At 72.8% G+C, this 57,333-nt stretch carries 52 protein-coding genes and 1 tRNA gene (1 of these 53 only partly in view); 19 read left to right on the forward strand and 34 right to left on the reverse strand.

The annotated features are described in order from the left end of the window. Positions 1-94: 94 nt before the first annotated feature. Both QOZ88_RS13160 and QOZ88_RS13165 read right to left on the reverse strand, forming a co-directional pair. On the reverse strand, positions 95-487 hold the full coding sequence (locus QOZ88_RS13160) for a hypothetical protein (RefSeq protein ID WP_306000211.1): 393 nt from the start codon (positions 485-487) through the stop codon (positions 95-97). A gap of 38 nt (positions 488-525) precedes the next feature. Continuing rightward, positions 526-873, reverse strand: a complete 348-nt coding sequence (locus QOZ88_RS13165; protein ID WP_306000212.1) for a hypothetical protein — start codon at positions 871-873, stop codon at positions 526-528. Between the two features lie 501 nt (positions 874-1,374). Here QOZ88_RS13165 and QOZ88_RS13170 point away from each other — a divergent pair. Beyond that, on the forward strand, positions 1,375-2,799 hold the full coding sequence (locus QOZ88_RS13170; RefSeq protein ID WP_306000213.1) for a dihydrolipoyl dehydrogenase family protein: 1,425 nt from the start codon (positions 1,375-1,377) through the stop codon (positions 2,797-2,799). Between the two features lie 11 nt (positions 2,800-2,810). Here the strand turns inward: QOZ88_RS13170 and QOZ88_RS13175 are convergent, their stop codons facing one another. After that, positions 2,811-3,437: a CDP-alcohol phosphatidyltransferase family protein gene (locus QOZ88_RS13175; RefSeq protein WP_306000214.1), complete on the reverse strand. Its 627-nt coding sequence runs from the start codon at positions 3,435-3,437 to the stop codon at positions 2,811-2,813. Between the two features lie 124 nt (positions 3,438-3,561). Between QOZ88_RS13175 and QOZ88_RS13180 the strand changes: the two genes are divergently transcribed. From QOZ88_RS13180 to QOZ88_RS13200, 5 genes are read left to right on the forward strand one after another with little or no spacing between them, the layout of a single operon-like run. After that, the gene (locus QOZ88_RS13180; protein WP_306000215.1) at positions 3,562-4,812 is read left to right on the forward strand and encodes an ABC transporter substrate-binding protein; all 1,251 of its coding nucleotides are present in this window, start codon (positions 3,562-3,564) and stop codon (positions 4,810-4,812) included. A gap of 11 nt (positions 4,813-4,823) precedes the next feature. Then, positions 4,824-5,678 (forward strand): ABC transporter permease subunit, encoded by an 855-nt coding sequence (locus QOZ88_RS13185; RefSeq protein WP_306000216.1) that lies wholly within the window; start codon positions 4,824-4,826, stop codon positions 5,676-5,678. Further along, entirely contained in the window at positions 5,675-6,463 is a 789-nt protein-coding gene (locus QOZ88_RS13190; RefSeq protein ID WP_306000217.1) for an ABC transporter permease, read from the forward strand. The genes QOZ88_RS13185 and QOZ88_RS13190 overlap by 4 nt, the downstream gene beginning before the upstream one ends. A gap of 16 nt (positions 6,464-6,479) precedes the next feature. Further along, positions 6,480-7,577, forward strand: coding sequence for an ABC transporter ATP-binding protein (locus tag QOZ88_RS13195; RefSeq protein WP_306000218.1), 1,098 nt, complete (start codon positions 6,480-6,482; stop codon positions 7,575-7,577). Positions 7,578-7,607: 30 nt separating this feature from the next. Continuing rightward, the gene (locus tag QOZ88_RS13200; RefSeq protein WP_211435163.1) at positions 7,608-7,964 is read left to right on the forward strand and encodes a cupin domain-containing protein; all 357 of its coding nucleotides are present in this window, start codon (positions 7,608-7,610) and stop codon (positions 7,962-7,964) included. 9 nt (positions 7,965-7,973) lie between these two features. On the opposite strand, the gene QOZ88_RS13205 is transcribed toward QOZ88_RS13200, so the two are convergent. The 6 genes from QOZ88_RS13205 to QOZ88_RS13230 all read right to left on the reverse strand — a co-directional run bounded on the left by QOZ88_RS13205 (position 7,974) and on the right by QOZ88_RS13230 (position 15,635). Beyond that, positions 7,974-9,383, reverse strand: coding sequence for a radical SAM domain-containing protein (locus QOZ88_RS13205; RefSeq protein WP_306000219.1), 1,410 nt, complete (start codon positions 9,381-9,383; stop codon positions 7,974-7,976). Positions 9,384-9,470: 87 nt separating this feature from the next. Next, entirely contained in the window at positions 9,471-11,012 is a 1,542-nt protein-coding gene (locus QOZ88_RS13210; RefSeq protein ID WP_306000220.1) for a phytoene desaturase family protein, read from the reverse strand. Between the two features lie 34 nt (positions 11,013-11,046). Next, on the reverse strand, positions 11,047-11,583 hold the full coding sequence (locus QOZ88_RS13215) for a vitamin K epoxide reductase family protein (protein ID WP_306000221.1): 537 nt from the start codon (positions 11,581-11,583) through the stop codon (positions 11,047-11,049). Then, positions 11,580-11,786, reverse strand: a complete 207-nt coding sequence (locus tag QOZ88_RS13220) for an SDR family NAD(P)-dependent oxidoreductase (RefSeq protein ID WP_306000222.1) — start codon at positions 11,784-11,786, stop codon at positions 11,580-11,582. The genes QOZ88_RS13215 and QOZ88_RS13220 overlap by 4 nt, the downstream gene beginning before the upstream one ends. A gap of 136 nt (positions 11,787-11,922) precedes the next feature. Continuing rightward, on the reverse strand, positions 11,923-14,469 hold the full coding sequence (locus tag QOZ88_RS13225; protein WP_306000223.1) for a SpoIIE family protein phosphatase: 2,547 nt from the start codon (positions 14,467-14,469) through the stop codon (positions 11,923-11,925). Beyond that, on the reverse strand, positions 14,466-15,635 hold the full coding sequence (locus QOZ88_RS13230; RefSeq protein WP_306000224.1) for an acyl-CoA dehydrogenase family protein: 1,170 nt from the start codon (positions 15,633-15,635) through the stop codon (positions 14,466-14,468). The genes QOZ88_RS13225 and QOZ88_RS13230 overlap by 4 nt, the downstream gene beginning before the upstream one ends. Before the next feature lie 224 nt (positions 15,636-15,859). Here QOZ88_RS13230 and QOZ88_RS13235 point away from each other — a divergent pair, with 224 nt between their 5' ends. Further along, complete coding sequence (locus tag QOZ88_RS13235) at positions 15,860-16,600, forward strand: GAF and ANTAR domain-containing protein (protein ID WP_306000225.1); 741 nt, start codon at positions 15,860-15,862, stop codon at positions 16,598-16,600. 222 nt (positions 16,601-16,822) lie between these two features. On the opposite strand, the gene QOZ88_RS13240 is transcribed toward QOZ88_RS13235, so the two are convergent. Further along, positions 16,823-17,779: a mechanosensitive ion channel family protein gene (locus QOZ88_RS13240; RefSeq protein ID WP_306000226.1), complete on the reverse strand. Its 957-nt coding sequence runs from the start codon at positions 17,777-17,779 to the stop codon at positions 16,823-16,825. Between the two features lie 241 nt (positions 17,780-18,020). On the opposite strand from QOZ88_RS13240, the gene QOZ88_RS13245 reads away from it, so the two are divergent. After that, the gene (locus QOZ88_RS13245) at positions 18,021-18,413 is read left to right on the forward strand and encodes a CoA-transferase (protein WP_306000227.1); all 393 of its coding nucleotides are present in this window, start codon (positions 18,021-18,023) and stop codon (positions 18,411-18,413) included. Between the two features lie 200 nt (positions 18,414-18,613). Here QOZ88_RS13245 and QOZ88_RS13250 read toward each other — a convergent pair whose 3' ends face one another. Continuing rightward, a complete protein-coding gene (locus QOZ88_RS13250) occupies positions 18,614-19,081 on the reverse strand; it encodes a MarR family winged helix-turn-helix transcriptional regulator (RefSeq protein ID WP_306000228.1) in 468 nt (155 codons plus the stop codon). Positions 19,082-19,150: 69 nt separating this feature from the next. On the opposite strand from QOZ88_RS13250, the gene QOZ88_RS13255 reads away from it, so the two are divergent. From QOZ88_RS13255 to QOZ88_RS13270, 4 genes are read left to right on the forward strand one after another with little or no spacing between them, the layout of a single operon-like run. Next, a complete protein-coding gene (locus QOZ88_RS13255; RefSeq protein WP_306000229.1) occupies positions 19,151-20,059 on the forward strand; it encodes an SDR family NAD(P)-dependent oxidoreductase in 909 nt (302 codons plus the stop codon). A 17-nt stretch (positions 20,060-20,076) separates the two neighbouring features. After that, positions 20,077-20,946: an amidohydrolase family protein gene (locus QOZ88_RS13260; RefSeq protein ID WP_306000354.1), complete on the forward strand. Its 870-nt coding sequence runs from the start codon at positions 20,077-20,079 to the stop codon at positions 20,944-20,946. Beyond that, positions 20,939-22,504 carry an acyl-CoA synthetase gene (locus tag QOZ88_RS13265; RefSeq protein ID WP_306000230.1) on the forward strand — a complete coding sequence of 522 codons (1,566 nt, stop codon included), beginning with the start codon at positions 20,939-20,941 and terminating at the stop codon, positions 22,502-22,504. Before QOZ88_RS13260 ends, QOZ88_RS13265 begins: the two co-directional genes overlap by 8 nt. Beyond that, the gene (locus tag QOZ88_RS13270; protein WP_306000231.1) at positions 22,501-22,959 is read left to right on the forward strand and encodes a MaoC family dehydratase; all 459 of its coding nucleotides are present in this window, start codon (positions 22,501-22,503) and stop codon (positions 22,957-22,959) included. Before QOZ88_RS13265 ends, QOZ88_RS13270 begins: the two co-directional genes overlap by 4 nt. 99 nt (positions 22,960-23,058) lie before the next feature. Here QOZ88_RS13270 and QOZ88_RS13275 read toward each other — a convergent pair whose 3' ends face one another. Continuing rightward, positions 23,059-24,699 (reverse strand): methyl-accepting chemotaxis protein, encoded by a 1,641-nt coding sequence (locus tag QOZ88_RS13275; RefSeq protein WP_306000232.1) that lies wholly within the window; start codon positions 24,697-24,699, stop codon positions 23,059-23,061. Between the two features lie 111 nt (positions 24,700-24,810). Further along, positions 24,811-26,349: an MFS transporter gene (locus tag QOZ88_RS13280; protein ID WP_306000233.1), complete on the reverse strand. Its 1,539-nt coding sequence runs from the start codon at positions 26,347-26,349 to the stop codon at positions 24,811-24,813. Positions 26,350-26,423: 74 nt separating this feature from the next. Here QOZ88_RS13280 and QOZ88_RS13285 point away from each other — a divergent pair, with 74 nt between their 5' ends. Next, on the forward strand, positions 26,424-26,999 hold the full coding sequence (locus QOZ88_RS13285; RefSeq protein ID WP_306000234.1) for a TetR/AcrR family transcriptional regulator: 576 nt from the start codon (positions 26,424-26,426) through the stop codon (positions 26,997-26,999). Positions 27,000-27,027: 28 nt separating this feature from the next. Here the strand turns inward: QOZ88_RS13285 and kal are convergent, their stop codons facing one another. Then, complete coding sequence (gene kal / locus QOZ88_RS13290; protein WP_306000235.1) at positions 27,028-27,459, reverse strand: 3-aminobutyryl-CoA ammonia lyase; 432 nt, start codon at positions 27,457-27,459, stop codon at positions 27,028-27,030. Next, entirely contained in the window at positions 27,456-29,549 is a 2,094-nt protein-coding gene (locus QOZ88_RS13295; protein ID WP_306000236.1) for an acetate--CoA ligase family protein, read from the reverse strand. Before QOZ88_RS13295 ends, kal begins: the two co-directional genes overlap by 4 nt. A gap of 117 nt (positions 29,550-29,666) precedes the next feature. On the opposite strand from QOZ88_RS13295, the gene QOZ88_RS13300 reads away from it, so the two are divergent. Together QOZ88_RS13300 and QOZ88_RS13305 are read left to right on the forward strand one after the other, a co-directional pair. Beyond that, entirely contained in the window at positions 29,667-30,665 is a 999-nt protein-coding gene (locus QOZ88_RS13300) for an acrylyl-CoA reductase family protein (RefSeq protein WP_306000237.1), read from the forward strand. Positions 30,666-30,670: 5 nt separating this feature from the next. Next, entirely contained in the window at positions 30,671-32,326 is a 1,656-nt protein-coding gene (locus QOZ88_RS13305; protein ID WP_306000238.1) for an amidohydrolase, read from the forward strand. 20 nt (positions 32,327-32,346) lie between these two features. On the opposite strand, the gene QOZ88_RS13310 is transcribed toward QOZ88_RS13305, so the two are convergent. Beyond that, positions 32,347-33,837, reverse strand: coding sequence for a gamma-aminobutyraldehyde dehydrogenase (locus QOZ88_RS13310; RefSeq protein WP_306000239.1), 1,491 nt, complete (start codon positions 33,835-33,837; stop codon positions 32,347-32,349). Between the two features lie 185 nt (positions 33,838-34,022). On the opposite strand from QOZ88_RS13310, the gene QOZ88_RS13315 reads away from it, so the two are divergent. Then, positions 34,023-34,379: a cupin domain-containing protein gene (locus QOZ88_RS13315; protein ID WP_306000240.1), complete on the forward strand. Its 357-nt coding sequence runs from the start codon at positions 34,023-34,025 to the stop codon at positions 34,377-34,379. On the opposite strand, the gene QOZ88_RS13320 is transcribed toward QOZ88_RS13315, so the two are convergent. Continuing rightward, on the reverse strand, positions 34,367-35,122 hold the full coding sequence (locus tag QOZ88_RS13320) for a TetR/AcrR family transcriptional regulator (protein ID WP_306000241.1): 756 nt from the start codon (positions 35,120-35,122) through the stop codon (positions 34,367-34,369). The genes QOZ88_RS13315 and QOZ88_RS13320 overlap by 13 nt on opposite strands. Before the next feature lie 119 nt (positions 35,123-35,241). Between QOZ88_RS13320 and QOZ88_RS13325 the strand changes: the two genes are divergently transcribed. Then, a complete protein-coding gene (locus QOZ88_RS13325) occupies positions 35,242-36,954 on the forward strand; it encodes a PucR family transcriptional regulator (protein WP_306000242.1) in 1,713 nt (570 codons plus the stop codon). Here the strand turns inward: QOZ88_RS13325 and QOZ88_RS13330 are convergent. Genes QOZ88_RS13330 through QOZ88_RS13365 form a run of 8 tightly spaced genes read right to left on the reverse strand, consistent with a single transcriptional unit; the run spans position 36,939 to position 45,844 of the window. After that, positions 36,939-37,403: a DUF3237 domain-containing protein gene (locus tag QOZ88_RS13330; RefSeq protein ID WP_306000243.1), complete on the reverse strand. Its 465-nt coding sequence runs from the start codon at positions 37,401-37,403 to the stop codon at positions 36,939-36,941. The genes QOZ88_RS13325 and QOZ88_RS13330 overlap by 16 nt on opposite strands. Before the next feature lie 44 nt (positions 37,404-37,447). After that, entirely contained in the window at positions 37,448-39,055 is a 1,608-nt protein-coding gene (locus tag QOZ88_RS13335) for a CocE/NonD family hydrolase (RefSeq protein ID WP_306000244.1), read from the reverse strand. A gap of 22 nt (positions 39,056-39,077) precedes the next feature. Then, positions 39,078-40,469: an NAD(P)/FAD-dependent oxidoreductase gene (locus QOZ88_RS13340; protein ID WP_306000245.1), complete on the reverse strand. Its 1,392-nt coding sequence runs from the start codon at positions 40,467-40,469 to the stop codon at positions 39,078-39,080. Next, positions 40,466-41,320 (reverse strand): ABC transporter ATP-binding protein, encoded by an 855-nt coding sequence (locus QOZ88_RS13345; RefSeq protein ID WP_306000246.1) that lies wholly within the window; start codon positions 41,318-41,320, stop codon positions 40,466-40,468. The genes QOZ88_RS13340 and QOZ88_RS13345 overlap by 4 nt, the downstream gene beginning before the upstream one ends. Then, positions 41,317-42,336 (reverse strand): ABC transporter ATP-binding protein, encoded by a 1,020-nt coding sequence (locus QOZ88_RS13350; protein ID WP_306000247.1) that lies wholly within the window; start codon positions 42,334-42,336, stop codon positions 41,317-41,319. The genes QOZ88_RS13345 and QOZ88_RS13350 overlap by 4 nt, the downstream gene beginning before the upstream one ends. Further along, the gene (locus tag QOZ88_RS13355; protein ID WP_306000248.1) at positions 42,333-43,199 is read right to left on the reverse strand and encodes an ABC transporter permease; all 867 of its coding nucleotides are present in this window, start codon (positions 43,197-43,199) and stop codon (positions 42,333-42,335) included. The genes QOZ88_RS13350 and QOZ88_RS13355 overlap by 4 nt, the downstream gene beginning before the upstream one ends. Beyond that, positions 43,196-44,152, reverse strand: coding sequence for an ABC transporter permease (locus QOZ88_RS13360; RefSeq protein WP_306000249.1), 957 nt, complete (start codon positions 44,150-44,152; stop codon positions 43,196-43,198). The genes QOZ88_RS13355 and QOZ88_RS13360 overlap by 4 nt, the downstream gene beginning before the upstream one ends. Positions 44,153-44,185: 33 nt before the next feature. Next, complete coding sequence (locus QOZ88_RS13365) at positions 44,186-45,844, reverse strand: ABC transporter substrate-binding protein (RefSeq protein ID WP_306000250.1); 1,659 nt, start codon at positions 45,842-45,844, stop codon at positions 44,186-44,188. A gap of 201 nt (positions 45,845-46,045) precedes the next feature. Here QOZ88_RS13365 and QOZ88_RS13370 point away from each other — a divergent pair, with 201 nt between their 5' ends. After that, a complete protein-coding gene (locus QOZ88_RS13370; protein ID WP_306000251.1) occupies positions 46,046-47,485 on the forward strand; it encodes an amidase in 1,440 nt (479 codons plus the stop codon). Positions 47,486-47,542: 57 nt separating this feature from the next. On the opposite strand, the gene QOZ88_RS13375 is transcribed toward QOZ88_RS13370, so the two are convergent. From QOZ88_RS13375 to QOZ88_RS13385, 3 genes are all read right to left on the reverse strand, one after another. Then, complete coding sequence (locus tag QOZ88_RS13375) at positions 47,543-47,806, reverse strand: carboxymuconolactone decarboxylase family protein (protein WP_306000252.1); 264 nt, start codon at positions 47,804-47,806, stop codon at positions 47,543-47,545. 451 nt (positions 47,807-48,257) lie between these two features. Further along, positions 48,258-49,181 (reverse strand): IS5 family transposase, encoded by a 924-nt coding sequence (locus tag QOZ88_RS13380; RefSeq protein WP_306000253.1) that lies wholly within the window; start codon positions 49,179-49,181, stop codon positions 48,258-48,260. A 122-nt stretch (positions 49,182-49,303) separates the two neighbouring features. Next, positions 49,304-49,376 (reverse strand) — tRNA-Asn (locus tag QOZ88_RS13385). A 137-nt stretch (positions 49,377-49,513) separates the two neighbouring features. Between QOZ88_RS13385 and QOZ88_RS13390 the strand changes: the two genes are divergently transcribed. After that, a complete protein-coding gene (locus QOZ88_RS13390) occupies positions 49,514-49,723 on the forward strand; it encodes a hypothetical protein (protein WP_091932903.1) in 210 nt (69 codons plus the stop codon). A gap of 13 nt (positions 49,724-49,736) precedes the next feature. On the opposite strand, the gene QOZ88_RS13395 is transcribed toward QOZ88_RS13390, so the two are convergent. The 6 genes from QOZ88_RS13395 to QOZ88_RS13420 all read right to left on the reverse strand — a co-directional run. Continuing rightward, entirely contained in the window at positions 49,737-50,288 is a 552-nt protein-coding gene (locus QOZ88_RS13395) for a hypothetical protein (protein WP_306000254.1), read from the reverse strand. Beyond that, positions 50,285-53,116 carry a DNA primase gene (gene dnaG / locus QOZ88_RS13400; RefSeq protein ID WP_306000255.1) on the reverse strand — a complete coding sequence of 944 codons (2,832 nt, stop codon included), beginning with the start codon at positions 53,114-53,116 and terminating at the stop codon, positions 50,285-50,287. The genes QOZ88_RS13395 and dnaG overlap by 4 nt, the downstream gene beginning before the upstream one ends. Continuing rightward, positions 53,116-53,595: a hypothetical protein gene (locus QOZ88_RS13405; protein ID WP_306000256.1), complete on the reverse strand. Its 480-nt coding sequence runs from the start codon at positions 53,593-53,595 to the stop codon at positions 53,116-53,118. Before QOZ88_RS13405 ends, dnaG begins: the two co-directional genes overlap by 1 nt. A 12-nt stretch (positions 53,596-53,607) precedes the next feature. Further along, positions 53,608-54,231: a YdcF family protein gene (locus QOZ88_RS13410; RefSeq protein WP_306000257.1), complete on the reverse strand. Its 624-nt coding sequence runs from the start codon at positions 54,229-54,231 to the stop codon at positions 53,608-53,610. A 66-nt stretch (positions 54,232-54,297) separates the two neighbouring features. Next, positions 54,298-56,997 (reverse strand): pyruvate, phosphate dikinase, encoded by a 2,700-nt coding sequence (gene ppdK, locus QOZ88_RS13415; RefSeq protein ID WP_306000258.1) that lies wholly within the window; start codon positions 56,995-56,997, stop codon positions 54,298-54,300. 156 nt (positions 56,998-57,153) lie between these two features. Further along, positions 57,154-57,333: the end of an Rv0361 family membrane protein gene (locus QOZ88_RS13420; protein WP_306000259.1), read on the reverse strand. It continues 261 nt past the right edge of the window; only the last 180 of its 441 coding nucleotides appear in the window; the start codon falls outside the window, past its right edge; its stop codon occupies positions 57,154-57,156.

Here is a 57,333-nt window from a genome sequence, read left to right on the forward strand (position 1 = left end):
CCGGCGCGACGGGTGATGCGGGTCGATCAAGCCTGATCGATCAGGCCCGGTCGATCAGGCCTGGTCACGTGCCTAGTCGATCAGGCGTGGGCGATCAGGCCTGGTCGGCGGCCTGGCGACGGCGGTAGGCCACGGTGCCCGCGGCGACCGCACCGGCAGCGGCCAGCGCACCCACCCCGATCGCCGCCTGCTCCTCGATACCGCTGGTGGCACCGGCACCGGTGTCAGCACCACCGGCGGGCATCTGACCCATCTGCGAGGCGTTCAGCACACCACACGCCGCCGGCGCGGTGGCCTCCAGCGGCAGCGAGGGGTCCAGCGAGCTCTGACCGGCCTCGGCGTCGTACTCACCGTTGCCGTTCACATCGATACCGTGCACCACCAGCACCGCGGTACCGGCCGCGAACGCCTCCTGCGTGGCCTGATCGATGCTGAAGGTCCGCTCGTAGGTGTAGCTGTCCCCCTCAGGCGTCGGGAAGCGGTCCACCGCCAGACCGCTGTCCGCGCCGGTGTCACCCTCGGTGGTCAGCGACGCACCGATCTCCCCGTAGAAGGGGATGCCGTCGGCAGTGGTGACGATCCCGTCGCCGTCCGAGTCGGCCGACGCCGGCGGGCAGACGCCCTGCGCTGCGCCCCGATGTGGAAGTGCTGGGCGTGCGGCGAACCGGCCAGCACACCGTTCGCCTCGACGGTGACGATCGCCTGGTCACCCTCCAGCGTGACCATGCCCGTGCCGGTGACACCCGAGTCGTTCAGCGAGCCCAGGTCGGCCTGGTAGCTGCCGTCATGGGCAGCCGAGGCCGCACTCATCGTCAGCAGCGGGAACGCCGCAGCAGCGATCGCGACGGAGGGGATGGCGAATGCCTTGCGCATGGAGACTCCCTTGTCTCGGGCGCCTCCGTCCGGGAGGACGGAAGCATCGGAGGCGGTCGTCGACCGTCTCCGAGATGGGTGGAGGGGCGCGTTGTTGCACCACCGCCCACACCAGGGCGTCGACCCTGGATGCGGCGAGCAGGTCCCCCCGGCTGCGAGTGCAGCGCCGGTCCCGCGCCTCCGTCTGACGCTTGATCACATGCCCGCGTCGGCCTGGCCAGCAAACCCCTCACAACCCCATTGCGCGTTACGGTTTCATGACGGCCATGACGCTGCCCGATCGTGGGCTCGCGGGCAGTCACGGTCGGTGACCGTCGTCCTCCTCCGCCGCGATCCGTCGACCTGCCACTCTCCCCCGGCTGGCTCGTGCTGGCCGCCTCCAGCAGCGCATCCGGGTGATGCCACACCACGGATCCCGGGGTCGGCGGTGCGCTCCGCTCGTAGGCTCGGCCGGGTCGGCCCGCCGTACCCACCGGGGCGTCCCCGATCTGCGGAGGTGAGATGGTCCGGAACAGCGACGTCTGGGACCTGCTGGTGATCGGGGGCGGTACCGCCGGGCTCGTCGGTGCGCACACCGCCGCCGCCCTCGGAGCGCGCACGATGTTGGTCGAGCAGGCACGCACCGGTGGCGACTGCCTGTGGACCGGGTGCGTGCCCTCCAAGGCGCTCCTCGCCGCCGCGACCGCCGCCGCCGACGCCCGCGGCGCCTCCCGCCTCGGCATAGGCACCGGTAACATCACCGTCGACTTCGCCCGCGTGCGCGCCCACGTCCACGACGCGATCGCGGCCATCGAGCCGCAGGACTCCCCCGAGTCCCTCGCCGCGGCCGGCGTCCACGTGGCGCTGGGCACCGCGGTGCTGACCGGCCGCGACACGGCGCTCGTCGACGGGCGCCCGGTCCGGTTCCGGGCCGCCCTGCTGGCCACCGGCGCCGCGCCGCTGGTCCCGCCGATCGAGGGCATCGACACCGTCGAAGCGCTCACCAGCGAGACGCTGTGGGACGTCGAGGAGCTGCCCCACCGGCTCGTCGTGCTCGGGGCCGGCCCGATCGGCTGCGAGCTGGGCCAGGCCTTCGCCCGGCTCGGCTCGGAGGTCACCCTGGTCGACGGCTCCGACCGCGTGCTGGGCCCCGAGGACGCCGACGCCGCCGCCCTGGTGGACCGGGCGCTCCGCCGCGACGGCGTCCGGCTGCGGCTCGGCACGGAGGGGACGCGGGTGGAGCCCGGCCTGCTGCACCTGGACGACGGCGGCACGGTGCCCTTCGACCGGCTGCTGGTCGCGGCCGGCCGACGGCCCCGGACGAGCGGGCTCGGCCTCGACGTGGCCGGCGTGGACCTGGACGAGCACGGCGCGGTCGCCACCGACGGCTCGCTGCGCACGAGCAACCCGCGGGTCTTCGCCGCCGGCGACGTCACCGGCACGCCCTTCTTCACCCACGTCTCCGGGATGCACGGCAGCATCGCGGCGAGCAACGCCGTCCTCGGGCTGCGCCGCACCGTCGACCCCGTGGTCCCCCGCGTCACCTTCACCTCCCCCGAAGTCGCCTCGGTGGGCGTGAGCCCGGCGCAGGCGCGCGAACGCGGCCTCACCGTCCGCCGCGTCGAGCACGCCACGGTCGACCGGGCGGTCGCCGAGGGCGGAACGGACGGGTTCACCTCGCTGGTCGTCGACGGCCGGCGGAGGATCGTCGGGGGCGTCGTCGTCGGCCCGCGCGCCGGCGAGACACTCGGCGAGCTGACCCTGGCGATCCGCAAGGGGCTCACCACCGCCGACCTCGCCGGCACCACCCACGCCTACCCCACCTACAACGACGCGCTGGTCGACGCGGCGATCGAGGACGTCCGCGCCCGCCTGACCCCGCCGCTGGTCCGCGGGCTGCTCCGGGCGTTCGTCGCCGTCCGCGGCCGGCTGCTCGACCGCCGCTGACCTCGGCGCGATCAGCGCAGCGCGCGGTACCCGGCCACCATCCGCTGCGCGGCCGACAACGCGACCACGGCCGCCCACCCCCACGCCACCTGCCACGCCACCGCGGGCAGCAGCAGCCACAGCGCGTGGACGGCGATCGTCTCGGTGCCCTCGGCCAGCCCGCCGAGGAACGACAGCGACCGGCCGTCGTCGAGCTGCCGGCCGGCGCGCTCGGCGATCGAGGAGAACGCGAGGAACGCCGTCCCGTTGACGTAGTAGGCGAGCAGGACGGCGGCGAAGGGCTCCCACGGGGCGTCGGAGCCGCGGGTGGCCCCGATCGCCACGCCCAGCACCGTGCTGCCGTAGACGAGGAAATCGGCGGTGATGTCGAAGAACCCGCCGCTGCCGGCATCCCCCGGCGAACCGGCCGCGCGCCGCTGCCGGGCGAGCGGCCCGTCCAGCCCGTCGGCCAGCCGGGAGACCAGCCACAGCACCAGCGCCGCCGTCCACGCCTGGAGGCCGGCGGCCACCGCACTGCCCAGGCCCAGCACGAGCCCCGCCAGGGTCAGCCGGTCGGGGCTCAGCCACGGCCGGTCCAGGACCGCGGCGGCGCGGGCCAGCGGCTCGTCGAGCACGCGTCGCGCCGCCGCATCGAGCACTTGGGCACCTCCGGGGCCGGGCGCCCGCCTGGCGGGCGCGATCCGGGTCGGGCACGATCCTGTCGCAGCAGATCCGTCGCGGCCACATCCGCAGGCGCCACCCCGGACGAGGAGGTCCACACCCATGGCCCGACGACGCCCGGCGAACGGACGCGCCCGCTGGGCGCCGGCGGCAACCTGCGCGCTCGCCCTCGCGCTGACCGCCTGCTCGGCACCGGCGAGCGAGCCCACGACCGCCGAGGCGCGCGACTGGGACGACGTCCTCGCCGAGGCCGAGGGCCAGACGGTGCGGCTGTGGATGTACGGCGGCGACGACAAGGGGAACGCCTACGTCGACGACGTCCTCGCCCCCGCGGCCGAGGAGCTCGGCGTGGCCCTGGAGCGGGTGCCGATCGCCGACACCGCCGACGCGGTCAACCGGGTGCTCTCCGAGCGGCAGGCCGACGTTCCCGACGGCGAGGTGGACCTGATCTGGCTCAACGGCGAGAACTTCGCCACCGGTCAGCAGGCCGGCGCCTGGTTGTGCGACTGGACGTCGATGCTGCCCAACATGGAGTACGTCGACCCGGACGACCCCCTGCTGACCACCGACTTCGGCCTCGACGTGAACGGCTGCGAGGCCCCCTGGCACAAGGCCCAGTTCGCCCTGGTCTACGACGAGGCGCGGGTCGAGGACCCGCCGGGCAGCATCGCGGAGCTGCTGGCCTGGTCCGAGGAGAACCCGGGCCGGTTCACCTATCCCGCTCCCCCGGACTTCACCGGCTCGGTCTTCGTGCGCCAGGTGCTGTACGAGGTCTCCGGCGGGGTGGACGACGTGCCGCTGGAGTTCTCCCAGGAGGCCTACGACGAGCTGGCCCCCGAGCTGTTCAGCCGCCTCGAGGAGATCGAGCCGTCCCTGTGGCGCGAGGGGCAGACCTATCCGCAGGACCTCGGCGCGCTCGACCAGCTCTACGCCGACGGCCAGGTCGACTTCACCATGACCTACGGCCCGGCGACGCTGCCCGACCTCGTGGCCGACGGCACCTTCCCGGCCACCACCCGGGTGCTCCTGGTGGAGGACGGCACCATCGGCAACGCGAGCTTCCTGGCCATCCCGGCGACCTCGGGCAGCCAGGCCGGCGCGATGGTGGTGGCGAACCTGGCGCTCTCGCCCGAGCAGCAGCTGGCCAAGGCGCAGCCGGAGGTGTGGGGCCAGTACACGGTCCTCGAGCAGGACCTGCTGCCCGAGGACGTGCAGGCCGGGTTCGAGGCCCTGCCGCAGTCGGAGATCCTGCCGTCCTACGAGGAGCTGAGCGAGGGTGCCGACCCCGAGGTGGAGGCCGCGTGGGTGACCGCGCTCGACGAGGGCTGGCGCCGGCAGATCGCCGCCGGCTGAGCAGGTCCCACGTGCCGCCGAACCGACTCCGGCCCCGCACGCGCGCGGTCCTCCTCGTCCTGCCCGCGCTGGTCCCGGTCGTGGCCGTCGTCGGCGCCGCGCTCGTCTCGGCTGCGCTGCTGAGCCTGGGGCTCGCGCCTCTGGTCGGCGAACCGCGGCTCTCCCTGGACGCCTACCGGGGCGCCGCCGGCGATCTCGGCACCGGCATCGGGCTCTCGCTGGGCATCGCGGCCGCCGCCACCCTCGTCGCCACCGTCGTGGGGCTCTGCCTGGCCCTCGCCGCGACCGCCGCGGTGCGGCGCAGCCGGCTGCTCGGCACGCTGGCCGCGCTCACCATCCCGATCCCGCACCTGGTGGGCGCCGCGGCCATCGGCCTGCTGCTGGCCGACGCCGGCTTCCTCTCCCGGATGTTCGGCGTCGACCCGTCGTCGTGGCCCCCGCTGGTGGGTGGCCCGCTGTGGGTGGCGGTGGTCGCCGAGTACGCGTGGAAGGAGTCCGCGTTCGTCGCGCTGGTGGTCGCGGGTGTGCTGTCCTCCCGGGCGGCGTCCTACGGCGAGACGGCGGCGCTGCTCGGCGCCGGCCGCTGGGCACGGCTGCGCCACGTCACCCTGCCGCTGGCCGCGCCTGCGCTGGGCGCCACCGCCGCGGTCAGCTTCGTCTACACGCTCGGGTCCTACGAGGTGGCCGCCCTGCTCGGCCGCGCCCACCCCGAGCCGCTGCCGGTGCTGGCCTACCGGTTGTTCACCTCCATCGACCTGGCCGCCCGGCCGCAGGCCGCCGCGGTCGCACTGACGACGGCGGGGCTGGCGCTGGTCGTCGTCCTGCTGTCGCTGCGGGCCCTGCGGCGGCTGGCGGCCGAGCGGTGACGGCCCCACGGGCGGTGCTGGCCGCCTCCCGGGCCGGGCGCACGCTGCTGGCGGGATGGCTGGTGCTGCCGCTGGTCCCGCTGCTGCTGTGGGCCTTCGCCGACCGGTGGACCTTCCCCGCCGTCCTGCCGCAGGAGTGGGGCACCCGCGGTGCCGAGGAGGCGCTGGCCGCAGGTGCCGGAGGCGCGTTCCTGACCTCGACGCTGCTCGGTGCCGTCGTCGCGCTGCTGGCCACCCCGCTCGGCGCGGTGGCCGGGCGGGCGCTGGCCTCGCGGCAGGTGCCCGGCGGCACCGCCGTCCTCGCCGTGCTGCTCTCCCCGCTGGCGCTCCCCCCGTTCGCCGTGGCCCTGGGCCTGGACGTGCTGCTGCTGCGGCTGCGCATCCCGGCGGCGGCGGGCGTCGTGGTCCTGCTGCTGGTCGCCGCGCTGCCGTACACGGTCCTCACCATGCGCGCGGCCTACGCAGCGCACGACCGGGGCTTCGAGGACGAGGCGCGCGTGCTCGGTGCCACCCGCTGGCAGACCGTGCGCTCGGTGCAGCTGCCCCTGGTCGCGCCGGCGCTGGCCGGCGCGGCGTTCCTCGCGTTCCTGGTGGGCTGGAGCGACTACATCGTCACCGTGCTGGTCGGTGGCGGGCAGCTGACCACGCTGCCGCTGCTCGTGGCCTCCGCCGCGTCGGCGACCGGGAGCGACGCCCAGGTCGCGATCCTCTCGCTCACGTCGATCCTGCCGCCGGTCGCCCTGCTGCTCGTCGTCGGCTCGCTGGGCCGGAGGGGGCGCCGGTGAGCCGGCGGAGAGCTCCGTGAGCGGCGGCGTGCTCCGGCTGACCGGGCTGACGCGGGTGCACGGCAAGGGCTCGGCGCCCGCGCTGGCCGATTTCTCCCTCGAGGTGCCCGCGGGCGCCTGCATGGCCATCCTCGGCCCCTCCGGGTCGGGCAAGAGCACGGTGCTGCGGCTCACCGCCGGGCTGGACGAGCCCACCGCGGGCAGCGTCCACCTCGACGGCGCCGACCTGGCCGGGGTCCTGCCCGAGCGCCGGGGCATGGCGATGGTCTTTCAGCGGCCGCTGCTGTTCCCGCACCTGTCGGTGCGGGACAACGTCGCCTTCGCCGACCGGGTGCGCGGGGTCCCGCGACGGACGGCCCGCCGGCGGGCGGAGGAGTTCCTCGGCCTGGTGCAGCTCGACGGGTTCGGCGACCGGCCGGCGCGGGCGCTGTCGGGCGGGCAGGAGCAGCGGGTGGCCCTGGCCCGGGCGCTGGCCGCCGAGCCCCGGGTCCTGCTGCTCGACGAGCCGTTCAGCGCGCTCGACGCCCGGCTGCGCGAGGAGATGCACGAACTGCTGGCCGACCTGCGCATGCGGTTGGACCCGACGATCCTGCTGGTCACCCACGACCACGCGGAGGCCGGCGCGCTGGCCGACGGCGTCGCCGTGCTCGACCGCGGGCGGCTGCTGCAAGCCGGGCCGATGCGCGAGCTCTACGCCCGCCCCGCCTCGCTCGCGGTCAGCCGGCTGCTGGGCGGGCGCACGGAGGTCGCGGGCGTGGTGCGCGACGGACGGCACGAGTCACCGCTGGGCTCGCTCGACCTCCCCACGCCGGTGCCGGACGGCCCCGCGGTGCTCGTCGTCCGGCACGAGGCGGTGCAGGTGACGACCGCGGCCGATCCCGCCACCGACGCCGTCGGCACCGTGGTGCGCGCCAGGCGCCGGGGGATGCGCACGCTGGTCACCGTCGAGGTCCCGGGCGACGGCGGGACGGCGGCGGTGGACGCCGAGCTGGAGCCCGGCCAGGAGGTGCCGACCGGCCGGACGGTCGGTCTGCGGCTGCCGGTCGAGGGCCGGTGGGCCGTGCCGGTGGACGGCGTGGCCGGCGAGCCGGTCGCCGGTGCACCGCGGGCGTGAGCAGGGGACGGCGCGGGTAGGGCGGATGCCGTGACCGAGACCCCGGCCGACGGCGTCGGCAAGATCAGCGTGACCGCGGCGAGCACCGGCGGGATGGGCCAGCGGTACCTGGCCTCCGGGTCCCGGGTCGCCATGCGGCTCTGGTCGGAGCAGCCCACCAGCAGCGGCAAGCCGGAGGCGGCGCGCGACTACGAGACGGTCGGCTACGTGATCTCCGGACGGGCCAGGCTGCGCACCGGCGACGAGACGCTGGAGCTCGGGCCCGGCGACTCGTGGGTGGTGCCGGCGGGCGTGGAGCACACCTACGAGATCGTCGAGGAGCTCACCGCCGTCGAGGCCACCGCTCCGCCGGCGCGGGAGGCCGGCCGCGACGCACCGACCGGCTGACCGCCGGGGTCACACCACGGTCAGCGGCAGGAGCTTCCGCAACCCGGCGTTCTCGGCCGGGTCGAGCACCGAGTGCTGGGCGCAGGCGGGCACCAGCTGCCCTGTCTCGGGGTGGGCCATCGAGTAGGTGCAGGCCGCCAGCCGCTCCTGGGTGGCCCGCAGCTGCGGGTCCTCGGCCTCGATCCCCTGCTGCATCAGCTCCCAGGCCGGCCCGACGTCGGCGGCGTCCATGAAGCTGTGCACCTCGAAGGTCATCAGCCCCAGGCGACCGGCGCGGGCGCCGCGGACGACCGCCCGCAGCCCGCCGGTGCGGCGCAGCAGGCTGCGCGCCCAGCGGAGCGCGATCCGCGCGTCGCCGGGGTGGCGCCGCGCGGCCCGCAGCACCTTGACCACCAGCACCGCCGGTGGCGTGTTGCTGAAGGCGATTCCGCCGTAGTGGGCGAAGAAGGCGTCCCGCGCGGCGGTCTCGGCCGCGACGTCCGGGTCGACGACGGGGTGCCAGCGGCCGTCGAGGAGGAAACCGAAGGCCACCCGGTTGCACCGGGGATCGCCGAACTCGACGCCCTCGTGCGCGATCCGCTGGCCCATGCCCTCTTCCAGCTGGGCCCAGACGGCGTCGGCGTCGACGGCCGTGTAGGACTCCTTCCAGCGCCGCTCGTCGCCGACGTGCGCGGCCGGCTGGAAGCTCATCATCGAGTAGCCCATGCCGACGACCGCGCGCACGGTCTCGGCGACCTGCCCGACGTTGGCCGGGGTGACGGTCATGTTGTGCGCCAGGTAGTACCGCAGCCCGGTCTCGGCCCGCAGGTCGCGGAACATCTGCACGAACCGCTCGCGGAACGGGTTGAGCTCGGCCTCGGTGCGCGGCCGCACCGCGCCGCGGCGGCCGCGCATGAGCGAGTCGAAGTGGGCCGCGAAGCTGACCCGGTCGAACCTGGGCTTCCCGTCCGGGCCGGTCACGAGGGCCCGCAGGTACTCGGGCTCGAAGTCACCGTGCGTCATCGACATCGGCGAGCGGCCGGCGTCCCGCATCGCCTGCAGGGCGGCGGCGTGGTCGTCCGGGGAGAGCAGGCTCACCTCGCCGCCGATGAGCTGGGCGTGGGCGTAGGGCCCGCGCCGCTCGCGCAGGTAGGCCATCTGACGGGTGACCTCGTGCAGGGTGTGCCCGCCGTCGATGCGCACCTTGTTGGCGTCGGCCGAGTGGTAGCAGGGCGTGCAGGTGAGGTTGCACTTCGGGAAGACGCCGTGCGTGCCCTCGCAGCCGACCGCGTGCCGGCCGAGGCTCTGCGCCGGGGTGCGCACGTGGTCCGGCAGCGCCGCCCACCGCTCGGCGAGCGCACGCTCGGTCTCCGGGTGCACCGGCCGGGTGCGTTCCCGCAGGCCGTGCCACCGTGCGCGCAGTCCGCGGCGCCGTCCCATGCTGCCTCCCGAGCTTTCGCGGTGCGGCGCGCGGGCGCGCCGTCCCCCGACGCTCCCATCCCGATCGGTCGCGCGCCACCGACCGCCTCAGCCCAGGTCGCGCAGCACCGCCCGCGCAGCCGACCGGCCGCTCGTCCCGGCGATGCCGCCCACCGGCGCGGTCCCGGCCCCGGCGACGACCATGCCTCGGACCGGCGTCCGGTGCCGGGCCAGCCCCCGGGTCGGCCGGAAGGGGCCGAGCTGGTCGGGGTTCAGGTCGCCGTACATGGGGTGGGCCCCCGGCCAGCGCAGGTCGGCCGCCATCTGCTCCGGGGTGTACACCGCGCGCCCGGTGATCGAGGCGGTGAACCCGGGCGCGCGGGCCTCCACGGTCGCGATCATGCGATCGGCGAAGTCGTCGGCGACGGCGGCCCACCCCCCGCGCACCCGGTACGGCGCGCACGGGCAGGCGAGGTACACGGTGTGCCGGCCGGGCGGGGCCAGCGTGTCGTCCATCGCGCTGGGGGTGAACGCGTAGGTGGGCACCGGGTCGTCGGGCAGGTACCGGGCCCCGGCTGCGGCGAACCCGTCGGCGAGGGAGTCGAGGCCGTCCACGAACGACTGCAGCCCGTTCCAGTCCCCCGGGCGGGCTTGCGGGTAGGCCGGCAGGGCGGTGGTCGCGACGTGCACCAGCATCTGGACGGCGTTGCTCCGGGTGGTGCTGCGCAGCCGGTCGGCCTCCGGCCCGTCCAGCGGGGGGTCGAGCAGGTCGAGCAGCGCCGTCCGCGGGTCCAGGGCGGTGAGGACGGCGTCGGCCGGCAGCCGCTCCCCCGACTCGAGCTCCACCCCGGTGGCGCGGTCGCCCTGCCGGGTGATCCGCGCGACCGCCGCGCCGGTGCGCCAGGCCCCGCCGAGTGCGGCCAGGCGAGCGGCCAGCGCGTCGGTCAGCCCCTGCGCCCCGCCGACGGCGTGCCACTGGCCGACCTGGTGGTAGAAGGCCTGCCACATCGCGAAGGTGGCGCTGCCGGGGGCGTCCGGCGCCGCGGAGGCGTGCGCGGCGAAGGCCGAGACGGGCGCACGGACCAGGTCGGAGGCGAACCGCTGCTCCAGGAACTTCCCGTACGGGGAGAGCAGCAGCTGCGCCAGACCGAGCGGGCCACCGTTGCGGGCCAGGGCCTGCAGCCCCGCGAGCGCCCGGCCGGGCAGCCGGGACGGCCGGCCGTCCAGCGCCCCTTGCATCGCGGTGACCACCGGCATGGCCTCGTGCATCCAGGCGGCGTACCGGCGGGCCTCGTCCCGGTCGGCCTCGGCGATGGAGTCGACGGTCGCGCCGACGTCCCGGAAGAACCGCACGATCGGTCCGTCCCGGAAGACCGCCACCGAGAAGGGGTCCATCTCGCGGTACTCCAGCCCGGCCGCGGGGAGCTCCAGCTCCTCGATGATCCCGGTGGCCTGGATGATGTTGTGCGCCACGGAGTGGATGTCGAAGCGGTGCCCCGGGAGGACCTCCTCGGTCCGCGCGCCACCGCCGAGCCGGCCGGACTGCTCCAGCACGAGCACGTCGGCACCGCCCCGCGCGAGGTAGCAGGCCGCGACCAACCCGTTGTGCCCCCCACCGACGACGAGAACCCGGGCGGCTCGGCGCGTCATCTATCCGCGCCTCCGGCCGGCCGCAGGGTTGTACTCAACGCCTGCGCAGGTTCCGCCACGCCCGTCGCGCCTCGGGCAGCGCGAGGGCGAGCGAGACGCCGGAGATCGCGGTGGCGGCCTGGCACCAGGCGCACAGCGCCTTGTTCTCCTGCCACTCCTCCCCGGCGAGCTTGATGTCGACGGCGACGTCGGAGGCCACCTTCGCGGCCATCAGCAGCGGCAGGAACGGCCTGTGCCGGGGTCGGTCCGGACCCCCGGCACCGGCCACCCAGGCCGTCAGCGCGTAGGTGACGATCATGATGAGCCCGTCAGGCGTCGAGGCGCGCTTGTAGGCGTACTCCGCGGCGTCGACCTCATCGGAGTCGAACGGGCCGACCGGCGGATCGGGCAGGTGCTTGAGGATGCCCGTCTGGTAGGCGCCCACGACCTGGCCGATGGTCACGCCGGCCAGCGAGAGGCCGACCAGCCAGCGGCGCCGGCGCAGGTCCGGGTCGGACCCGGTACGCAGATACCGCGACAGCTGGGAGGGGCTCGGGTTGCTGCCGCCGTAGCGGGGGTCCGGAGCGTTCATCGGTGCGTGTTCGTCACGACGCCGCGCACGCGGTCGTCGCCCTCGGCAGCCTCGTCGGCGAGGGACCGCAGCCCCTCCTCACCGCGCGCGGCGGCGACGACCCGCGCGCCGGCGGCCGAGGCGGCGAGGACGGTGGCCCGGCCGATGCCGCTCGACGCGCCCATCACCACGATCACCTGCTGATCGAGCTGCTCGTGTCTCATCTCGAGGGTTCCTTCTCCGTGCCGGCAGACCGACGTGCCCTACCCGCTCGCGAAGGCGGGACACACCTCGCGGCTGCGTCCCGCGCGGTCGGGTCCTGCGGCACACCGCTGCGAGCGCCCGACGACGGCCCGGCCGTCAGCCCGGCGGAACGTCCGGCGGAACGTCCGGCGGCAGCCGGTTGGGTCCGGCATGCGGCGGGCGGGGTCGGTCCTGCGGGTGCAGCTGCAGCGCTATGAGAGCGACGTCGTCGCCCGGGTCGGCCGGCAGCATCCGGGCCAGCACGACGTCGCAGAGCTGGTCGAGATCACGGCCGGCGTGCTCGGAGAGCGTCGACTGCAAGCGCGCGAGACCGGCGTCGAGGTCGGTGTCGCGTCGCTCCACCAGCCCGTCGGTGTAGAGCAGCACGACGCTGCCCCATGGCAAGGTCACCTCGGATTCGTGGCGCGGCGCGTCGGGGCGGACGCCGAGCAGCAGGTCGGGGCGGCCGCCGTCGAGCACCTGGACGCACCCGTCGGGGGTGATGGCCATCGGCGGTGGATGCCCGGCGTTGGACCAGCGCAGCCGCGCCACCCCCGCCGCCTGCTCCTCGTCGGTCTGCTCCAGGCGGGCCACCACCGCGGTCGCCAGGATCTGCGACTGCAGGGTCTGCATCACCTGCTCGACCTGGCCGAGGACCGCGGCCGGCCCCTCGGATCCACGGGCGGCCAGCGTCCGCACGATGGTCCGCACCTGGCCCATCGCCGCGGCGGCCTGCACGTCGTGCCCGACCACGTCGCCGATGACCAGCACCGTGGCACCCGTGGGTTGCATGAACGCGTCGTACCAGTCCCCGCCGACCTCGGCGGCCTCACCGGCAGGCACGTAGCGGACGACGATCTGCACGTGGTCCGGCTCGGGTGGCGGGGTCAGCAGGGACCGCTGGAAGCCCTCCGCGAGGCCGCGCTGCTGCCGGTACAGGCGGGCGTTGTCCAGCACCACCCCGGCGCGGGCAGCGACGTGGCGGGCGGTGACCAGGTCCTCCGGCAGGAGGGGCCCGCGGTCGAGGCCGGTGCACAGCGTCAGCACCCCGACGGGGCCGTTCCGGCCGGTGAGCGGCAGCACCGCGATCGACTCCGGTGCCAGATCGACCACGAGGTCCTGCGCCGGGCCGGGCTGCAATTTCTCCCGCACCTGGGCGGTGGCGTCCCGGGTGAGCACCTGCAGCTGCCCGGTCCGCATGGCGCGCACGACGAGCGAGTCCTCCCGCAGCGCACCCGGTCGCGCCTGCGCGTAGGCCTCCACGGCCTCGCGGAGCCGCGGATCGTGGTGCCAGGAGGCGGCGGTGCGCAGGGCGCGGCGGTCGCCGCCGGCCTCCTCGTCGTGGACGAGCGTGACGATGCCCCAGTCGGCGAGCCCGGGAACGACCAGCCGGGTCAACCGGCGCGCCGCCTCGTCGGCGTCCAGCGTCGCCGACAGCTCCGCGGTGATGCGGGAGAGCAGCCGTTCACGTTCAGCGGCCCGGGCCGTGAGCTCCTGGGCGCGCCGGCGGGCGGTGATGTCGAGGAAGTACAGCGCCACCCCGTCGGCGCTGGGGACGGCACGGACCTCGACCCAGACATCGAGAGGTCGGGGGTAGAAGGCTTCGAACACCACCGGCTGGCCGGTCGCGGCGGCACGGCGGTAGTTGGCCTCGAACTCGGTGCCGACCGTGGCCGGGAACGCCTCCCACAAGGTCCGCCCCAAGAGCTGTGCGCGCGGCATGCCCGTGATGCGCTCGGCCTCCGCGTTCACGTGGGTCATGACCCAGCCGGGGTCCATCGCGACGAAGCCGACCGCCATCGATTCCACCAGGTGCGCGAGACGGTCCTGAGCATGCCGGCGGGCGGAGATGTCCCACGCCGCGCCCAGCAGGCGGACCGCCGTACCGGCTTCGCCGGCCAGGGCCCGCCCGCGGGCGGCGACCCACCGCTGCTCGCCGTCCGGGAGGACCACCCTGTACTCCGCGGCGTACTCGCCCGCCGTCTCGATCGCCCGGTCCAGCAGTGCTCCGACCCGGTCGACGTCGTCGGGGTGCAGCCGGGCGTTGAACGCCTCGATGCTGCCGTCGAAGGTGACAGCGTCGTAACCGAACAGCTCGTTCAACCGGTCGTCCCAGCTCAGCGCCCCGGTCACCAGGTCCCAGTCGAACGTGCCGATCCCGGCCGCGTCGATCGCCAGGGTCAGCAAGTTCCACGCGGTGGCCGGCGACTGCAGCGCGCCGCCGCTCACGAGCACTGCCGGTCCCTCGTCGCGCCCGACCGCACTCCGGGCCATGACCGCCGCCAGCACTGCAGCGTGCCGACGACGGCCGACGGCAGCCGCCCGGAGCACCTGGAGCCGCTCGAGCAGGTCCGGTTCCCCGGCCTCGGCGACGAGCAACCCCAGCGGCACACCAGGGGAGAAGGACACCTGCCGGCGCAGCTCCGCCGGGCGGTCGGTGAGCACTGCGATCTCCGCGTCGGGGTGGAGCCGGTGCACGCGCTGCGCCGTGGCGGTGGCGGCGCCCACTCCTGACCCGAGGACGACCAGGTCGACCGGCCCGATCAGGCACTCGGGAAGGGCGCTCGCGTCGACGAGCTCCATCCCGACGAGCGGAGCCAGGACGGCGATCTCAGCCGGTGAGCCGTCGACGAGCAGACAGCGCCCCGTCTCCGCAGCAGTCACTCGCCCAGCAGCGGCAGGCCCAGCGCCGCTCGGCCGGTCCAGATGCGCAGCAGGTCGGTGGTCGGGCTCATCACATCGGCGGCGCGGGCATCACGCAGGTGCCGCTCCAGCGGCGACCGGTCGCGGTAACCGATGCCGCCCACCAACGTCATCGCCTCGTTCGTCACCTGCACCGCGCAGCCGGCGACCTCGGCCTTCGCGGAGGCCAACGCGCTCAGCGCGGCGGGGCCACCGGCATCGGCCTCCTCGGCGGCCCAGTACACCAGCCGGCGGGTGCGCTCTACCTGCGCCCACAGCTCACCGAGGCGGTGCTGCAGCAACGGCTCGGCGGCCAGCCGGCGCCCCGTGTGGGCGTGCGCACGCTTCCCGAGGTGTTCTATGGCCTCGTCCAGCGATGCCTGTGCCACACCGAGATAGGTGCCCGCCATGGCCATCAGGAAGAACGGTGCAACGACCTCGAAGACGAACCAGATCTGGTCACCTTCGGCGCCCAGGAGGTGGTCGGTGCCGACGCGGACACCGTCGAGGCGGGCACGGCGGGAGGAGTTGCCGCGCATGCCGATGCCGTCCCAGCCGTCGGTCCAGCTCAGTCCTGTCGCGTCCCCGGGGACGAGCACGCAGGAGAACTCACCGAGCGGGGCGTCAGGGTCGGCGGCCACCGTGCTCACCACGTAGGAGTCGGCCTGCGACCCGTTGGTCACGAAGGACTTCTCCCCGTCGATGCGCAGCCCGTCGGGAGTGCGGGTCAGACGGGTCTGCGGCAGCCAGAAGTGCGCGCCCGTCCCCGGCTCGGACAACGCCAGGGTGGTCAGGTGCTCCCCGGCGACGATGGCATCGAGGAACTCCTTGCGCTGCCGCTCGGTCGGCTTGGCCGCGACCACGGCGGTTGCGACGCAGTGCATGCCGAAGCACAGCCCCGCCGAGGCGTCGACCCTGCCCAGTGCCTCACCGGCGGCGACCACGCCGCGCAGGCCGAGACCGCTGCCACCTACCTGCTGCGGAGCGGCCAGGCCACCCAGCCCGGCAGCCTGGAGCGCGGCCAGCACCTCGGCCGGCCACACCCCGGAGTCCGTCCGACCCACCAGCGGCCGGGCGACCGTCTCCGCGACCTCGCTCACCCGCGCGACCACGTCCGCGACGCTGACCGGGGGCGCAGATGCCGTCACACCGCCAGAGTCTAGATCGGCGACGACGCCGACCCGCGCAGCCCGGACCGGAAGGTGTCGATGCCACGCCCCGGCCGACCGGCCGATGCCCCCGATCGGCGGCGTCGGCGAGCGGGGGGCTCGCCCAGCGCAGTCGCGCCGGGCCCGCGCCACCATCCACGCCGTGTCTGCGAATGCCACTGCACTCCGACGGCCCGCAGGCGCGGAGCCGATAGGTTCTGACCATGACCGCGGTGCAGGGCGACTCGGACGGCGGCTTCGGCTCCCAGGAGCGCCTCGGCGATGCGATGAGCCGCGTGGCGCGCCAGATCCAGGAGGAGCACGGCGACGTCGAAGCGACGCTGCAGGCCATCGCCGCCTCGGCGATCGAGATCGTGCCGAACGCGGAGGAATGCGGCATCACCTATGTCATCGGCCGAGCGAAAGTCGAGTCCCGGGCGTGGACGAGCGACCTGCCGAAGTCGGTCGATGCCTTGCAGCAGCGACTCGGGCAGGGCCCCTGCCTCGACGCGGTGTGGGAGCAGGAGATCGTCCGGGTCGACGACGTCGCCGGTGACGAGCGGTGGCCCGAGTTCGGGCACCACGCCTCCGGCCTGGGGATCGGGAGCATGTCGTGCTTCCAGCTGTTCGTCGATGGTGACCGGCTGGGTGCGCTGAACCTGTACTCCCGGACGCCCGGCGCGTTCGACGACGACTGCCAGGAGATCGGGCTGATGTTCGCCGCCCATGCAGCGATCGCGCTGGCCGGAGCGCAGCACGAGGAGCACCTGCGCACCGGGATGAGCAATCGCGACGTCATCGGCCAGGCCAAGGGCATCCTGATGGAGCGGCACCGGCTGACCGCCGACCAGGCGTTCGCCGTGCTGACCCGCGTCTCCCAGGACCTCAACCGGAAGCTGGTCGACATCGCCCGGGAACTCGCCAACACCGGGGCGGTGCCCGGCAGCGAACGCCGGCGGGACTGAGGTCGCCTCCGCCGTGCGCCGCGTAGGTCGGTGGGGACCCGGCGGCCTCACCACGCGGGCGCATCCTGCGCGGTGTACGAGTCGGCGTGAGCCGGCCTGTGCGCGGTTGCCTGTGCCCACGCGCGAGTCCCTCGAGCCACGCGGTGCAGGGCAGGTGGCCGGCTGCTGGGAATTCGCATCACCGGCTCGTCAGTGGTTGCGGCAATCACGGCATCGCGCCCGTCAGTCGTCCCCTGGTTCCACTCGCAGCGACGGCAGGCCGACCACTTCGAAGGTGGCGGAGGCGAGGCCGATGCCGGCCGCGTCGAGCTCCGCGAGGACCTCCCGTGACATCGCGTCCTTGACGTCCCGCACCCCGTACACGCCCGTCAGGAAACGGGCGGTGAGCTCCAGCCAGTTGTCGGTCAACCGCCAGTACACCCGTGGTTCGAAGTCCGCGCCCCGGACGAAGTAGCGCCGCTGCATGGCGGCCAGTGCGGCAGCGGGCATCTCCTCGGCCGCCACCGAGTGACGCCGGGCCGCGGCAAGGAGGATCTGCTCTGCCCGACCCCGGTCGTCGGAGTACCGGACGGGGAGGGTCATCTCCTCCCACAGGTACGGGAAGTCGCGGGTGTAGTTGTAGACCGCCTCGTCGAACACCTTGTCGTTGGTGACCGTGACGACTCGACCGGTGTACTGCCGGCTGCGCACCCACTGCGGCGGCTCACCGCCCTGGACCGCGGGTGGCTGTCCCATCTCCATGATGGTGGTCCGGACGAAGCCCAGGGCGATGACGTCACCACGGACGCCGCCCATGGTGATCCGGTCTCCGACGTTGAAGGTGTCGCCGCGCAGGATGACCACGTAGCCGGCCAGCGCGGTGATCACCTTCTGCAGCGCGAACGCCAGCCCGGCAGTCACCAACCCGATCCCGGTGGCCAACCGACTCGGGTCGTCGAACCAGATCGAGAGGAAACCCAGGAACAGCAACAGCGCGACAGCCAGATTGATCGCCTGCCGCGTCCAGAAGCGAGCTTTCTCGTTGTGGACCCCCCGCAGGACCAGCCGGGAGGTTCCACGAGCGATCCAGCGCAGCGCCAGCAAGACCAGGACCAGAGCAGCGGTCAGCAGCAGCTTGGTGCCGTTCTCCTCGGTCAGGAAGAGCAGGCGGATCTCCTGGCCGAAGACCTCGATCGTCATGCCGTCGAGTCTGCCGAGGGGATCTCCGGCATCACGACCCGGGGCGATGGCTGACGACGAGATGCTTTCCGCGTGGCTGCGACACCCCGACGGCAGGCCATCTGACCGCAGAACTGGCCGCGATGGCCGATGCGCGGGATGCCGACGGCGACGCCGCGATGAGCGGACCTGATCGGCGCGGCAAGGAGACCGTCACGATCCTGCCGGCGTCAGCTTCTCCGGCTCGGCGCTGTCGTTCGGGATGATCCGCAGCAAGCACCTCGACGTCGCCATCCTCGGTGTTATGCAGGTCATCACCCGGGGCGACCTGGCCAACTGGCCGAAGCCCGGCACGATGGCCAACGGCATAGGCGGCGCGATGAACCTCGTCCACAGGGCACGCGCGGTGATCATCATGATGCAGCACGTCGCCCGCGGCGGGTCGCCGAAGATACTCCAGGAGTGCGCCCTGCCGCTCATCGGCAAGGGCGTCGACCGGATCGTCACCCCCCGTCATCGACGCGACGCCCGAGGGCCTGGTTCTCCGCGAGACCGCACCCGGCGTGCCCGCCGCCGAGGTCGTGACCGCCACCGGCGCTCCGCTCACCGCCGCCGACGACCTCCGGGAAAGGCGCCCCTGCCCGCGACCGTCTGACGCCTCCGCGGATCAGGACGGGCTCGGCCACGGATCGGTGGCCGGGCGCCTCGCCGACTGCTGGTCGTCGATGTGCACCGGGCGGCTGGATCCGCGGGAAAGCTGGAGTCCGGCACACACGTCGCGGGTAAGACGTCCGGGCTCAGTCCGCACTCGGTCCCGATGGCGGGCTCGACCAGCTCGTCGACCGAACCTGACTGTCAGAGCAGCTGGCCACCCGGGCTGCGTCGAGCCAGGCGCCGCAGGAGGTCACGCAGCAGCACCTGCTCGGTCGGAGTCAGGTCGGCCAGCTGCTCGCTGACCGCGGCGTCGACGTCCCGCTGCGCCTCGGTCAGTCGATCGCGTCCACCGGGCGTTGCCAGCACCAGCTTGGTCCGCCTGTCCACCTCCGAGGGGCGGCGCTCGACCAGATTCGCGTCAGTCAGCTCGTCGACCAGGAGGACCACCTGGCTCGGATCGAGCCCGAGGCACTCAGCGAGGTCTCGCTGGGACAGACCACCTTCGGCCGAGCAAGCCATGGAGAGCACGGAATACGAGCGGACCCGGAGTCCGTGCGACGCCAAGGCGACGTTGCTCGCCCGGGCGAACAGCCCACTGACGCGGGACAGCAGGAAGCCGACATCGTCGGTCAGCGACTCGACTGGTGCCATATCCATGTCATCCTCCACCATTGACTTCCTCAACGATCCTCTCCTAGCGTGTCCGGCGAACCCATGCGCGTCGATCGAGGGAGCCCCGTGGACCTGTCGGACAAGGTAGCCATAGTCACTGGTAGCGGACGGGGGCTCGGCCTCGCCTACGCCACCGAGCTGGCCCGCTCCGGCGCGGCAGTGGTGGTCAACGACGTCGACGCCGAGGTGGCCGCGGCCGCCGTCGCTGCCATCACCGACGCCGGTGGCACCGCGGTCGCCGAGGTGGTGCCGGTCGGTACCAGCGAGGCAGCTCAGGCCCTGATCGATCGGGCGGTGGAGGAGTTCGGCAGGCTCGACATCCTCGTCAACAACGCGGGCATCCTGCGGGACACGACGCTGTGGAAGATGACCGACGAGCAGTTCGACGCCGTCATCACCACCCACCTGCGCGGCACGTTCACCTGCACGCGGGCCGCCGTGATCCGCATGCGCGAGCAGGGTGAGGGCGGACGGATCATCTGCGTCGGCTCCCCCACCGGGCAGGTCGGCAACTTCGGCCAGACGAACTACGCCGCGGCCAAAGCCGGCATCGTCGGCATGGTCCGGACCTGGGCGATGGAGCTGGCCCGCGCCCAGATCACCGTCAACGCGATCGTCCCGATCGCCGCCACCGGCATGACCGAGACCGTGCCCTTCTTCAAGCCGTACGTCGAGGCCCTGCAGGCCGGAGAGGAGCTGCCGCCGTTCGCCCGCCGCGAGCTCGGGTTCGGCTCACCCCAGGATGCCGCCGGGCTGGTCGCCTTCCTCGCCTCCGACGCCGCCGCCGGGATCAGCGGTCAGGCGATGGGCATCGGCGGGGACCGGCTGGCCATGTGGTCGCACCCGGCCGAGGTCGTCGTCGAGTTCGCCGACGGCACCGGCTGGTCGGCCGACGCCATCGCCGACGCGTGGCCGCAGCGCTTCGCTGGCTCGCAGCAGACGGTCGGACAGCAGTTGCCGGAGCCGCCGAAGTGAACGCCTCCCCGACCGCCATCGACCTCGACGCCGTCGTCGCCATCGACGTCCACGTGCACGTCCACGCCGACCAGCACGGCCATCTCGCTCTCGACGACGAGCTCAACGCCGCTGCCGCGAAGTACTTCAAGGGCGACCCGTACGACCCGACCGTCCACGACATCGCCGCCGACTACCGCGACAAGAACATGGCGGCGGTGATCTTCACCGTCGACGCCGAGGCGGCCACTGGCCAGCCGACGCTGTCCAACGAGGAGATCGCCGACGCGGCCGCCGAGCACCCCGACGTGCTCATCCCCTTCGGCTCGATCGACCCGCACCGCGGGGTCGCCGGCATCCGCGCGGCCCGGCGATTGGTCGAGTCCTCCGGTGTCCGCGGCTTCAAGTTCCACCCGAGCCTGCAGGACTTCCTGCCTAACGACCGCGTCGTCTACCCGCTGTACGAGGAGCTCCAGTCCTTGGGCGTACCGGCGCTGTTCCACACCGGCCAAACCGGCATCGGCTCCGGTCTGCCGGGCGGCCGCGGGATCAAGCTGCGCTACTCCGACCCGATGCTGCTCGACGACGTGGCCGCCGACTTCCCGGACCTGACGATCATCCTGGCTCACCCTTCGGTTCCGTGGCAGGACTCGGCCATCGCCGTCGCCCAGCACAAGGCGAACGTCTACATCGACCTGTCCGGTTGGTCGCCGAAGTACTTCCCACCCCAGCTGGTCCGCGCGGCCGACACGCTGCTGAAGACCAAGGTGCTGTTCGGGTCGGACTACCCGCTCATCCGTCCCGAGCGGTGGATCCGCGACTTCGAGCAGCTCGACATCCGCGACGAGGTACGTCCGTTGATCATGAAGGAGAACGCCATCCGCGCCCTCGGACTGCGCCGTGCGTAACGCGGGGCTCGGCTCGTGGCCGGAGCGGCGGCTACGCATCTCACCCGATCGGGACGCCATCTGGTTCGAGGGGACGACGACGTCGCACGCCGGCTTCTCCGAGCGGGTCCGGCGGACCGCCGGTGCCCTCGCAGGCCTGGGCGTCCGGGCCGGTGACCGAGTGGCATGGTGGAGCGGCAATCACCCGGCGGCACTGGAGACCCTCTACGCCTGCGGGCAGCTAGGCGCGGTCTGGGTGCCGGTCAACGCCCGCCTGACCGCCCCGGAGGCGGAGTACGTGCTGGGCCACTCCGGTGCGACGATCGTCATCCACGGGCGCGACCACGGCGAGCTGGCGGACGCCCTCCGCACCCCGGGCGCCGGCGTGCGGTCCTGGATCGCAGTCGAGCCCCCTACTGCGGGCGGCGCGGACTCGCTGCCCTACGAGGAGCTGCTCGCCGGCTCGGACCCCGAGCCCCGCGACGTGCCGGTCGGTCTGGACGACCCCTGCCTGATCATGTACACGTCGGGGACGACCGGACGGCCCAAGGGTGCAGTGCTCACCCACGGCAACATGACATGGAACGCCACGAACCAGATGCTGGGCTTCGACTTCGGCCCGACCGAACGGACATTGGCGGTAGCGCCGCTCTTCCACATCGGTGGCCTCAACGGCACGGTCAACCCCACGCTGCTGCGCGGTGGGTGCGCTGTCGTGGTCAGGCGCTTCGACCCTGCCGGGACCCTCGCGGTCATCGAGGAACAGGGGATCCACTCGTTCTTCGCCGTCCCCACGATGCTCGACGCCATGGCCCGCGAGCCCGACTTCCGCACCCGCGACCTCTCGGAGCTCCGCACGATCGGTGCGGCAGGGGCGCCGCTCCCCCTACCAACTCTGCGCACGTGGCTGGACCGCGGGGTCACCATGCAGCAGGCCTACGGCATGACCGAGGCCGCCCCTGGATGCACGGTGCTCGACTCCGCCGACGCGGTGCGCAAGGTCGGCTCTGCGGGCAAGCCCGTCTTCTTCACCGACGTCCGGGTGCTCCGCCCGGACGGGACGGTGGCCGGCGTCGACGAGATCGGCGAGGTCGTCGTCCAGGGCCTCAACGTGATGGCCGGCTACTGGAACGACCCTGAACGCACGGCCGAGGTGTTGATCGACGGCTGGTACCACACCGGCGACGCCGGTTCGGTCGACGACGAGGGCTTCCTCTACATCCGGGACCGGTACAAGGACATGATCATCTCCGGGGGCGAGAACATCTACCCCGCCGAGGTCGAGTCCGCCCTGCTGGAGCTGCCTGGCGTGCGCGAGGCCGCCGTCATCGGCGTTCCCGACGAGAAGTGGGGCGAGGTCGGCCTCGCAATCCTGGTGGTGGAGCCCGCCACCCGACGAGATGCCGACGCCATCCGCCACGCCCTCAGGGAGCGCCTCGCCGGGTTCAAGGTGCCCCGGCTCGTCCGGTTCGCCGATGAGCTGCCCAAGACCGCCACCGGAAAGATCCGCAAACCCGATCTGCGCGAGCACTACCTGCGCGAGCACTACCTGGATACCGAGGAGGAGACCCCCGCATGACCACCACCACGACGACTCTCGTCGAACTGCCCTCCTACAAGGGCAAGGAGCTCGGCGTGAGCGACTGGGTCGAGGTGACCCAGGACCGGGTCGACCTCTTCGCCGACGCAACGGACGACCACCAGTGGATCCACGTCGACGTCGAACGCGCCAAGGCCGAGAGCCCGTTCGGCGGCCCTATCGGCCACGGCTACCTCACCCTCTCCCTGCTCATCCCGATGTGGACTCAGGTCCTCACCGTCACCGACACGACGATGGCCGTGAACTACGGGCTCAACAAGGTGCGATTCCCGGCGCCGGTGCCCGTGGGTTCCAAGGTGCGGCTGACCGCGACTCTCGCCGACGTCGAGGAGATCAAGGGTGGCTACCAGCTGACCGTCAGCGCCGTCATCGAGCGCGAAGGCGGCGAGAAGCCGGTCTGCATCGCCGAGCCGGTCTTCCGCTTCTACGGCTGACCGCCCGACCGGGAGATCGCCCCGGGATGCCGGGCTGCTTCGCCCGGCGCACTACGGGATGCCGCTCGCCCGGCCCGGGCGAGCGGCGTCCCGTCAGCATCAGAGGGAGAACCGCCGCACTGCGACCTGCAGCTGATCGCTCATGCGGGCGAGGTCCGCAGCCGAGCGCTGCGCTTCGTCCACCCGTTGGTTGGTCTCGGCGGTGCCGGCCGCGAGTCCGGTGATCGCCGCGGCGATGTCCTGCGAGCCGCTGGCGGCCTCGGCCACGTTGCGGTTCATCTCGTTCGTGGTGGCGGTCTGCTCCTCGACCGCCGCGGCGATGGTCGCCTGGAAGTCGTTGATCTCGCCGATGACCGCACTGATCCTGCTGATCGCGTCCACTGCACCGGCGGTGTCGGCCTGGATCGCCTCCACGCGCTGGGAGATGTCCTCGGTCGCCCGCGCGGTCTCCTGCGCCAGTTCCTTCACCTCGCTGGCCACCACCGCGAAGCCCTTGCCCGCCTCACCGGCACGCGCAGCCTCGATGGTCGCGTTGAGCGCCAGCAGGTTGGTCTGCTCGGCGATTCCGTTGATCAGCTTGATGACCGTGGCGATCTCCTGCGAGGAGTCACCCAACTTGCCCACGGTCCGCGTGGTGTTCTCCGCGACGGACACCGCTTGTCCTGCCACCCGCGCGGCCTGGCTGGCGTTCTGCGCGATCTCCCGGATCGCTGCTTCCATCTGCTGCGACCCGGTCGAGAGGGTGTCGACGCTCGCCGCCACCTCGTCGGCCGACGTGACGACCACGCCGGCCTGGCCGGCCGCGGTCCGGGCATTCTGAGCCATCGCGTCGGCCCCCGCGTTCAACTGCTGGGAGGCCGTCGCCAGCTGGTCGGCAGAGTGTCCCACCAGGGACAGCACCTCGCCGAGGGAATCCAGGGTCCGATCCACCGACTCCGCGACATCCCCCAGCTCGGCCCCGCCAGTACGCCCCACCCGGACCCGGAGATCTCCCCCTGCGACCTGCTCCAGCACCGCCCGGATCCGCTGAACCGGCCGAGTGACCGAGCGCGCGACGAGGATGGCGAGGAGCACGCAGATCGCCATTCCGAAGGCGATGACACCGATGGTGAGCGACCGCGCCGTCGTGTACGAGGACTGCGCCTCGGCGACCGTCCCCTCGGCGATCTGCGCCTGGGCGTCGCTCGCCTCCTCGAGAGCCGCGATCGCGCCGGCTTCGGCGGCCTCGAGCCGACCGACGATCTCCAGTCCTGCCGGATCTCCCGGCGTCGCCGTGGCCAGACCCTGCAGCGCCTGGTCGAACACGCCGAGGTTCGTGACGAAGTCGTCGAGCGCCGCCCTGGCCTCGGGGCGCAACGGCATCTCGAGCACCGACGCGACGGTGTCATCCATCTCCTGCCGCGTCGCCTGGGCCTGCTCCGCCATGGCGGCGAGCACCTCGGGCGCGAGGTATGTGAGGCTCGACCGCGCATTCGCCGCCTGGAACTCCCACCACGTGGCCTTCAATGAGAGCAGGCCCCGCAGCGGAACCGTGCCCTCGGCGTGGACGTCCTCCGCCCGCTCGCTGAGCTCAGACATGCGCTGGATCCCGAAGACGCCGATCGTGAGGGTGGCGAGCGCAGCCGCGAGGAAGGCCAGCAGCAGCCTCCCGCGCAGCCCCATCCGGCGCAGCGGCTGGGTCCGGGAGCCATCCACGGCGGGGATGGCATCATCGTGCGGGCGCGGGGCTGCGGGTTCCATGAGTCCTCTCCTCGAAGGCGGGCTCCACACCCGTTACGTTGCCTATCGGAGATCGCGCCGGTGATTGAAGTCCAACGGCCGAGGCGGCGCCTCGACCGACGGGAGGCATGGTCAGTCGCTGTGCGCCGAGCGCACCCTCGTCGAGGGGATGACCACCCACGCGGTCACCGCAGCGACCGCTAGCAGGCCCGCGGCCACCACCGACGTCACCTGCATGGCGGAGACGAACGACTCCCGCGCGACGCTCAAGGCCGAGTCAGAGGCGAGCACCTCGTCGGCCCGGGCCAGTGACTCGCGCACCGCTCCCCCGGCCAGCGCGCCGACGTCGACGGGGAGGGCGACCCGGTACAGCACGGTCTGCAACGAGCCGAGCAGCGCGATCCCCAGAGCTGCGCCCAGTTCGTAGGACGTCTCCGAGAGGGCCGACGCCGTGCCTGCCCGCTGCGGCTCCACCGCTCCGACGGCGGCGTCCGTGCTCAGCGTGAACGCCAGCCCGAAGCCGCAGCCGAGCACGAGCAGCGCGACCGCCAGCCAGGCGTAACCAGGCAGCGCCTCGGCCGCGGCCAGCGCCAGCATGCCTGCGGCGCTGATCGCCAGCCCGAGGCCGATCGCCCGGCCCAGTCCGATCCGCGCCACCAGCGGCCCCACCGCGACGACGACGGCCAGCGACGCGAGCATCAGGGGCAGCTCTCGAACTCCGGCCTCCAGCGCGCTGTGCCCCCGCACCAACTGCAGGTACTGGGAGAAGAAGAACAGCAGCCCCGTCAGTGCGAGCAAGGCGATCAGCTGGCTGCCCAGCGCACCGGAGAACGCCCGGTTGGCGAACAGCCGGAGGTCAACCAGCGGGTCGGTGATCCGCCGCTGCCGCCGCACGAAGAGTGCGAGCGCCCCGACCCCGGCGCCGGCGGCCACCGCCGCCGCTGCGCTCGCGCCGTGCCCGACCGTCTCCTTGATCGCGTACACGATCCCGAGGACCGCGACGACGGACTGCACGGCGCCGAGCACGTCGAGTCGGCCCGGCCGCGGGTCGCGCGACTCCGGCAGCAGCAACCAGCCGGCGACCAGCAGCACGACCATCACCGGCAGGTTGATCAGGAAGACCGACCCCCACCAGAAGTGCTCGAGAAGCAGACCGCCGACCAGCGGGCCGAGCACGGCGCCGCCCGACGCTCCGGCGCTCCACAGCGCGATGGCGCGGGTCCGCTGCCACGGGTCGGCGAACAGGTTGCGGATCAGGGAGAGCGTCGAGGGCATGAGGGTGGCCCCGGCTGCGCCCAGCGCGGCACGGGCGACGATGAGGGTCGCCGGATCGTCAGCGAACGCCGCGACGGCGGAGGCCGAACCGAACGCCGCGGCGCCGAGCAGCAGGACCCGCTTGCGACCGTAGCGGTCGGCCAGACCGCCCATCAGCACCAGCAGGCCGGCCAGTGCGAAACCGTAGGCGTCGCCGATCCAGAGGAGCTCCCCGGCGGACGGCTGCAGATCGGCGGTGAGGGCAGGGACGGCGAGGGCCAGCACCGTGCCATCCACTGCGAGCAGCACCACGGCCAGCACCAGGACGGTGAGCGCGGCCCACTCCCTCGGCCCGGCGGAGGGGACGGCTCCCCGAAGCGTCAGAGCGTCGTCGGGCGTTTGTGCGGCGGCCTTCACGAGAGTTAGCGTACCGACCAGACGGTTTGTTAGCTAGCTGCGTACGCTCTCCTCCTCGACGGAAGGAGCGGGCAGTGACGGGTCAGATCCGAGATGCGGCGCGGACACGCCGGGCGCTCCTCGACGCAGCAGCACGCTCGGTGGGCGTGCACGGCGCCGGGGTCACGCTCGACGTCGTCGCCCGCGAGGCCGGCGTGTCGAAGGGCGGCCTCATGCATCACTTCGGCTCGAAGGACGAGCTGCTGACCGCGCTGGTCGACGACCTGTTCGAGGAGTTCGCCCGCGCCGTCCAGGAACAGGTCGACCCCGACGACGACGCGCCCGGCAAGCTGCTGCGCGGGTACGTGCGGGCTACCTTCGACGAGCTGGAGCGCGGCTCGGACGCCGTCGAGCAGACGACCTTGATGGCCACCCTCAGCTCGCTTCCGGGACTGGCCCGTCGCTCGCAGGACCGCTACCGGCGGTGGAACGAGACGCTGGCCGGCGACGGCGTCGACCGTCAGCGTGTGCTGCTCGTGCTCCGCGCCTGCGACGGCGTCTCGATCGCACCGCTCTTCGAGGGAGCGATCGAGCCGGACGAGCTCGCCGACACGCGGGAGCTGCTGCTCCGGCTCACCCGCGACACCGGCCCGCTCGTCGAGCTGCTGTGAGCACTCCGCAGCGACTCGTCGTCGACGATCAGGCGGTGTGGCCCTTGCCGCGCGGTCCGCGGCTGTGCTTCGTCGGCACGACCGTCGTACCCACCGCGCGGACGACGACCACCGGCTCGTCCAGCACGTCGGCACCCGACGGGGTGTCGTCGTAGCGGGAGGCGATCACCTTGCGGGCCTCCAGTTCGACGGTGCGGCTGGTGGTGCCGATCCGGGTTACGGTGCCCGTCACCTCGAGGAAGTCCCCGGCGTGGACGGGGACGAGGAACTCGACCTTGTCGTAACCCACGAACAGGCCTTCGTCACCGTCGGTGATGATCGCCACCTCGGTGACGATGTCGCCGAACAGCTTGAGCACGCGGGCGCCCTCCACGAGATTTCCCCCGTAGTGGGCCTCCTCCTGGCCGATGCGCACCCGCAGAGTGCTGACGATGGTGCGGTTCTCACCGAGCTCGGTCATGTGCTGGGTCCTCCCATGGGTGCAAGGGTCAGCGCCGCGTCGACTGCGACGGCCCGGGTCCTGCTGACGATGACGGGATTGACGTCGATGGCGGAGATCTCCGGGTAGCTCGCGCCCAGCCGGCTGACCGCGCACAACGCACGGACGACGCCGTCCCGGTCCAGGGCGCCGCCGCGTGCGTCCCGCACCATGCGACCGATTCGGCTGCGGTCGAGGAAGGCGTGCGCGGTGCATTCGTCGAGATCGCCGACGTGGACGTCGACGACGTCCAGGAACTCGGCCCAGACGCCGCCGAGGCCCAGCAGGACGGTCGGCCCGAACGCCGGATCGCGGTGGAAGCCGACAAGTACCTCGAGGTCACCCCGGACCAGCTCGGCGACCAGCAGGTCCAGGGTGACACCCTGCTCGGCCGCGCGGGCGAGCATGCCAGCGGCCTCGACCTGGGTCTCCTGGGGCGTGCTCAGCCCCACGCGGACCAGTCCGACCTCGGTCTTGTGCAGCAGCCCCTCGGCGACCCCCTTGAGCACCACCGGAGCGCCGAGCTCGGCGAACGCAGCGCTCGCCGCACCCGCCGTCGTCACCCGCCGGGTGCGCGGGACATCCAGTCCGTGCGCGGCGAGTGCGGCGAGGACTTCGTCCTCGGTGCGCGGCAGCTCGGATGCCATCGGTGCGGACGGCGGAGTCTGCGCCGCACGCGGCGGGGTCGGCGCCGCGGCTGGCGGGTGCTCGGCCCGCCCGGCGAGGGCGGCGAGAGCGGCCAGCGACGGGCGGGCACCGCGCAGCAGCGGGATGTCGGCCGCCGCGCAGAAAGCGGCGAGCTCGTCCGGCGGATCCTGGGCGGCAGGGCTCAGCAGCACCGGCACGGTGTCGGAGCCGGCGACGGCGTCGCGGAGGGTCCTGGCGAGGAAGAGCCCCAGCTCCTGCTCGTACGCGCCGGCCGTCCGCTGCTGATCGATGCCGACGACCAGGAGATCGCCTCCCTCGTCGGCCAGCGCACGCAGCGCCTCGGGATAGATGACCTCGTGGTCGTCGGCGCCCCACGGGTCCATCGGGTTGCGCGGGGTGAACAGCGGCCACCGCTCGGTGAGCCGGGCGTGCGCGGAGACGCCGAGGCCCGGCAGCTCCAGGCCGACGTCGTCGGCGAGATCCGCCAGGAGGTTCGCCTCGCCACCGGAATTGGTCACCAGGTGCGTGCGACGGCCGCGGACGTGCCGCCGGGTGCCGAGGACCTCTCCCAGGGCGATCAGCTCGTCGAGGTCGTGGGCGAGCACCGCACCGGCCTGCGCCAGGGCCGCCGCCGTCGTCCGGGCGGCGCCGGCCAACCTCCCGGAGTGCGCCCGCACGCCTTCCTGCGCGGTGGCCGAGCGGCCCACCACGCAGGCGGCGACCGTCTTCCCGGCATCGGCCAGGGCGCGGCAGGCGGCCAGCAGGTCCCCGGCGTCGTCGACGGCCTCCACGAATGCGAGCACCGCCGTCGTCTCGGGGTCGGCGGCGAAGAACCGCAGGTGGTCCGGAAGGCCGAGGACGGCTTCGCTCCCGGAGGAGATCGCCGTCGAGAGCGGCACGCGGGCCCCGGCGTTCACGAATGCCTCCACGACTGCGCCGCTCTGGGCGGCCAGCCCCACGGTGCCGCGCCGCAGCTCCCGGCCCACCGTGCCGATGTAGGGCGCGGCGCCGGTCACCAGGTCGAGCACGCCCATGCAGTTGGGGCCGAACACCGAGAGCCCGTGCTCGTCGCGCAGCCGACGCAGCTCCTGCACCAGCTCGCGTGCCACGTCGCCGGAGTCGGTCGTGCCCGCGCCCGGGATGACGAAGGTGCGCACCCCGGCGGCGAGCCCCTGTTCCACGACGCCGAGGACCCGGTCGGCACGCACCTGGACCAGCGCGGCATCGACGGGCTCGTCGAGGTCGGCGAGGCTCGGCACGGCGGGCACGTCGGCCACCTCGGCGTACTTCGGGGTGACGGCGACGACGCGGCCGGCGAAGCCGAGCGATCGGCAGTTCTCGAGGGCAACCCGTCCGACGAAGCTCGACGGGGAGGCGCCGACCACTGCCAGCGACCGAGGCCGGTAGCGCACGTCGGAGGACATGGCGCCCAGCCTGCGTGGCGGGCGCCCCTCCGCGACCCGACGGTCTGTCGGGATCCGCTCGGAAGCGCCGACGGAACGCAGGTCCTGGGCCCACCCCGGTCGCGGACGATCGGGCGCATGACCGAACTGCCCTCCGCCGTACCCGCCCTCGTCGCCGACGCCTCCGGGGACCAAACCCGGCTGGAACTGCGGGAGCTGTCGTTCGCCGAGCTCGGCACCGACGAGGTCGTCGTCGCCGTCGACTGGTCGGGCGTCAACTACAAGGACGGGCTGGCTTCCCGCAAGGACGGCAAGGTGGCCCGGATCGATCCGCTCGTCCCGGGCATCGACCTGGCCGGCACCGTCGTCGACCCCGGCGGGGCTCCCCTCGTGAGAGGCCAGGCGGTCCTGGTGCACGGTTACGACCTGGGCGTCGCCCACCACGGCGGATACGCCCGCTACTCGCGCGTGCCCGCGGAGTGGGTCGTCCCGCTCCCCGACGGGCTGACCGGCCGCCAGGCGATGGTCCTCGGCACGGCCGGTTTCACCGCTGCGCTGAGCGTGATCGCGCTGGAGGAGCACGGCCTGGTCCCCGGCGCCGGCCCGGTGCTGGTCACCGGCGCCTCCGGCGGCGTGGGCAGCGTGGCCGTGTCGATCCTCGCCGCACGCGGCCACGAGGTCACCGCGGTCACCGGGAAGCGCGAGGCCGCCGACTGGCTGCGCTCGCTCGGCGCGGCCGACGTCGTCGACCGCTCGGTACTGGACCCGGAGCGGCCCCTGCAGAAGGAGAGGTGGGCCGGCGCGGTGGACTGCGTCGGTGGGGCCACGCTCGCCGCCGTCCTCGCCTCGCTGCGCTACGGGGCCGCCGTGGCGGCGTCGGGCAACACCGGAGGGATGGCGCTGCCGACGACCGTCCTGCCGTTCATCCTGCGGGGTGTCGCCCTGCTCGGCATCGATTCGGTGCAGTGCCCCATCGACCTGCGGCGTGCGGTGTGGCAGCGGCTGGCCACCGACCTGCGGCCGGCGGCGTTGGACGACCTGGCCACCGAGGAGGTGCCGCTCGACGGCGTTCCGGCCGCGTTGGAACGGATCCTCGCCGGCGGCGCCCGAGGGCGGACCCTCGTCCGGATCGGCTGACCGTCGTGACCACCACCGTCTTCCACAACGGGGCAGTGTTCACCGCCGACGCGGCCCGCTCCTGGGCGAGCGCGGTCGCCGTCGTCGACGGTCGGATCGCCGCGATCGGCGGCTCGGACGCGGTCACACCATTCGTCCGCCGCGCCGATGACGTGGTCGACCTCGACGGGCGGGCCCTCTGGCCCGCGTTCCACGATGCGCACGCCCATCCCGTGAACGGAGGGCTCGAACGCGCCCGCTGCGACCTCTCGGGCGACTCCAGCGCGGCCGGGTACACCGCGCGCATCGCGGAGTACCTCGGGTCCCGCCCGGACCGCGAGTGGGTACTCGGGGGCGGGTGGTCGATGGAGGCGTTCCCCGGTGGGCGCCCGACCCGGGAGGCGCTCGACGCCGTCACCGGCGACCGCCTGGTCTACCTCCCCAACCGTGATCACCACTCGGCGTGGGTCAACAGCCGCACCCTGCTGCTCGCCGGGATAGACGCGTCGACCCCCGACCCGGCGGACGGCCGGATCGAACGCGACAGCGCGGGCCGGCCGACCGGGTTGCTGCACGAGGGCGCCATGGACCTCGTGGCGGCCCGGGCGCCGCAGCCGACACAGGAGGAGTACGACGAGGGACTGCGCGAGGCGCAGCATCATCTGCACGCCCTCGGCGTCGTCGGCTGGCAGGATGCCATGGTCCGCGTGCAGGAGCCCGGCCCCACGGTGCACGAGTCCTACCTGCGCGCGCAGGCAGCCGGCTGGCTCACCGCCCACGTCGCCGGCGCGCTGTGGTGGGACCGGGACTGCGACCTGACCGGCGTCGCGGACCAGGTGGCCGCCCTGGCCCAGCGCCGGGACGAGGCCCGGGTGGCCGGATCGCGCTACCGGACCGAGAGCGTCAAGATCATGCAGGACGGCGTCGTCGAGACGTTCACCGCCGCGCTGCTCGAGCCCTACCTCGACCGGTGCGGCCACCGAACGGCCAACGACGGCCTCAGCTTCCTGCCCGTCGACGTGCTGGACTCCGCCACCGCGGCGCTGGACGCCGCCGGCTTCGGCGTGCACTTCCACGCGCTCGGAGATCGGGCCGTGCGGGAAGTCCTCGACGCACTCACCAACGCCCGCCGGCTCAACGGGGCCACCGGCAACCGGCACCACCTGGCTCACCTGCAGGTGGTCGATCCGGCCGACGTGCCACGCTTCGCCCGGCTCGGCGCCACCGCGAACCTGCAGGCGCTGTGGGCCTGCCACGAACCGCAGATGGACGAGCTGTCCATCCCCTTCCTGGGCAGCCCGCGGGCAGAGCGCCAGTATCCGTTCGGCGACCTGCACCGCGCCGGCGCGACGCTGGCCATGGGCAGCGACTGGCCGGTCAGCAGTCCCGATCCCCTCGCCGCCCTGCACGTCGCGGTCAACCGGACGGCGCCGGAGACCCCCGCGGCCGCCCCCTTCCTCCTCGAGCAAGCCCTGTCCCTGCCGGTGGCGTTGGCCGCCTACACCGCGGGCTCGGCCCACATCGACGGCATCGACGACCGCTCGGGGTCGATCACCGTCGGCAAGGACGCCGACCTCGTGGTGCTCGACCGCAATCCGTTCGCCGCGCCGCCCTGCGAGATCGGCGAAGCCCGGGTGCAGCGGACATACGTGGCCGGCCGCCTGGTCCACGCGGCCGGCTGACCTTCGCAGCCGGCCGTGCCTCACCGCGGCCGGAAGACGGTGTCCTGCCACTCCTTGCGCGCGGTGCCGGTGATGTCGCTCATGACGTGCTTGACCTGGGTGTACTCGTCGAAGGAGTACACCGACATGTCCTTCCCGTAGCCCGAGCCCTTTGTCCCGCCGTGCGGCATCTCCGACACGATCGGGATGTGGTCGTTGATCCACACCGTTCCGGCGGCGAGCTCCCGGCCGACCCGCTGCGCACGGAACACGTCACGGGTCCACGCGGAAGCGGCCAGCCCGAACGGAACGTCGTTGGCCAGCGCGAGGGCCTCGTCGTCGTCGTCGAACGGGAGCGCGACCAGCACCGGGCCGAAGACCTCCGACTGCACGATCTCGCTGCGCTGGTCGGCACCCACCAGCAGCGTCGGTTCGAAGTAGGCACCCCCGGCCAGCTCGCCGCCGGGCGCTCGCCCGCCGGTGACCACGGTGGCCCCGTCGGCCACCGCGCGCGTGACCATCGCGGCGACCTTGTCGCGCTGGCGGAACGAGGCCAGCGGCCCCTGGTCGGTGTCCTCGTCGCGGGTCGGGCCCAGTCGGACCGCGGCCATGAGCTCGGCCACCCCGGCCACGAACTCGTCGAACAACGACCGGTGCACGTACGCGCGCGTGGCCGCTGTGCAGTCCTGCCCGGAGTTGATCAGCGAGCCGGCGACCGCTCCGCGCACCGCCGCATCCAGATCGGCGTCGGCGAAGACCACGAACGGCGCCTTGCCGCCCAGCTCCAGGTGCAGCCGGGTGCCGTTGGCGGCAGCGAGGGCGGCGATGTGCCGCCCCACAGCGGTCGACCCGGTGAAGGAGGTCATGGCGATCCGCGGGCTGCGGACGAGCGACTCGCCGGTCAGCGGACCAGGACCGTTCACCACGTTGAGCACCCCGGCGGGCACGCCGGCCCGCGCGGCGGCGTCGGCCAGCATCAGCGTGGTGAGCGGAGTGTTCTCAGCCGGCTTGAGGACGATGGTGTTCCCGGCCGCGATCGCCGGCAGGACCTTCCAGACGGCCATCTGCAGGGGGTAGTTCCACGGGGCGATCGAGCCCACCACGCCGACCGGCTCCCGCCGGATGGTCGAGGTGTGCGTGCCGGACCACTCCGCTGCGGCCATGCCGTCCAGCCGGCGCGCGGCACCGGCGAAGAAGACCACGTTGTCCACCGAGCCGGGCACGTCGAACTCCCGGGAGAGCCGGATCGGCTTGCCGACCTGCGCCGTCTCGGCCTGCGCCAGCTCCTCGGCCGCGGCGGAGAGTTCGCGGGCGAGTGCGTGCAGCACCGTCGACCGCTGGACCGGTGTGGACCCGGCCCAGCCCGGGAGCGCGGCCTCGGCGGCGTCGATGGCCCGCTCGACCGTGGCCGGGGTGTCGGCCCGGTAGGTCCACAGCACCTGTCCCGTCGACGGGTCGAGCACCTCCTGTTCCGGCCCGTCGTCGTCGCCGAAGGCACCGGCGATGTGATGTGCGCCCCCCGGGAGATGCATGGCCGCCTCCAAGCGGGTCGAGAGGATCGTCAGCGGTGCGGTGCTCCACGCTGCCAGCCGCCGGGCCGGGACCGGCCGACGGATCGTCCGCTCCGGCAACGGGTCCCGGCGTTTCGTCGGAAGCCCCGTCCTCCACGTCGTTCCGTCGGGGCCGCGGCCTCACCCCATCGGTCAGGATGCGTCGCGTGACCTCCATCCCCCACGGATCCCGGGCAGCCGACCGACTGCTCGCTGCCGCCGCCATGCCCCTGCCCGGCCTGCCACTCGACCCGGCCGGCGTCGTCGCCGGCGCGCCGGCCGCGGGACTCCGCCCGCTGGCCGAGATCTCCGGCATCGAGGTGGGGCTCTGGGAGCTGACCGAGGGAACGGTCACCGATGTGGAGGACGACGAGATCTTCGTGGTGCTCACCGGCCGCGGCCGGCTCCTGTTCGACGACGGATCCTGCCTCGCACTCGTGCCGGGCACCGTCGTCCGGCTGGGCGCCGGCGACCGCACCACCTGGGAGATCTCCGAGACGCTCCGGAAGCTCTACCTGGGCTGACCGTCCGGAGGTCTGCGGTCGGGGTCGGTGGCCCGGCCCGCGGCAGCAGCAGCCGCCTCCATCGTGGCGATCAGCGCCTCCACGACCCGGTCGAAGATCTCCCGGTCGGTCACGGCGCCGAGCTCGGCGGCGTGCATCCGGGCGGCCGGGTACTCCGCCTCGGGCAGCACCGCGTAGATCCGCCCCCAGGCCGAGGCGTCCTTGGCCACCGCATCCGGTCCCAGCCGCTGCATGGTGGCCCGGGCGCCGCTCAAGCTCAGCAGGCAGTCGGCATAGGCCCGGTACAGCAGCACCGTCGTTCCCCGGTCCAGTCCCAGCCCGGCCACCGTCGACAGCAGGAGCTCGACCATCTTGCGCTCCCCGGGTCCGCCGGTGGTGCGGGGGAACGCCTCGGCGTACACGGCGGGATAGGTCGAGGCGACCGTCCACGTCTCGTCCGCGATGGCCCGCAGGACGTCCTGCCACGAGGAGGACCCAATGCGCGGCACGACCACCTCGTACGCCAGGTGCTCGGCCCGGTCCATGCAGGCCAGGACCAGGTCGTCCTTGTCGCGGAAGTGTCGATAGAACGCGGTGGCGTCGACCTGCAGCTCGGCTCCGAGCCGTCGCATGGTCAGCGCGCCCGCACCCTCGCGCTCGATCAGCTCCAGCGCCCCCTCGACGATGGCGTCCCGGGTCAGACCCGCATCGCCGGCGGAGCGTGCCCTCGCCGCGCCCCTCCGTTTGGTCCGCTGTCCCGTCACCGGGCCTCCTCCGCGCTGTGTCCGGAACCCGGACGTTACGTTGTTGTCAACGCCGTTGACAACGGCGATGTGGCAGCGGTCTCATGGTGCCCGACCTTCTCGGCCTGACGGGAGACCCCATGCGTACTGGGCTGCTGCACAGCTCCACCCTGCGCCACCCGACCACGGACGTCATCGCCCCGTTGCCTGTCCCGGACGGCGCCAGCTCCACCACCGGGGTCACGGTCAGGCAGGTGCTCGCGATGCCGCCGCTGCGCGGCGCGGACCCCGTCGTGCTCGCGGGCTCCGCCGGGCTGGACCGCGCCGTGCGCTGGGTGCACACCACCGAGCTGGTCGACGTCGCACCGCTGCTGCGTGGCGGCGACCTCGTGCTGAGCACCGGCATCGCCCTACCGGACACCCCCGCCGACCTGGGGGCGTTCGCCGAGAGCCTGGACCGCAGCCAGTGCGCCGGGTTGGTGATCGAGCTGGGCCGCCGGTGGGGCGCCGTGCCCGAGGCGCTGGTGGCGGCCTGCGAGCGACGCTCCCTCCCGTTGGTGGCACTCCCTCGGGAGGTGCGCTTCGCGGCAGTCGCGCAGGCGATCGGCGAGCGGATCGTCGACCGGCAGCTCACCGAGCTGCGGGAAGCGCAACGAGTCCACGAGGTCTTCACGGAGCTGAGCATCGCCGAGGCCGGCCCGAGCGAGATCCTGGACGCGGTCCAGCGGCTGGCCGGGACCACCGTCGTCCTCGAGGACGAGCAGAAGCGCCTGCTCGACTACCGCCCGGGCCCCGGCGACACCGCGACGTTCCTCGGGGGCTGGCAGCAGCGGTCACGCGAAGTCGTGCTGGACCGCCGCACCACGTGGGATCCGGCGAACGGCTGGCTGCTCACCAGGGTGGGCCGGCCGGACCGCGCCTGGGGGCGGCTCGTCATCCAGTCTCCCGACGCACCACCGCCCAGCCTCGTCGCCACCGCCGAACGCGCCGCAGCGGCTCTCGCGCTACATCGCCTGCACGACCGGCAGCGGGACAGCCTGACCCGGCGTACCCACCACGAGATCCTCGTGGGCCTGCTCGCCGACCCGACCTCCAGCGACGTGCTGCAGCGCTGCGAACTCGCCGGCCTGCCGGTGGACCGTCGCAGCTTCGTCGGCCTGACGGTACGCCCCGTCGCGCCGCTGGACGAGCCGGTCGCCCGGCGTGCGGCACAGCTGGACGCAGTGCTCGCCGCGGTGGTGCATGCCACGCACGAGGAGCGTGTGCCCGCGCTGGTCTCCGCGATCGACGGCGTCGTCCGGATCCTGCTGTCCTTCGCACCCTCGGCCGATGCCGAGCGGGCCGTCGAGCAGCTCGCCGGCCGGGTCCACCGGCGCAGTGACGTGCTCATCGGAGCCGGCCACCTCGTCGGGCGGGCCAGTCAGATCGACCGGACGCTGCACGAATCACTGCACGTCGTCGATTCAGCGCGCCCCGGGGCGGCGGCGCCGCTGGTGCACCGGCTCGGGGACGTCCACCTGCGTGGACTTCTGGCCATGCTCGCCGATGACGATCGGGTGCGGTTGTTCGTGTCCCGCGAGCTGGACCAGTTGCGGGAGCACGATGCCCGCTGGCAGACCGACCTGCTCGATGCCGTCCGGGCGCTGGTCTTCCACCCGTGCAGCAAGTCCGAAGCGGCGGCGAGCCTGCACATGTCCCGCCCGGCCTTCTACGACCGACTGGCGAAGGTCGAGCGCCTCCTCGGCGTCGATCTCGACGACCCGGACATCCGGTTGTCGCTGCACGCAGCGGTCGTCGCCGAGGAGGTGCTCAACCGACGGCGGGACGAGTCCCGCCGTCACGCCAACTCGTAGAACCGGATGCAGATGTCGCCCTCCTCCTCGCGGGCCATCCCCACGAAGACTGCCGAGGTCAGCCACTGGTGGGCCTCCGCGTCGGTTTGGAACATCGGCGAGGTCCGGTAGTAGAACTCGGTCTCCGCCAGGGGTTCGCCGGCCATCGCACGCCGCTCGACCTCGGGATCGGCGCGCCAGAAGCCGCGGTTGAGGATGCCGATCACCGCGCCGTCCTCGGCCTTGAGCAGGTAGCGAGCGTCCAGCTCGGTGCCGTCGGGGCGGGTGATCGACCAGTCCCCGCCGTACGGCAGCACCTCGCCGGCCAGCCGTGGACCGCGCACGACCCCGCCGGTGATCGGCGTGAAGAACACCTCCTCCTGCGGCCCGCGGCCGATCCGGATGGACTCGGCGACCTCCACACGGACCTCGAAGGCGAAGGTGAGAGTGGGCTCCAGCAGGTCGGGCACGGTAGCTCCTGTCGTGGTGGTGTCGTGGTGGACGGTCGAGCTGGTCATCGGCGGTGCAGGACGAGCCGGCTGACACCCGGCTCGCCGAGGTGGACGGTCTGCTCGGAGGGAGCGAAGTGCGTGGCCTCCCAGGGATGGGACCCGTCCCCCGGCTCGGGCACGTACTCGGGGAAGTCGCTGCTCATCAGCTGCAGCGCCCAGCGGTGCCCGGGTCGCAGCCGGTAGCAGACCGCCTGCAGGTCCACGCGGACCGGCCGGTCACTGTGCACCTCGGACAGGTGCACCTGGCCCTTGGTGACGAGCAGCTGGGCGCCATCGGGGTCCACGTCGAGGAGCCGGACGTGCACGTTCGTCGCCTGCACTGTGCTGGACAGCGCCAGGTCCACCCAGGCCGGGCCTGCGTGGTCGACCGGTTCGCCGGCGGCGGGCCCCTCGAAGGTCAGGACGTCGGTGCGGGCAGCGACGTGTGACAGGTCGCGACGGTCAGCGAGACGGGCGAAGGGATTCTCGCCCGCCGAGGGAACGAGGTCATCGGGATCGTGCCGCCACGAGGCATGCTCCGACGCACCTGCACGCTCGTCGAGTCTGAGTGCGCCGTCACCGGCGCGCAGGTGCAGGGACACCTCGCACGCGTCCTCCGGCGGCCACGTCGTCGCGCTGCGGGTCTCGCTGTGGCAAGTCTCGTAGTGCACCGGAGCGATCTCCCCCCGTCGCCCGCCGAGGACCGCGTCGAAGAAGTCGAGCGCGGGATCGAGCATCCGGGCGAGGAACTGCGGATCCGGGCCGGGCGGCACCGCTGGGACGTCGTCCAGGTGGATGTTCTCGTGGTCGAGGGCTTCGACCCGCAGGTGCACCGCGCGGCACCACTCCTCGTGCCCGAGCAGCGCGCGCAGGTCGTGCCACGAGTAGATCGCGCAGTTGTCGAAGAGGCCGACGGTGAACAGCGTCGGCACCGGCGGCGCGGCGAGCAGCCGGTCGAGGTGACCGGTCAACCCCGGCGCCGATCCCCCGAACTCGGCGTCGAAGTTCGGCGAACGCCGACCGAGCTCGGCGAAGAAGTGCTCGAACGTCGCGCGCAGTGGGCGGGCGGTCCAGTCGACCGGCCACTCATAGGCGTTCCGGTCGACGTACCAGGAGGAGAAGTACACCTTGCGCGAGGTGGCCTCGACATCGCGCGTCCCGTCGGGGTAGGGGACTTCCTGCGAGAGCAGGGTGCCCGTCAGCCGCGGCGCGATCGCCTTGAGCGAGGGGTGCCCGCCGGCCGCGGCAGCGAGCTGCGTCATGCCGTAGTACGAGTCCCCCCACATCACCACGTCGCCGGTGCACCACGCCTGGGCGGTGATCCACTCGATCGTGTCGTAGCCGTCCTCGACCTCGTGGATGCCGAACTCCGTCGCCCCGCCGGAACGGAACTTGCCGCGCACGTCCTGGACGACCACGGTGTACCCGCGGGCGTTGGCGTGGCGCGCGATCGACGGCAGGAAGCAGTACTCGCCGTCCTTGTCGTAGGGCAGCCGGACCAGGACGACGGGCCGGGCCTCGTCGTCCGGCCGGTAGACGTCGGTGGCCAGCTCCACGCCGTCGCGCATGGGAACGGCGACCGCGTCGGCGGCCTCCGGGACGACGCCCGGACGTAGGACGGTGATCTCCACGATGCTCCTTGGGAATGCGGGGTCAGCTGTCGAAGCCGAGGCCGAGGCGGTCGAGCACGCGCAGCCAGGCGTTGCGCCTGCCGGTGCGGTCGGCCCGAGCCAGGGACCACCGGGTGAGCTGGATGCCGACGAAGGCGAGCGGCTCGGGGGGGAAGGGCAGCGGCCTGCGGCGCACCATCTGCAGCCGGGTCCGCTCGGTGGTCGCCCCGTCGAGCAGGTCGAGCATCACGTCGGCAGCGAACCGCGAGGCGCCCACGCCCAAGCCGGTGAATCCCAGGGCGTAGGCCACCCGGCCGCGGAATGCCGAGCCGAAGAAGGCACTGAACCGGGTGCACGTGTCGATGACCCCGCCCCAGCGGTGCGTGAAGCGCACATCGGAGAGCTGCGGGAAGGTCTCGTAGAAGTGCTCGGCGAGCACTCGGTGGGTGGCGCGACGGTCGTCGAGCGCCGGGTCGATGCGGCGGCCGAAGTGGTAGATCGCGTCGTATCCGCCCCACACGATGCGGTTGTCGGCCGTGAGCCGGTAGTAGTGGAACTGGTTCCCGGAGTCACCGATGCCCTGCCGGCCCTGCCAGCCGATCGAGGTCAGCTGCTCTTGGGTGAGCGGCTCGGTGGCCAGCACGTAGTCGTAGACCGGCACCGTGTGCAACCGCAGCCGGGCCAGCAGCGGCCGGAACGCGTTGGTGGCGAGCACCACTCGGTCGGCGGTGACGATGCCCGACGACGTCCGCACAGTCACCGAACCGCCCCGCCGCGCGACCTCCTCGACGCGCGTGTGCTCGGCGATCCGGACACCGAACGACTCCACCGCGTCCGCCAGCCCCCAGGCCAGCCGGGCCGGGTCCACGAGGGCGCAGCTGTCCGGCTCCTCGCGACCGGCGAGGTAGGTGGGCGAGTCCACCATCGCCCGCACCTGCGCGGCATCCAGGAAGCCGGGCTCGCCGGGTTCGAGGTCGGCCACCTCGTGCTCGCGCGTGGCCACCGCCAGCATGCCGTCGCGCCGGAAGTCGCAGTCGATGCCGTACCGCTGCACGGTCGCGGCGATCTCGGCCAGGTTCTCCCGCCCCAGTCGGTCCAGCTGCTCGTACTCGTCGGGCCAGCGGTCCCGCCCGTTGGGCTCGCCGTGGGTCAGGCTCGCCTCGCAGAAGCCGCCGTTGCGCCCGGTCGCGTGCTCGGCGATCCGGTCGGCCTCCAGCAGCAGCACCCGCCGCTGTGGATCGCGCTCCTTGGCGCGCAGCGCGGTCCACAGCCCCGTGAAGCCGCCGCCGACGATCACCAGGTCGGTCTCCGTGTCGCCGCCCAGGGGAGGCCGTGGGGCCGGGCGGGTGGACGTGTCCAGCCACAGGGGTACGGACGACGCCTCGTCGAGCTGAGCGTCGATCTCGGCGACCGCGCGCCGCGTCGTGTCTGTCATGGGGTGCGGGCTCCCTGCGAGCTGGACCCGGTTGGCTCCAGCTCGCGCCCGGCCCGCGCGACCGCCGCCGGGTCCCAACCCGGCTCCGGCACCGAAGCCAGCAGGAGCTGGGTGTAGGGGTGCTGGGGCGCGGTCAGCAGGCGCTCGGTCGGGCCTTCCTCGACGATCCGGCCCGAGCGCATCACGATCGCGTCGTCGGTGATGGCACGGATCACCGCCAGGTCGTGGCTGACGAAGACGTAGGAGATCCCGGTGTCCCGGCGGATGTCGGCGAGCAGCCTCAGCACCTGGGCCTGGATGGAGACGTCGAGCGCCGCCACCGCCTCGTCCAGGACGAGCACCGTCGGCTCGATGCCGAGCGCCCGGGCGATCGCCGCCCGCTGCCGCTGCCCGCCGGAGAGGTTGCGGGGCAGCGCCTGCGCTTGGCGGGAGCTCAGGCCGACCTGGTCGCAGAGCTCGGCGACCCGTCGCCGGCGCCCCTCGCCGTTCAGCCCGAAGTGCAGCCGCAGCGGCTCGGCGATCGACTCTTCGATGGTGAGCCGGGAGTCGAAGGACTGGTACGGGTCCTGGAAGATCATCTGGATCTTGCGGGCCAGAGTGCGGGCCTGGGCCTGGCGTGCCCGCCTGGACGGCGCGGCGATGACCTCGCCATCCAGCAGCACCTGCCCGGCGCTCGCCCGCTCGAGCCCGACCAGGATCCGCGCGGTGGTGGTCTTCCCCGAGCCGGATTCCCCGACGATGCCGACCGAGCCGCCCGGTGCGAGGGCGAAGCTCACCTCATCCACGGCGGTGAAGGACCCGAACCGTTTGCACAGCCCGGTCACCTCCAGAACGGGGACGGTGGCGGTCATGACCAGTTCTCCTTTCCCGGCCGGATGCACGCGACGTCGGCGCCGCCGTGCCGGCGTTCCAGCGGGACGTCGTCGCCGCAGGCGCCCACTGCCTGCGGGCACCGGTCCCGGAACGAGCAGCCCGAGGGTGCCTCGGCCAGCGCCAGCGGCCGGCCGGGGATGGCGCGCAGCTCGTTCCTGGGCCCGTGCAGGGACGGGTGGGCCGCCAGCAGCGCAGCGGTGTAGGGATGCGCCGGCGACCGGAACAGGTGCTCGCTGGGCGCGTGCTCCACGATGCGCCCGGCGTACATGACGTACACCCGGTCGCACACCGCGGCGGCCAGCCCCAGGTCGTGGGTGACGAAGACCAGGCCCATCCCCCGCTCGGCCTGCAGGTCTTTGAGCAGCGCGATCACCTCCGCCTGGGTGGTCACGTCGAGCGCCGTCGTCGGCTCGTCGGCCAGCAGCAGCCGCGGCCGGGTGGACAGCGCTCCGGCGATCACGACGCGCTGCAGCATCCCGCCGGAGAACTCGTGCGGATGCTGCCGGAAGGCGCGGGCCGGGTCGCGCAGGCCCACCCGCTCCAGCAGGTCGAGGCCCTCCGCCCGGGCCTGGGAGCGGGACATCCCCGTGGCGCGGAGCCCCTCGGTCAGGTAGTCGCCGATCCGCCGGACCGGGTTGATCGACGCCCGCGGGTCCTGGAAGATCATCGCCGCGGTGGAGTTCCGCAGCCTGCGCAGCCCGTCGGCCGAAACCCTGAGGACGTCGGTGCCGCCGACCTCGACCCGGCCGGAGACGCTGGCCCGGCGGGGCAGCATGCCGAGCGCGGAGCGGATCGTCAGCGACTTCCCCGAGCCGGACTCCCCCACCAGCCCGACGGTCTCCCCGGGGTGCACGGAGAGGAACACGTCGGCCAGCAGGGGCACCGGGCCGGCGTCGCCGGGAACCGAGAGCGACAGCCCCTCGATTGCCAGGACCGGCCCGGGAGCCGGATCAGCCACGGTCGGTGCCGTCGGCTGGGCGCCGGCGCGGGTCACGATCGCTCTCCCGCGCGGGCGACGGAACTCCCGAGGTGCTCGCCCAGGATGTTGACGGCCACGACGGTGAGCAGGACCGTGATGCCCGGGATGATCGCGCTCCACGGTTGTCCCTGCAGGATCGCCGGCTGCGCCTGGCTGATCATCGAGCCCCAGTCCGACTGCGGCGGTCGCACGCCCAGCCCGAGGAAGGACAGCGTCGCCAGGTCCACCAGCGCGTACCCGAAGGCGAGGGCCGCCTGTGCGGCCAGCACCGGAACCAGGTTGGGCAGGATGTGTCGGACGGTCACGAACAGCCGCCCGAACCCCATCACCGAGTAGCTGTCCACGTAGGGCCGGGCCGCTTCCTGCAACGCCAGGCTGCGCACGACCCGCCCCACGAAGGGGGTGTAAGCGATCGCGAGGGCGCACATCGGCGCGAGCAGGCCGGGGCCGAAGACGGCGACCACGAGCATGGCCAGCAGCAGCCCCGGAAAGGCGAACACGATGTCCATCGCGCGGGTCAGGAGGAGGTCGGCCCATCCCGGCCCCCGCGCCGCCGCGAGACCGACCGCCACGCCGGCGACGGTTGCCAGGAGGACCACGCCCAGCGGTCCGAGCAGGGAGAGCCGGGCGCCGTACATCAGGCGGGACAGGATGTCCCGGCCGGTGGAGTCGGTGCCCAGCAGGTGGTCGGGCGAGCCGGGAGGGAGCAGGGCGTCGGTCAGGCTGGTGGCGGTGGGCGAGTGCGGCGCGAGAAGCGGCGCGAACACCGCCATGATGACGATGAGGAGCAGGAAGCCACCGGCGAGGACCGCGCTCACGGGGTGGCGACGGATCAGCCGAGTCCTCGGCGCCCGCAACTCGGGGACGGCCACGGTCATCGGGACACCAACTCTTTCCTGACCCGCGGGTCGACGACCGGCAACAGCACCTCGACGATCGTGCTGACGACCACGAAGAGGGTCACCCCGATCAGCGCGAGCGCCTGGACGACGGGGAAGTCCTGGCGGGCGACCGAGGAGACCAGGAACGAACCGATGCCGTTCACGCCGAAAGCGGTCTCGACCACCGCGGTGCCGACGAACAGGCCGGCGACCAGCACCCCACCGAGCGTCATGATCGGTCCCAGCGCGTTCCTGATCACGTGCCGGCGGACGATGGCCCCCGTCCGCACTCCCCGGCTGCGGGCCACCTCCACGTGTTCGCGGCGGAGCTCCTCGACGAAGGTCGCCTGGGCCACTCTCGCCAGGACGCCGAAGGCGACCAGCGCCATGGCCAGCGCGGGCAGGGTGAGGTGCCACAGCCGGTCGAGGAAGCCCTCGCCGGCCCCGGTCGTGGGGAACCAGCCCAGCTGCACGGCGAAGACCGACAACAGCACGACGGTGGCCACGAACGGCGGTGTCGCCGCGGCGCCGCTGGTCAGCACCGTGGTCAGCCGGGCCACCACGCCCCCCTTGACGGCGCCGATCACCGCCACGGTGAGGCCGAGCAGGACGGTCAGCACCACCGAATAGCCGATGAGGAAGGCGGACACGGGCAGCCGACTGGCCAGGAGCGTGTTGACGCTGTCCTGGTACACCGTCGAGATGCCGAAGTCGAACGACAGCACGTTCCCGGCCCAGTCTGCGTAGGCCATGAGGAACGGATCGTCGAGCCCGTACCGCTCGCGCAGTGCCGCCATCTGCTCAGGTGTCAGCCTCCGCCCGCCGGCCAGCGCGCCATCGGTGTCGGGCATCAGCCGGAGCGCGCCGAAGACCACCACCGAGGCAATGACCACCGTGACCAGGGCGCCGAGGACCCGGCGCCCCAGCCACGTTGCGATCGTCGATGACATCAGTGCATCTCCCCACCTGCCCGGTGAACCTGGTCACTCGCCGCCGAGCACGGCCAGCCACGGCGTGTACAGGTAGCTCTGCCGCGGCACGACCCCGGTCAGCTCCGGGCCGTAGTAGACGGTCGTGGCCGGCTTGACGATCGGAAGGACGATGCCCTCCTCGTGGATGATCGACTGGGCCTGCGTGACCAGCTCGGCGCGCTCGGTGTTGTCGAGCGTGCCCAGCGCTTCACCGATGAGTGCGTCGTACTCGGGGTTGCTCCAGCCCATGAAGTTGTAGAACGAGCCGGTGATGAAGAACTGGTAGTACGCCAGCGGCTCGGGCTGGTCCAGGTAGCCGACGGCGAGCAGCGCGTCGAAGCCCTGTCGCGCCTCGGGCGAGATGAAGACGGCGCCGAACTCGGGTGCGGTGAGCGGCTGCAGCTGGATGTTCATGCCAGCCTGGTTCGCCGCGTCGGCGATGGCCGTCGCCGCCCGGGCTTCCTCGTCGGAGGCGGAGAGGTACGCGAGCACGATCTCCTCCGAGGCGGCCGGCGTCTGCGCCACCAGCTCAGCGACGCGGTCCAGGTCCTGGACCGGCTCCGGCAGCTCCTCGTACGCGGACTCGTAGACGTCCTCCGCGTAGCCCCACGCCGACGGGGGCACCAGGGCGCGCAGCGGCGGAGCGGTGCCCCGGTACACGGCTTCGCTGATCCCCTGGTAGTCGATGGCGGCGGCCAGGGCCTCGGCGACGGCTGGGTCGCCCATCGGGCCGGTCAGGTCGATCGCGCTGATGAACAGCGTCTGAAGGCTCTGCCCGATCAGCATGTTGCCGGCCTCGGCCAGCTGCTCGAAGGCCGAGCTCGGGATGATCCACTGACCGTCGGTCTCACCGCTGCGCAGCGAGGCGACCTGCGCCGCCGGGTCGGTGTTGAAGGTGAACGTCACCGACTGCACCTTCGGATCGATCTCCTCGTTCCACCAGTTCTCGTTCCGGGTCAGCTCGATGCTCTGCCCCTGGTTCCAGGCGGTGAACTCGTACGGGCCCGTGCACATCACGCCGACGCCGGCGGTGCCGAAGGCCGGCCCGGCCTGCTCGGTGAAGGCGCGCTCCACGACGGTGAACGCCGGCAACGCGAAGACGCCCTCCACCAGCGGATCGGGGGCGGTCAGCTTCAGGGTGACCTCGTTCTCCGCGGTCGCCGTGATCGATTCGAGCTTGCTCGCCCAGGCGGCCCACGGCGAGGCCAGCGCCGGGTCGAGGATGCGGGTGACGCTGAAGACGACGTCGTCGGCGGTCACCGGGTTGCCGTTCCAGAACGTCGCCCCCTCTCGGAGGGTGAACACGTAGGTCAGCTCGTCGGGCTGCTCCAACGACTGCGCGAGCGCCGGCTGAAGCTCGAAGTTCTCGTCGACCGTCATCAGCGACTCGCACGTGTTGGCGACGACGTTGCTGATGTTCTCCAGCGCGGCCTGTGCCGGGTCGAGGATCGGTGGCTCGCCGGATGCCAGGTTCCACGTCACTGACTCGACGTCGGTCGTGGCCGCCGGGACGTCGGTGGTGATCTCGGCGTCGAACTGCCGCCCGTCGCCTCCCCCGCCGCCGCCGTCGCTGGAGCAGCCTGCAGCCGTGACGACCGCGAGCAGGGCGGCGGCGACGGTGGTGGCGCGCGTGCGCGCCGGAGAGCCGGGTGTCGCGACGGTCGAGTGCATCGGGGACTCCGCTCGTCTGGGTGCGGACCACACAGCCGGGTCCACGCACTGCATTGATTCAAGGGGGTCCTCATCGATCTCCCGGCCAACAGATCGTCGGATTCGTGTGACGCGGGTGACACATCGCCCACCGTTGGAGACGGCCCGACCTCCTGACAATGACGCGACACGTCCGCGACAGTTCCGCCGCGAGGAGACCCGATGACCGAGACCAGCGCCGCCCCCCCGTCCTCCGACGAGCTGTGGCGGTGGTCCGCAGCCCGGCTGGCCCGTGCCATCACGGCGCGGGAAATCTCCTCCAGGGAGGCGGTGGCCAGCTGTCTCCGGCGGATCGAGCAGGTCAACCCGTCGCTCAACGCGCTCGTCGACGTGTATGGCGACGAGGCGCTGGCGGCCGCCGACCTCGCCGACCGGATGGTCGCCGCTGGGCAGGCGCTCGGGCCGTTGCACGGAGTCCCGGTGTCGATCAAGGTCAACACCGACGAAGCTGGCCGTGCCACGACGGGCGGGGTACCAGCGCACGCCGAGGCCGTGGCGGCCGCCGACAGCGCGAGCACCGCGGCGCTGCGCCGGGCCGGCGCGGTGTTCGTCGGGCGGAGCAACGTCCCCGCGTTCTCCTTCCGGTGGGTCACCGACAACGACCTGCACGGCCGCACGCTCAACCCATGGGATACCACCCGCACGCCGGGTGGGTCGAGCGGCGGCGCCGCGTCGGCCGTGGCCAGCGGCATGGTGCCGGTCGCCCACGCCAACGACATCGGCGGCTCCATCCGCTACCCGTCCTTCGCCTGCGGTCTCACCGGGCTCCGTCCGACCGCGGGCCGGCTCCCGTCCTCCGGCATGGAAGGCATGGACACCCCCATGTCGGCGGCGCTGTTCGCCGTCGAGGGCCCCATCGCCCGCTGCGTCGACGACGTCCGGCTGGCGTACGCGGCGATGCAGGTGCACGATCCGCGGGACGCCTTCTACGCCCATGGCGCCGGTGCGCCGCTGTCCCGCACCCCACGCCGGGTCGGGCTGCTGCGCAGCGTCGGTGTCGCAGACCCCACGCCGGAGGTGGACAAAGCCCTCGACCAGGCGGCCGGGGCTCTGCGCGACGCCGGCTACTCGGTCGAGGAGGTCGAGCTGCCGCTGCTCGCCGAGGCATACCGGCTGTGGTACCTGCTCGCCATCGAGGAGGTACGGCTGATCCGGCCGATGATGAACGCCCTCGGCGGGGAAAGCCTGCGCACGGCGATGGATGGCGTGTACGCCGTGGCAGCCGAGTTCTGGGGACCCGAGCCGACCCTGGCCGAGTTCATCAACGGCTGGGCCCGTCGCAACACGCTGCTCGTGCGACTGTCGCAGTTCATGGAGCAGTACCCGCTCCTGCTCCTGCCGGTGTCTGCGGAACAGGCCTTCGCCCAGGACGCCGATCTCGAGGGGGTCGACGCAGCGCGCCGGCTGGCCGCCGTCCAGTGGTCACAGATGGCGGTGCCGACGCTCGGCTTCCCCGCACTGGCCGTGCCGACCGGCGTGGCCGACGGGCTGCCGGTGGGGGTGCAACTGCTCGGCCGGCGCTTCGACGAAGCGGGCCTGCTCGACGCCGGCGCGGCGATCGAGGCCCGCACGGGCGTCCTGACACCCATCGACCCTCGCTGATCGTCCTCGCGCCCGCGCCGACCGACGCCGTCGGTCGGCGCGGGTGTCGGGGGCATGTCAGGCGCACTCAGCGCCGCGGAGCTCGTCGAGGATCGGGCCGGCCACCTTGTAGGCGTGGTGGGCCGCGGGCACCTTGGCGTACACCCCTGCATGCTGTGAGACCGCGCCGATCTCCTCGTCGGTCGGGCCGTCGTTCTTCGGCGCGCGCACGTGCAGCACGAACTCCTCCCAGTGCCGCAGCGCGATCGTGATCGAGAGCATCATCAGGCTCCGGTCGCGGCGCGACCGCTCCGGCCGCCGCCACATGTCACCGCAGGCCACCCGGGTGCTGAAGTCCTGGCAGCCCTCGGTGAACGGGGTGGTGTTCGCGACGGCGCGGTCGCATCCGGATCAATGCAGCGGCGCGACTACCGGGCACGGGGATCGCCTTGACCGCCAGGAGATGAGCTGAATCATCCAGCGGCTGAGGTGAGCGCACCGACGCCGCCGGGCGCCTGGTCAGCTCTGCCTTCAGCGCCCGCTCTGCCGCTGCCCGTGAGGAACCGACCTCGACACCAGTCGAACCCGGCCGTCGAAGTCGCGGAACCTCGCCCGGGCGTTGACCTGGCCGCTGGGTTGCACGATGGACAGGAGCTTCCTGCGCGTACCGAGCCGGAGCGGTGGTCGGCCCACGGCATCCTCCTCATCCGTATTGGATGCCTGGAGGATGCCCGACGCGTCCGGGGCGAGCCATAGCAAAGGGCTTCGAGCCGCACTGTCGCTCTTCGGAGCCCTAGGCCCTGTTTGATAAGTCGCGCAGCCAGATGTTGATATTGGTGATTTGCACGGTGGCGTCGTACCGGACGGCGAGCTTGTCGTAGCGGGTGGCGAAGCCGCGGTGCTGTTTGTGCCGGTTGATGCCGCACTCGACGGCGTGCCGCTTGCGGTACTCGGCCGAGTTGAACGTCGGCGGGCGGCCGCCGGCCGATCCCTTCTTGCGCCGGTTGGCCTGCTGGTCGGCCTTGATCGGGATGGTCGCCGGGATGCCCCGCCGGCGCAGGTAGCTCCGGTTGGCCCGGGCGGAGTAGGCCTTGTCGCCCAGCACCCGGTCCGGGCGGGTGCGCGGCCGCCCCGGTCCTGACCGCCGGGGCACCCGGATCCGGCCCAACACGACGGTGAACTGGGGACTGTCGGCGGCCTGGCCCGCGGTGAGCGCGGTGGCCAGCGTCTTGCGGCCCTGCTCGCTGGCGAGGTGCACCTTGGTCGACAGGCCGCCGCGGGAGCGGCCCAGGGCATGATCGAGCGGTTCCCCGACCGGCGGCTCGGCCTGGGTTTCGGGATGACGGCGGGCGCCGGCGGCGTGCTGATGGGCCCGGTTGATCGTGGAGTCCACCGACACGGTCCAGTCGATCAGCCCGGCCTCGTCACTCAACGCCTGCACGCTCGTCTCGATCGCCGTCCAGATGTCGGCCAGCTGCCAGGCGCGGAACAGGCCGTAGATGCTCTGCCAGCTGCCGTAGCGCTCGGACACGTCCCGCCAGGGACAGCCCGTCCGGGTGCGGAACCGGATGCCGTCGATCAGTTGCCGAAGCGTCCAACGCCGAGGCCTGCCTGGCCTTTTGCCAACCGACAGCAGCGCCTCCAGAAGCGAGGCGAGGATCGTCCACTGCTCGTCGGTCAGGTCATGGCGGACACCGGCCGGTAGGGTGCCGTCCACGAGGTCTCCGTGGTGAGGGTCTTCTTGGTCGTTGACCCCTCTACCGGCGACCTCGCCTACTTCCCGGCATCGACACGCCGGACTCGCTCCGCGAGCGACTTCTCAAACACGGCCTAGTGGAGCTCCCCCGATTGGACTCGAACCAATAACCCTGCGATTAACAGTCGCATGCTCTGCCAATTGAGCTACGGGGGATCAGCGGGCGCGACCCGCTGGCCCGACGAGAGTACCCCACGCCCCGAGGGCTCCCGCGGACGGCTCGCGGACGGCGGCGCGATGCTCGCCACAGGTACCGTGTCCGCTGTTCACCGCCCGTCCACCTGGAGGTTCCCGTGGCCAAGCTGTCGTTCCTCGCCGGATTCGGTGCTGGCTACGTCCTCGGATCCCGGGCCGGCCGCGAGCGCTACGAGCAGATCCGCCGTGCCTGGGAGCATGCCAAGGACGACCCGCGCCTGCAGAGCCTCGCGGGCATCGCGCAGGCCAAGGCCGATGACGCCGTCTCGACGCTCAAGTCCCAGCTGGGCAGCGAGCCCCCGCGCTGAGCCGCCGGCCGGCTCAGTCCGGCTGCTCGGCGGCGAACGCCTCGGCGAGCCTCTGCCGCGCGATGTCGCGGGCCACCGGGTCGTCGCGGTCGGCGTCGTCGTCGAACACGACGGTCCACTCCCGGGCCGCCTGACCCGGGACCCGCCGCGCCACCAGCAGCAGTCCGCCGCGATCGGGCAGCGGGCTGCGGCGGCTGGTGACGATCGTCTGGTCGACCCGCCGGCGCACGGTCGCCGGGAGGTCGCCGGCGTCGGTGAGCACATGCCGCACGGCGGGCAGGCGGGCCTGCACGCCTGGCTCCACCTCGGCGAGCGGTGTCACGGTGAACGAGCCGCCGCCGTCGGTGGTCGCGGTCCAGCGGGCGTGCCCCACCTCGTGCCACGGCAGCAGGTCCTCCCCCGGACCGCCGACCGTCCGCAGGCCGCGGGAGGTGGCCACCAGCCAGCCGGCGTCGCGGGCGAGGACGCCCCAGGCGAGCACCCGCTCGTCGGGGTCGGCCACCACGGCGCGGACCTCCTCGGGCGGGCGCGCGAAGCGGCGTCGAAGCTCGGCGAGGAGGCTCACGCGGCCCCACCCATCGCCCGCTTCCGCAACGAGATCGCCAGTTGCTCGAGGTCCATCAGCTTCTTGAACGCCCGCATGTACTCGTCCCCGGACTCCACCGGGTTCATCCGCTGCAACCGCCCCTTGAGCGCGGCGATCTCCCGCACGGTGGCCATCTCCTCCAGCCGCGCCAGGATCGCGTTCACGTACACCGGGTCGCACTGGCCGGTGACCGAGCGCATGGGCTCCACCGCCAGCGCGGTCAGCAGCGCCCGGGCGCTCTCCCGCTCGCAGTGCGCGGCCACCTGGTCCAGCCAGGCGGGCCCGGTCACGGTCACCCCACCGGCACCGCCCGCCCCGGCCACGGCCGCGGCGACGGCGGCGTAGTCGGGGTCGGTGTAGGCGCCCGGGGGGACGGCGTCGAACGCGGGCCCCGCGTACTCGGGGGCCTGCAACGCGGCCTTCACCGCCTCCCGCTCGACGGCGACCGCGGCGTCGTCGGGGGTGCGCTTGGGTGCGCGCGGGCGGCCGCGGGACGGCGCCCCTCCCCCGTCGCCGGTGAGCCGGCGCACCCGGCCCAGCACGTCGGCCTCGTCGGTGTTGCCGATCATCCCGGCGAGCTCCCGGGCGTAGGCGGGACGGAGCGCGTGGTCCTTGATGCCGGCGACCAGCGGCACCGTCTTCTCCAGCGCGGCGACCCGGCCCTCGACGGTGTCGAGGTCGTAGCCGGCCAGCGTGGTGCGCAGCACGAAGGCGATCAGCGGGGTCCGCCGGGCCACGAGGTCGCGGACGGCGGCGTCCCCCTGCTCCTGCCGCAGCTCGCACGGGTCGCGCCCCTCGGACTCGACCGCGACGAAGGTCTGCCCGACGAAGCGCTGGTCCTCGGCGAAGGTCTTCATCGCCGCCGCCTGGCCCGCTGCGTCGCCGTCGAAGGTGTAGACCACCTCGCCGCGGAACTCGTCCTGGTCCATCAGCAGCCGGCGCAGCACCCCGATGTGCTCCGCGCCGAAGGCGGTGCCGCACGAGGCGACCGCCGTCGTCACCCCGGCCAGGTGGCAGGCCATGACGTCGGTGTAGCCCTCGACGACGACCGCCTGGTGCCGCCGGGCGATGTCGCGCTTCGCGCGGTCGATGCCGTAGAGCACCGAGCTCTTCTTGTAGAGCGGCGTCTCCGGGGTGTTGAGGTACTTGGGGCCCGGGTCGTCGTCCATGAGCTTGCGGGCGCCGAAGCCGATGACGTCGCCGGTGATGTCCTTGATCGGCCAGACCAACCGGCGGTGGAACCGGTCGATCAGCGTGCCCCGGGAGCTCTCCTTGGCCAGCCCCGCCGTCACCAGCTCGGCCTGGGTGAAGCCCTTCGCGCGCAGGTGGCGGGTGAGCCCGTCCCAGCCGCCGGGCGCGTAGCCGCAGCCGAAGTCCAGCGCGGCCTGCCGGTCGAAGGCGCGGTCGGCGAGGAACTGGCGGGCGGGCGCGGCCTCGGGGGCGCCCAGCTGCTCGGCGTAGAAGGCGGCCGCGGCGGCGTTGGCCGCGACCAGGCGCGCCCGCTGGCCCACCGATGCGCGGTCGGGCCCGGCGGTCGGCCGCCCGCCGTCGTCCTCGTACTTCAGCTCGATGTTCGCCCGGCCGGCGAGCAGCTCGACGGCCTCGGTGAACGGCAGGTGGTCGATCTGCTGGACGAAGGAGATGACGTCGCCGCCTACCCCGCAACCGAAGCAGTTTCCGGTGAGGATGTTGTCCTCGAGCGTGAATGCATGGGTGCCGGGGACCTCGGCGCAATAAACCTCTTCCGTTCGGTCGGACCATTCGACCGACTGGACGACCCAGTTCTTGCGCTCGTACTTCTTGTCGTTCCCGAGGAAGCGTTCCCGGTGCTGGTCGAGCAGGAAGAAGGACTCCGGCAGCCCCTTGGTCATGAAGCGCACGTTGTAGATGTCGCTGGACACCTCGTCGATGCCGACCCGGTTCTGCTTGGCCACGCCGAAGGTGCCGATACCGAGCCGCGTGCAGAGGGTCCGCACGTACTCCAGGTCCTCGATCCTGGCCGAGTTGAGGATCGCGTCCCCGTCCTCCGCGACGCAGCCGTCGGCGGCAAAGTAGCCGGCCAGCCAGCCCAGGAGGTAGGACGCGTCCTCGTACAGCGGCGGCCTCTCGTCCTTGAAGTACGCCGGCAAGCCGTAGTACTTCGTGAGTCCTTCGCCCTCCCACGACCGGCAGCCTGCGAAGTAAGCGGCCAGCTGAGCGTCCTTTGCGCCGAACAGATTGGCGATGGAGCCGGCTCCACCACGCGTGCCGTCGCCGTACACGAGCCCTCGAGCGATGCCGAACGGGGACGGCTTCGTCGCCGGGTTCAGCACCCGGCTCATGGGGAACGAGTGCGACAGCCGGTCTCCGGGGCGCAGATCCCTGGTGAATTTCTCACGCCGGTTCTGCCGCAGGGCGCCCGACGGGACGAACCACCGGTGCTCGTCGGTGGCGTGGACCACCTTGGTGCGGCTGTTGCGGGTCAGCGTCAGTTTCATCAAGCGCTGGGTGCCGTACGACTTGAACGGAGCCTCGACCCAGCCACCGTTGCCGTTGAGCACCCGGACGGTCCGCCCGGCCAGCTCACGGATGGGGACGATGCCGTCCTCGGTCAGGACGCCGGTCTCCCCCGCCAGGCAGTGGTAGAGCCCGCGGCTCGGCGTGACCTGGAACGACGGCGACTTCTCGTCGTGGAACGGGCAGAGCCCCTTGAGGCTGCCGCCGCCGGCCCGCTTGAGCTGCAGGTGCTCGCCGACGATCTCGTCGATCTTGCTGCGCTCGCGCACCAGCGCGATGTCCGCGGCGCGGATGCGCCCCCGGCCGGCCATCAGGCCGCCCCCGCCGCTGCCGCGACCCGCCGTCGGATCACGTGCTCCCACCAGAGCAGGAAGACCTGCTGCGCCACCGGCAGCTCGCCGTCCACGGTGATCGTGGCCCGCGGGGTCCAGCCAGGGCTGGTGCCGCTCTCGGCGACCTGGCGCCCGTGCAGCAGGAACCGGTGGGTGCCCTTCCAGCGGGACGCCGGCCGGACCTCGACCGTCGCGCCTTCCACGTCGATCTCCCAGGTCCCCTTCCAGGCCGAGGTCTGCCGCGCCCGTAGCCGGGCGGTGCCCTCGGGGTCACCCGACCTGCGTCCGGTGAGCTCCCGCTTGCGCCGGGCGTACTCCCACGTCGAGCCGTCGACGCTCACCGTCGCGGCCTCGGTCCACGTCGCGGACCGCATCGTCGCGACGACCTGGTCGTCGCGGAGCACGGGCAGGACGCCCTTCGGCAGCCCGTGCGTGCCGGACTTGCCCAGTTCGAGCACCGCGTCCCTCCCTCAGCCGATGCCGGGTGCGCCGGCGACGCTCTCACCGGTCACGCGGTAGAGCAGGTAGGCAGCAGTCTCCCGCAGGATGTAGCGGAACTGGGTGGCGCGGGTCTGCACGGCCGGGCCCTGGCGGGTCGGGGAGCTCTCCGCCTCCATCCCGGCGTCCTCGGCCATGCGCTCGGCGCGCATCGCGTGCCAGGGGTCGGTGACCAGGACGGCCCGCTCCCAGCCGCGCTCGTCGAACGCCGCACCGACCACGCGCATGCTCTGCAGGGTGTCCACGCCCTCGGGCACCGCGAGGAGCGCCTCGGCGGGCACCCCGGCGGCGGCGAGGTAGTCGCGGCCGGCCTCGGCCTCGGTGAACTGGTCGCCGGCGGCCTTGCCGCCCACGGTCACGATCACCGGGGCGACGCCCTGCTCGTACAAGGCCAGCGCGTGCTCGAGCCGCGCCTCGAAGATCGACGACGGCACGCCGTTGTACTGGGCCGACCCGAGGACCACGATCGCGTCGGACTGCGGCCGGGCGTCCTGCCGCGCCGTCCACCAGATGGCGAGCGCCGTGGAGGCGACGAACAGCACGGCGGCCAGGACACCGGCCCCGGCCACCCGCGCCAGCAGACTCCGCACACCCACGCGTCATGGGTACCACGCGGGGCCGACGTCCTGCGCCCTCCCGGGACGGTGCGCCGCACCACCCCCTCAGGAGCCAGCGCGCTCCGCGCCGAGAGCGGCCCGTCCGGCCTCCAGCCGCGCCACCGGCACCCGGAACGGGGAGCAGGAGACGTAGTCCAGGCCGACCTCGTGGAAGAAGTGCACCGAGTCGGGGTCGCCGCCGTGCTCGCCGCAGACGCCGAGCTTGAGGTCCGGTCGCGCCGCCCGGCCGCTCTCCGCGCCGATCCGCACCAGCCGGCCGACGCCGTCGCGGTCCAGCGACTCGAACGGCGAGATGCCGAAGATGCCCTTGTCCAGGTACTGGTGGAAGAACGCGGCCTCGACGTCGTCGCGGGAGAAGCCCCACGTCATCTGGGTGAGGTCGTTGGTGCCGAAGCTGAAGAACTCGGCGTGCTCGGCGATCTCGCCGGCGGTCAGCGCGGCGCGGGGCACCTCGATCATGGTGCCGATCAGCGGGCGCACGTCGATGCCGCACTCCTCGCAGACCTCGGCGAGCACGCGCTCGGCCTCCTCGCGGATGGCTTCCAGCTCCTGCACCGCCCCCACCAGCGGGATCATGATCTCCGGGCGCGGGTCGCCGCCGGCCCGCTTCCGCTCGCAGGCGGCCTCGGCGATGGCGCGCACCTGCATGGCGAACAGCCCCGGGACGACCAGGCCCAGCCGCACCCCGCGCAGCCCCAGCATCGGGTTGGACTCGTGCATGCCGCGGACGGCGGCCAGCAGCCGCAGGTTGCCCTCGTCGGGCTCGCCGCGCTCCTCGGCCACCGCCACGCGCACCGACAGCTCGGTCAGGTCGGGGAGGAACTCGTGCAGCGGCGGGTCCAGCAGCCGGACGGTGACCGGCAGCCCGTCCATCGCCTCGAAGATCTCCAGGAAGTCCTGCTTCTGCAGCGGCTCCAGCGCGTCCAGCGCGGCCTGCCGCTCGTCGTCCCCGTCGGCCAGGATCAGCTTCTCCACCAGCTGCCGGCGGTCGCCGAGGAACATGTGCTCGGTGCGGCACAGCCCGATGCCGCGGGCGCCGAAACGGCGGGCGCGGGCGGAGTCCGCCGGGGTGTCGGCGTTGGTGCGCACGTCCAGCCGCCGCACCTGGTCGGCGTGGGTGAGGATCCGGTGCACGCTGCGCACCAGGTCGTCGGCGTCCCCGGACTCCGGGTCGAGCTCGCCCTCGAAGTAGCGGACCACCGATGAGGGCTCGACCGGTACCTCGCCGAGCCAGACCTTGCCGGTGGAGCCGTCGATGGAGACGACGTCGCCCTCCTCCACGACCGTGCCGTCGGGGGCGGTGAACCGCTTCGCCTTCGTGTCGACCTGCAGCTCCTCGGCGCCGCACACGCAGGTCTTCCCCATGCCGCGGGCGACGACGGCGGCGTGCGAGGTCTTGCCGCCGCGGCTGGTCAGCACGCCCTCGGCGGCGATCATCCCGGAGAGGTCGTCGGGGTTGGTCTCCCGGCGCACCAGCACGACCTTCTCCCCGCGGTCGGCCCACCGCACCGCCTCCTCCGAGGAGAAGACGGCCTTGCCCACGGCGGCACCGGGTGAGGCATTCATCCCCTGGGTCAGCTGCTGGGCGTCGCCACCGGAGACGAACCGCGGGAACATCAGCTGGGCGAGCTGGTCGCCGGTGACCCGGCGGACCGCCTCGTCCATGTCGATGAGGCCCTCGTCGACGAGCTGGGTGGCGATGCGGAACGCCGCGCCCGCGGTGCGCTTGCCGACCCGGGTCTGCAGCATCCAGAGCTTGTTGCGCTCGACGGTGAACTCGATGTCGCACAGGTCGCGGTAGTGGGACTCGAGCCGGCTCATGATGCCCATCAGCTCGTCGTAGGCGCCCTTGTCGATCGACTCGAGATCGGGCAGCGGCACGGTGTTGCGAATGCCGGCGACGACGTCCTCGCCCTGGGCGTTCTGCAGGTAGTCGCCGTACACGCCCTGCTCGCCACTGCCCGGGTCGCGGGTGAACGCCACCCCGGTGCCGGAGTCCATGCCGAGGTTGCCGAACACCATGGCGACGACGTTGACCGCGGTGCCGGCATCGCCGGGGATGCGCTCCCGGCGGCGGTAGAGGATGGCCCGCTCGGAGTTCCACGAGTCGAAGACGGCGTTGATCGCCAGGTCCATCTGCTCGCGCGGGTCCTGCGGGAAGTCGCGGCCGGTGTGCTCCCGGACGATCGCCCTGAACCGGTCGACGACGTCGCGCAGGTGGTCGGCGTCGAGGTCGAGGTCGGACTCGGTGCCCTGCTCCTCCTTGACCGCGTCGAGGGCGTCGTCGAAGAGCTCGCCGTCGATGCCCTGCACGGTCTTGCCGAACATCTGGATGAGCCGGCGGTAGGAGTCCCAGGCGAAGCGCTCGCTGCCGGACTGCCCTGCCAGACCCTGCACGGAGTCGTCGTTGAGGCCGACGTTGAGGACGGTCTCCATCATCCCGGGCATGCTCGCCGCCGCCCCGGAGCGGACCGACACCAGCAGCGGGTCGGCCGGGTCGCCCAGGGTCTTGCCCATCGCCTTCTCCAGCGCCGTCAGGTGCTCGCTGACCTGGTCGCCGAGCTCGGGCGGGGTGCCGCCGTGCTCCAGGTAGTGGCGGCAGGCGTCGGTGGTGATGGTGAAGCCGGGCGGCACGGGCAGACCCAGGTTGGTCATCTCGGCGAGGTTGGCGCCCTTGCCGCCGAGCAGGTCCTTCTGGTCCTTGCTGCCCTCGCTGAAGTCGTAGACCCACGTCACGCCTGCCACCCGCGCACCTCCGCGTCCGCCCGTCCCCGGGGCCCGATCACCTGAGACAACAATGCCGTGCGGAGCAGACGTCCTAAACGTCCACCCGGGCGGCGTCCGTCGATCGTGGCGCACGGGACGTGTCGGCGCGAGCCCTCTCCGGCGTGGCGCCGGCGGTCAGCTGATCCCGCAGATGCGCGGGCCGTCCTCGTTGACCACGGCCAGCTGCACCGATCCGCCGCCCTCCCAGCGGACCGTCACCTGCTGCACCCGGGCGCCCTCGCGGGCGTCGTCCTGCACCTCGGCGACCTCGGCCGCGCCCGGGCGCAGGTACTCGTCCTCCATGCCGGTCGCGTT

The organism is Blastococcus carthaginiensis, from assembly GCF_030731085.1.
GTDB lineage: Bacteria > Actinomycetota > Actinomycetes > Mycobacteriales > Geodermatophilaceae > Blastococcus > Blastococcus carthaginiensis.

What these genes read in the sequence shown, in the direction of transcription:
- QOZ88_RS13165 (WP_306000212.1), bottom strand. Translation starts at nt 873, where the DNA reads ATGCGCAAGGCATTCGCCATCCCCTCCGTCGCGATCGCTGCTGCGGCG.
- QOZ88_RS13170 (WP_306000213.1), top strand. Translation starts at nt 1,375, where the DNA reads ATGGTCCGGAACAGCGACGTCTGGGACCTGCTGGTGATCGGGGGCGGT.
- QOZ88_RS13180 (WP_306000215.1), top strand. Translation starts at nt 3,562, where the DNA reads ATGGCCCGACGACGCCCGGCGAACGGACGCGCCCGCTGGGCGCCGGCG.
- QOZ88_RS13205 (WP_306000219.1), bottom strand. Translation starts at nt 9,383, where the DNA reads ATGGGACGGCGCCGCGGACTGCGCGCACGGTGGCACGGCCTGCGGGAA.
- QOZ88_RS13210 (WP_306000220.1), bottom strand. Translation starts at nt 11,012, where the DNA reads ATGACGCGCCGAGCCGCCCGGGTTCTCGTCGTCGGTGGGGGGCACAAC.
- QOZ88_RS13215 (WP_306000221.1), bottom strand. Translation starts at nt 11,583, where the DNA reads ATGAACGCTCCGGACCCCCGCTACGGCGGCAGCAACCCGAGCCCCTCC.
- QOZ88_RS13220 (WP_306000222.1), bottom strand. Translation starts at nt 11,786, where the DNA reads ATGAGACACGAGCAGCTCGATCAGCAGGTGATCGTGGTGATGGGCGCG.
- QOZ88_RS13235 (WP_306000225.1), top strand. Translation starts at nt 15,860, where the DNA reads ATGACCGCGGTGCAGGGCGACTCGGACGGCGGCTTCGGCTCCCAGGAG.
- QOZ88_RS13240 (WP_306000226.1), bottom strand. Translation starts at nt 17,779, where the DNA reads ATGACGATCGAGGTCTTCGGCCAGGAGATCCGCCTGCTCTTCCTGACC.
- QOZ88_RS13245 (WP_306000227.1), top strand. Translation starts at nt 18,021, where the DNA reads ATGATCCGCAGCAAGCACCTCGACGTCGCCATCCTCGGTGTTATGCAG.
- QOZ88_RS13270 (WP_306000231.1), top strand. Translation starts at nt 22,501, where the DNA reads ATGACCACCACCACGACGACTCTCGTCGAACTGCCCTCCTACAAGGGC.
- QOZ88_RS13275 (WP_306000232.1), bottom strand. Translation starts at nt 24,699, where the DNA reads ATGGAACCCGCAGCCCCGCGCCCGCACGATGATGCCATCCCCGCCGTG.
- kal (WP_306000235.1), bottom strand. Translation starts at nt 27,459, where the DNA reads ATGACCGAGCTCGGTGAGAACCGCACCATCGTCAGCACTCTGCGGGTG.
- QOZ88_RS13295 (WP_306000236.1), bottom strand. Translation starts at nt 29,549, where the DNA reads ATGTCCTCCGACGTGCGCTACCGGCCTCGGTCGCTGGCAGTGGTCGGC.
- QOZ88_RS13300 (WP_306000237.1), top strand. Translation starts at nt 29,667, where the DNA reads ATGACCGAACTGCCCTCCGCCGTACCCGCCCTCGTCGCCGACGCCTCC.
- QOZ88_RS13310 (WP_306000239.1), bottom strand. Translation starts at nt 33,837, where the DNA reads ATGCATCTCCCGGGGGGCGCACATCACATCGCCGGTGCCTTCGGCGAC.
- QOZ88_RS13325 (WP_306000242.1), top strand. Translation starts at nt 35,242, where the DNA reads ATGCGTACTGGGCTGCTGCACAGCTCCACCCTGCGCCACCCGACCACG.
- QOZ88_RS13340 (WP_306000245.1), bottom strand. Translation starts at nt 40,469, where the DNA reads ATGACAGACACGACGCGGCGCGCGGTCGCCGAGATCGACGCTCAGCTC.
- QOZ88_RS13345 (WP_306000246.1), bottom strand. Translation starts at nt 41,320, where the DNA reads ATGACCGCCACCGTCCCCGTTCTGGAGGTGACCGGGCTGTGCAAACGG.
- QOZ88_RS13355 (WP_306000248.1), bottom strand. Translation starts at nt 43,199, where the DNA reads ATGACCGTGGCCGTCCCCGAGTTGCGGGCGCCGAGGACTCGGCTGATC.
- QOZ88_RS13360 (WP_306000249.1), bottom strand. Translation starts at nt 44,152, where the DNA reads ATGTCATCGACGATCGCAACGTGGCTGGGGCGCCGGGTCCTCGGCGCC.
- QOZ88_RS13365 (WP_306000250.1), bottom strand. Translation starts at nt 45,844, where the DNA reads ATGCACTCGACCGTCGCGACACCCGGCTCTCCGGCGCGCACGCGCGCC.
- QOZ88_RS13370 (WP_306000251.1), top strand. Translation starts at nt 46,046, where the DNA reads ATGACCGAGACCAGCGCCGCCCCCCCGTCCTCCGACGAGCTGTGGCGG.
- dnaG (WP_306000255.1), bottom strand. Translation starts at nt 53,116, where the DNA reads ATGGCCGGCCGGGGGCGCATCCGCGCCGCGGACATCGCGCTGGTGCGC.